Consider the following 57,671-nt stretch of genomic DNA (forward strand, 5'->3'; position numbering starts at 1 on the left):
TATGTGAAAACCAAGCGAACAATAAAATGGATAAACAGCTGAGATAAAACCAACACACCAACGTAGATGATCAAGATAATTAAGATGGGTGTCTTAATAAGGTATCTTAATAAGGTACTTCTACCGGAATGACAGAAATGGGAGCACCAGAGTAACAGGTAGCCTGGACGGAATGACGAGAGTGGGATAAACACCCCATGACACTCCTATGTCATCCCTGCATGTTGTTAGCAGGGATCCACAATGCTGAATAAGTGACATTCATGACAACAGCCAAAACCAAACCGATTCCGGCTCAAAACACTACCGGAATGACGAGGGCTCAAAACAGTACCGGAATGACGAGGGCTTAAAACAGTACCGGAATGACAGAAATGGGAGCTCCGGAGTGACAGGTAGCCGGGACGGAATGACGAGAGTGGGATAAACACCCCATGACACTCCTATGTCATCCCTGCATGTTGTTAGCAGGGATCCACAATGCTGAATAAGTGACATTCATGACAACAGCCAAAACCAAACCGATTCCGGCTCAAAACACTACCGGAATGACGAGGGCTCAAAACAGTACCGGAATGACGAGGGCTTAAAACAGTACCGGAATGACAGAAATGGGAGCTCCGGAGTGACAGGTAGCCGGGACGGAATGACGAGAGTGGGATAAACACCCCATGACACTCCTATGTCATCCCTGCATGTTGTTAGCAAGAACTAGCGGAATGACAAAGGTAAAAACGTAGAATTTTTAGTTATGTTGAAGCTATGCTGTTGACATTCCACAACTACAAATCCCCATTAAATAATTGGCTTGTTGAATGCCCAAATAGGTGCATCCGGGTAAGGCAATCTCTTATCGCTGGGAGCGCCTTAGGGCGGTTTCGGCATTAAATTAAAGACAATTATTCGATGGATGAGGAATGAGTCTGGAGCAAAGACTTTCTTGGTTACCTATTTTGCCGTTTAAAGAGAAGTCACGGGTGAAGCTGGGAGGCTTTATCAAAAAAAACAAAGGATTGCGCTGAACGAAGTCAATGCTCCTTGTGCGAAGCACATGCTCTTATCTGGTAAAACAACAAATAAACCTTGTAGTTAGCGCATAGATTATATACAATCCGCGCCGCTTAAAACAGTCACTAACTTTAGTTCCTTGTCTCTATACAGTTTGACTGTGCTGTCGAGACTACAACCGTGAGGAGCAATATGATGCGTCATTACGAAATCGTATTCATGGTTCACCCTGACCAGAGTGAACAAGTTGAGGTATGATCGAGCGTTATACCGGAATTCTTACCCAAGATGGCGGCACTATCCACCGCTTGGAAGATTGGGGCCGTCGTCAATTGGCTTACCCAATCGATAAACTTCATAAAGCCCACTATGTTCTTGTTAACGCTGAAGCGACTGCTGAAGCTGTTGAAGAGCTAGAAACTGCTTTCCGTTTTAATGATGTTGTTTTGCGTAACCTTGTTATGCGTACTAAAGCTGCTGTGACTGAACAGTCTCCAATGGCTAAAGAAGAACGTCGTGAAAAACGTGAAGAAAAATCATATGACAAGCCAGCCGCTGCTCCTGTTAAAGAAGCACCAGCTGAAGCTGCAGACGCACAAGAAGGAGACGAATAATGGCTCGTTTTTTAGACGTCGTAAGTTCTGTCGTTTTTCTGCTGAAGGTGTTGCTGAGATAGATTACAAAGACATCGCAATGTTGAAAAATTACATCACTGAAAGTGGTAAAATTGTACCTAGCCGTATCACTGGAACTAGCGCTAAATATCAGCGTCAGTTGTCAACTGCTATCAAGCGCGCGCGCTTCTTGGCATTGCTTCCATATACTGATTCTCACAAGTAATCGTAGGTAGCAAAGATGGAAATCATATTATTAGACAAGATCGCTAACCTAGGCGGCTTGGGTGACACTGTCACTGTAAAATCAGGTTATGCTCGTAACTTCTTGTTCCCACAAGGAAAAGCAGTTCCAGCTACTAAAGTAAACGTTGAAAAGTTTGAAGCACGTCGTGCTGAGCTAGAAGCAAAAATTGCTGAAGGCCTAGCTGCAGCGCAAGCTCGAGCAGAGAAAATCGCTGAGTTGGCTGAAGTGACTATCGCTTCTCCAGCTGGTGATGAAGGTAAATTGTTTGGTTCTGTCGGTACTCGCGACATTGCTGATGCAATTACTGCTGCTGGCGTTGAAGTGGTTAAATCTGAAGTTAAATTACCTACTGGTACTTTACGTGAAACGGGTGAATTCGAAATCGATTTACAAGTACACTCAGATGTAACAACAACTATCAAACTAATCATCATTCAAGAAGCTTAATTTTTAAGCCATTTGATATTTAGTGTATAAACGCCGTGTCTGGTAACAGATACGGCGTTTTTGTTTTTAAGTCAAAAGTGCTTATTCGGCTTTAGTGTGAATCTCACTCTTTTTTAACCTGAGTTCTGGATAAGAAGTATCGTTTAAGCTAAACAATCCAACATCGCTAGACAGTAAAAGAGTGTTATCGAGAGGCTTGGCTTTTCCAGGATTTAGGTTGTTTTATTTCTCTCATTGATGGAGCTAGTATGAGTGTTCGCGTACCAAGCGTTCACGCCATTCAGGATCTAGGTCTTGAGCTTCGATACACTGTAAAACCAAGGCTTGCTCCGTCTCTTTGCCTTGTACAACCTCAAGAAACTTAGCAATGCTTATGATTGGATTGGGTCGTTCGATTAGCTCAACAGTGTCATTTAGCTGTAGCGTACCCGTCGTCAGGACTCGGTAATACCAACCATGTATGGCGTGTTTTGCCACAAACTTATCTAGCTTAGGGGTTTTGAATTTCTCAGCGATTTTGAAGCAAGGCATACGAGGGCCGGATACTTGAATTCGGCATTCGCCTATTTGATAAATATCGCCAATGCATACGTTTTGTTCATGCATGCTAGCAACGCTGAGGTTTTCACCCATAGAAGCCAGGACGCGCTGTTTGGTGGAGGAGGGGATAGGCTTTAATTATCTGCTCATAGCTCTTATGAGCATACTGATGCAACGCGCGTTCAAGTCCGCCGTGATAACGTTTGTCAACTTGCACATCACCTAGTATGCCTAATTCATTGATAGTCGCGTGTTCGACTGAATGTTTATAAATGCCAGTCCGTTCATACTTAGGGCCAATTCTTTGGACTTTTGCTTGATATAAACCAATGATCTTCATGTTGTACCCATTAGTAAACTGTTTTTTTAGCCAGCAAGTCTTAGGTATTTGTCATCTTACTGATGTGTGTACGATGAATGGAAAATACTCTAATCTTGACACTTAGATTAGATAATTTAACAGTATAATATTTTCTATTCTAAGCGGCTCTTTCTACCGCGATATGTGCAAGTCCGATTAGTGCTTGTTTGTATTCAGAATCAGGTATGGATTGTAGCGCTTGTATGGCTTTTTGTGATGCATTAATGGCTTGTTGTTTGGTGTAGTCCAACGCACCCGTTTGTTGCATCGCTGTCATGATGTCTGCAAAATATTGCATACCATCACCAGATTCTATTGCTTGTTTAATTTGCGCTTGTTGTTCTGATGTACCGTGCCACATGGCGTATAGTAGAGGTAAAGTGGGTTTGCCTTCGGCTAAATCATCACCAACATTTTTACCCATTTCTTCAGGATCGGCAGCGTAATCTAAAATGTCGTCGACTAATTGAAATGCGGTGCCTAAGTATTTTCCATAATCTTGCATGGCTTGTTCAATTTGCGGAGATTGCTCGGTTAAAATGGCTGCTAACAGTGTGGCTGCTTCAAAAAGTCGAGCGGTCTTACTGTAAATGACTTGCATGTAACTTTCTTCGCTGGTGCTTGGATCGTTGCAATTCATCAACTGTAATACTTCTCCTTCGGCGATGACGTTAGTTGCATCTGAAAGTATTTCCATTACTCGCATTTTATTTAAGCTCACCATCATTTGAAACGAGCGGGTATATAAAAAGTCGCCAACCAATACACTAGCTTGATTACCAAAGACTGCGTTGGCTGTTTCTTTTCCTCGGCGCATGGTGGACTCATCAACAACGTCATCATGCAATAACGTGGCTGTGTGTATAAATTCTATTATGGCCGCCAAGGTGTGATGCTGATTAGTCTTTATATCCACTGCACGGGCCGCTAGAACGGTTAATAACGGTCTTAAACGCTTACCACCACTGTTGACAATATAAAAGCCTAATTGGTTGATGAGGGCGACGTCTGAACTGACTTGATTTTGAATTAACTCATTAACTGCCATCATATCGTCATGGGCTAGGTGGTTGATAGTTTCAAGTTTCATACTTCAGTCATTAGGCCTTTATTAAAATTGCATGTTTATTTAACATTTTATGGTCACGGATTTTACAGATTTCTATCTGGGTATCCAGTCTCAGAGCCCGTAAATAGTAGGAAAAATCGCGGTTAAATTAAAACGTCTGATATTTAACCAAATTAATTGAAAAATGATCTTGCTTGGGGGTATCCGTTCACGTACAATTCGCGCCCTGTTTTTGAATATAAGCGTCAAGTGACGCAGAGCGGAGTTTTATTATGTACGCGGTTTTCCAAAGTGGTGGCAAACAACACCGTGTGGCTGAAGGCCAAACCGTTCGCCTAGAAAAAATCGAAGTGGCTCCTGGTGAGTCTGTAGAATTCGGTGACATCTTAATGGTGAGCAATGGTGACGATATTAAAATTGGTACACCATTTGTTAGTGGTGGAAAGGTTACAGCTGAAGTTGTAACTCATGGACGTGGCGATAAAGTTAAAATCGTTAAGTTCCGTCGTCGTAAGCATTCACGTACCCAAATGGGTCACCGTCAGTGGTTCACGGAAGTGAAAATCACTGGTATTAGCGCTTAATAGGAGTATATACAAATGGCACATAAAAAAGCTGGTGGTAGTACTAACAACGGCCGTGATTCAGAAAGTAAACGCCTAGGTGTTAAGCGTTACGGTGGTGAGTCAGTTCTAGCTGGTAACATTATTGTTCGTCAACGTGGTACTAAATTCCACGCCGGTAACAATATGGGTATTGGTAAAGATCATACTTTATTTGCATTGTCTGATGGCAAAGTGCAATTCGAAGTAAAAGGTCCTAAAAATCGTAAATTTGTAAGCATCGTTGCTGAATAATTAACGAAAAAGATATTTTAGAAGCCCCGCTTTATGCGGGGCTTTTTTGTTTAAGTCCCAAAAATAGTCTGCACTGCAATTTTTAGTACTAGCAGACTATACTCGGTAAAATTAAGTTTTATTCAAGGTGTTAGTAAGTCATGAAATTTGTAGATGAAGCTGAGATCCGTATCGAAGCGGGTGACGGTGGTAATGGTGTTGTTGGTTTTCGTCGTGAAAAATATGTACCTGATGGTGGACCCGATGGTGGAGATGGCGGCGATGGCGGCAGCGTTTACTTAGTTGCAGACGAAAACTTAAATACCTTGATTGATTATCGTTTTGAGCGTTTTCACCGTGCAGAGCGTGGTAAAAATGGCCAAAGTGCGAACTGTACAGGGCGCGGTGGTGCTGACTTAGAGATCAAAGTACCAGTCGGTACGCGAGCGACGGACATAGATACTGGTGAATTACTCGGTGATTTAACGAAACATACACAGCGTATGAAAGTTGGCCAAGGAGGCTACCACGGATTAGGCAACGCTCGGTTTAAAACGAGTACTAACCGTGCGCCTAGGCAAAAAACGAATGGTACGCCTGGAGAAATTCGCAACCTCAAATTAGAGCTAATGTTGTTAGCCGATGTGGGGATGTTGGGTATGCCGAATGCAGGTAAGTCTACGTTTATTCGCAGTGTATCTGCGGCTAAGCCCAAAGTGGCTGATTATCCGTTTACCACTTTAGTTCCCAATTTGGGTGTAGTTCGTTTAGATGCCATGCGCAGTTTTGTTGTGGCGGATATTACTGGCCTAATTGAAGGGGCTGCTGATGGGGCCGGATTAGGTGTGCAGTTTTTAAAGCATCTAGAGCGCTGTCGTGTACTTATACATTTGGTCGATCTCATGCCGGCAGATGGTTCTGATCCTGTTGACAATGCCCGAGCCATTATTTCTGAACTAGAAAAATATAGTCCCAAGCTAGCTTCTAAACCTCGTTGGCTAGTATTTAACAAAGTCGATTTGATGTTTGAAGATGAAGCAGATGAGCTATGCAAAAAAATTGCTGCTGAGCTGGAGTGGGATGATGAATACTATAAAATATCAGCCTTCCAAAAATTAGGCACGCAAGAACTTTGTCTAAAAGCGATGGACTTCATTGAGCAATTACCAGAAGAAATTGAATTGCCAGATGAAGAGCAGGACTCAGGCTTTAAGTGGGATACTTACCACCAAGATGCTATTGAGGATGCCTATGACGATGAAGACGACGATGATTTTGATGAAGACGACGGCTTCGAAGTGGTTTATACCAAAGAATAAATTACAGTAGCCAGAAATTCATTTCTGGCTTTTTTTTATATACTAGTTTCTTTTCATTCAGCTCTTACCCAACCAAAAGAACCGTAAATATGCTCATATCAATGATTGCTGCTATGGCGAATAATCGCGTCATCGGTGCCAATAACGCTATGCCTTGGCATTTGCCCGCTGATCTAAAACACTTTAAGAGAACAACCTTAGGTAAACCCATTATTATGGGTCGTAAAACTTATGAATCTATAGGTAGGGCGTTACCTTGGTCGTTTAAATATTGTGATTAGCAGCAACCCGAGTTACGTGCTCGAAGACGCAACAGTAGTTGGCAGTTGCGACCAAGCATTGCAACTTGCAAATGAACACCTATCTACACGAGACAAAAATGCACAAGAAGTGATGATTATTGGTGGTGGTACGATCTATCAGCATTTTTTGTCTTTTTGTCACAGGTTGTACCTAACTCAAATCGATTTAGATGTTGAAGGCGACACTGAATTTCCAGATTTCAATGCTGACTATCAATGGCAAGAACTCGAAAGTGAAGCATTTATTGCTGACCAAGATAATCCTCTTGCTTACAAGTTCGTTACTCTGCAGAAACGGGCTGATTAGGTTTTTTTAGTAACGTAAATGTATACGCATAACCATAAATAGCAGTAATTAAAATGCTCGGTGTAACTGTTAACCATAGGTTAGGTGTGTGGTTCAACACATTGACACCAATAGCAATACTACCTTGCATAAGTATTGGTAAAATAGGGGCAAATAAAGAGCCAGGTAGAGCATTGTTATTCAAATAACTAGCTGAGTTATCTAGCGCATTTTTAAAGGTTTTAAAAATCGCAATATTTTGCGTGGTTTTTGAATGCACAGTGCAAATAATGGGGACGATAAATATAAGTGAAAAACTGTTTTTACCAAATTTAGCGACTGATTTTTCTAGAATATAGGTAAATAACAGCGTGACTGTTGCGCTTAAAGAGCCTTGCACTAACGCGGAGCGTAATACCAATTCTTGGTCATTGGTCGCCATGCTATTGGCCCAATAAGACCAAGCGAAATAAAAAGCGAAAGATACGACGGCGGATATTGTTAATCTGATGGTGGAAGGAGACATAAGGTTTCACTAAATTTTCCGACAATGGATGGATATTATCGTGATTTAGAAAAAACCTGAATGACTTTATAAAAAAGCCTCCGAAGAGGCTTTTAAATTATCAATGAACAATAGACTAAACTACTTCATTGTAATGGCTATGTTAATTTGTTGAAAATAGCCTCTAGGTTTAATCCCTTGTGGCCTAACATGTCTCTCAGTCTGCGTAGGGCTTCTACTTGAATTTGGCGAACACGCTCTCGTGTTAAACCAATTTCAGCGCCCACTCTTTCTAGGGTAGAAGGCTCATAACCCAATAAACCAAAACGCCTTGCCAATACTTCTCTTTGCTTAGGGTTTAAGTCTTCTAACCAACTAAGAATGCTTGTTTTGATGTCTGAATCTTGTAACTCTTCTTCTGGCCCATGACCTTTTTGGTCAGCGATGACATCTAATAGAGCTTTGTCATTGTCACCACTTATTGGGGTGTCAACCGAAGTGATTCTTTCATTTAGACGTAACATTTTAGACACATCAGCAACAGGTCTATCGAGGGCTTCAGCGATTTCTTCAGCTGTAGGCTCATGATCTAGTTGCTGGGCTAGATCTCTTGCCGCTCGTAGATATACGTTTAATTCTTTAACTACATGAATAGGTAAGCGTATGGTGCGAGTTTGATTCATTATCGCTCGTTCGATGGTTTGCCTGATCCACCAAGTGGCATAAGTAGAAAAGCGAAACCCTCTTTCAGGATCAAATTTTTCTACCGCTCTAATTAAACCAAGGTTGCCTTCTTCAACTAAATCTAACAATGCCAAACCACGATTGTTGTAACGTCTGGCTATCTTAACAACTAATCGTAAATTGCTTACGATCATGCGTTTGCGTGAGGCTTCGTCACCTTTCAATGCTCTACGGGAAAAGTAAACTTCTTCTTCCGCGGAGAGTAAGGGAGAAAATCCTATTTCACCTAAATACAATTGGGTGGCGTCGAGATTCTTTTTGTTACCTTCTGAGGACGATAATATCTCTTCTAGCTGTTCACTATCAGACTTTTCTGTTTTAGCAAGTTCTTGCTCAACGGCTGCTTCAATGTCGGCGAACGGATTAATTTCTACTTCAACTGTTTTTTCTTGACTCATAATATATGACTCCTTAACTGTCGTTGTTTTTTTAACTTCTCCTAATTCGTATTTTATAATTTATTGTTATTATCGCTTGGGTAGGTAATTCAAAGGATTAATCGACTTACCTTTGTACCTGACTTCAAAATGAAGTTTAACCTTATCGGTCCCACTACTACCCATATTAGCAATATGCTGGCCTCGCTTGACCCATTGCTGTTCTTTTACTAGTAACTGACTATTATGCGCATAAGCTGATAAATAAGCTTCAGAATGTTTAATAATAATAAGGTTACCAAACCCACGTAATGCTTTGCCCGTGTAGACAACTTTTCCATCAGCGGCAGCCAAAATTGGTTCACCTAATTTTCCTGAAAAGTCCAAGCCTTTGTTTCCATTTTCTTTGGCAGAGAAACCTTCAGAAACTGGTTTTGACGTAGGCCAACCCCACAACTTTACTTGGTTAGGAAATTTGCCGACAGAGGATTCAGTTGAATCGCTGTTAACATTGTCTTCACTTTCACCATACGCCTGCTTTTTAGGCAGGTCAACCGCTTTCTTACGGACTTTTTGAGGTGGTTTTTGGACCCGTGAACGAGCCGTTTTTTGAAAATAAATTGTTTGATCAGGATAGATGTTATAAGGCTTTTTAATGCCATTTAATTTAGCCAACTCTTGGTAATCTTTGCCTGAGTACCAAGCTATCGAAAATAAAGTGTCGCCTTTATTTACCACATATTTTGTCGGTTTTGGGTGTTCAGCTTGAAAATCAATGTAGGTTTTACCTTGATAAAGTTCTATTACAGGCGCGGGTTGAGAGCGATTGGTGCAACTAGATGCAAGCAAGCCAAGGCAGAAGATTAAGATGCTTCCGCTGTGTAAACGAACTGATTTAAACCATTTTAACATCAAGTTTGTTTCGCTTTTGGTCCCATATTTTCAAGTAAACCTACCATCAATAGCCCCAAGATGGCTAAGCCTATTGAAGGCAAAAGGTAAGCTGGCTGGCTTGTTAGTATTTCAAATTGTTGAGGCAGAACATTATCTTGAACTAAAGGGATTTCCTTACCATGGCGATCTATTACTGATTCTATGGTGTGTTTCCATGGCCACACTTTATTCAATGAGCCAAGCATAAACCCACCCAGAAGAGCCAACGTTAAGGTTTTGTAGTGCTTAAACATCCAGCTAAGGACATGTGAAAAGCTTAACAAGCCGGTAACGCAACCTAAAGCAAATATACCGAGTGTGACTACTTGAAAATCTTTGACAGCACTGAGCATCGGAGCGTACATGCCAAGCAATAACAATAGAAAGCTACCTGAAATACCGGGTAATATCATGGCACATATTGCGATCATGCCAGAGATAAATACAATGAAAGGAGTCGATTCAATGGTGGTTGGGCTGATAGTGGTAATATAAAACGCGGCTAAAGTACCTATAGAAAAGGTTAATACTAGTCCTATATCCCATTTGGGGATATGTCTGATGAGAGACCAAACAGCGGCTAATATTAAGCCAAAAAAGAACGACCATAAGAGCACCGGGTATTCTGCCAATAAAAATAAAACGACTCTGGAAATTGTCAATATACTCAATACAATGCCGGTAAATAAGGTCAGCAAAAAATTACCGTTTATGTGTTGCCATGTAGCGGCTATCCCTTGAGAAAACAGTACTTTTAAAGCTGAAGGGCCACATTGTTTCAATGAGCCTATAAGTTCTTCGTATATTCCTGTCATAAAAGCAATGGTACCACCCGATACGCTCAGGAACTGCGTCGGCAGCTCCCATTAACACGCCACGAGCGGCTAAGCCAACGTAGCCAGCTTTATTTCTTAGGGTTTTCAAATGATGTCTCCTGCCACTAAAGGAACAAACCTTACGGCTTCAATTATTTTGGACTCAAATTCATCGCCTTTGCGGGTGATGCAGTGTAGTTGTTGAGTTGACTCACCAACGGGTATAATCAATCGACCACCGTCGTTTAATTGTTGATAGAGTTTTTCTGGCATAGAGCTCGCTGCTGCGGTGACAATAATGGCATCGTAAGGACCTTTACTAGACCAGCCTTGCCAGCCATCGCCGTGTTTCATTTTCACATTGTGTAAATCCAATTGATTCATACGACGTTTGGCTTGAAATTGTAGGGTTTTGATCCTCTCTACAGAATAAACGTTGGCAAATAGTTGCGCTAAGACTGCCGTTTGATAACCTGAGCCCGTGCCTATTTCTAATATAGACTGAGGCTCGTTTTCCGACTCTAACAATAACTCTGTCATGCGAGCAACGATGTAGGGTTGCGAAATGGTTTGACCTTGACCTATGGGAAGGGCCGTATTTTGATAGGCTTTGTGTCGCAAAGCGTCAGGCAGAAAAAACTCTCTTGGAATGTTAGCTATGGCAGCTAACACTTGCGTGTTCTTAATGCCTTCTGTGTGTAATAGTTGGGCAAGGGTTTCACCTTTTCGTAAGGTATTTCTCATGTTATTGACGTTCCGTATTTAGTGCTACTAAGCGCGACTTCTTATTTTTAAATATTTTTTATCCATTGGGATAATGCTTTGAGGCTATCATAAGCCGTCATATCTATTGATAAAGGAGTTACCGAGCAATACCCATGGGCTATTGCGTGAAAATCAGTACCTTTTCCTGCGTCTAGCTCTGGTCCCACCCCTCCATACCAATAAATATCTTTACCTGTCGGATCTTGTGCTTTAGTCATATTCTCGGCCTGATGACGCTTACCTTGACGGGTGGCTTGGATGCCTTGTATTTGATCGTGTGCTAAATCAGGTACGTTGACATTCAAAATTTGGTCGGCCGGTAATGGATGTTCAACCAGTAAGTTAATGATATCAGTAACGCATTTTGCTGCGCTGCAAAAATGTGTTGGGTTTCTACCGGCAAGGGATACTGCAATAGCAGGCAATCCCATGTGTCTACCTTCTGTGGCCGCGGCAACTGTTCCTGAATATATGACATCATCGCCTAAATTCGCACCGTGATTAATCCCAGATACCACCAATTCTGGTGGTCGCGTTAATAATTGATTAATGCCTAAATGTACGCAGTCAGATGGGGTGCCATTAACGGCGTAAAAACCATTGTCCATTTGTTGCACTCTCAGGGGCGTTTGAATTGACAATGCATTACTAGAGGCACTGCAATTTCGATCTGGGGCAATGACGGTTACCTGATGCTGCTGACTAAGTTGATAGTATAAGGCCGATAACCCCTTAGCAAATACTCCGTCGTCGTTGCTTAATAGAATATTCACAATTGGACTGTTTCCCTATGTTGGTATGTGTCCAGTACTTCTCTTAACACGGAAGTTGCAAAAGTACCTGAGGGTAACGAGAAGGCAATATTTAGCGTATCGTCTATTATGCTCCATTGCATATTCTGCGGGAAAAGCTGCACGGCTCTTCTTTCTTGCTTTAAACCTAAAGATGCAAGAGTAGAGGTGATGGTGGAATATTGCTCGGCGACTTCACGCTCTAAGGTTAGCGCATCAAATTGACTGGCTAATTCTCCCTCTCCCCATAGCGGTGCAGACAAATAAATATCTTGTTCACTAAGCCTGTCTAATGTTGTGGGATCTATGTCATCGCAGCAAAAGAAACTATTGCTGCCTGCAAGTTGCATCACGTCACCACGAATAGGTTTATCTAGTCGCCCTTGCTTGAGCCTATTGTCAAGCATTTGGTTAAACAGCCAAGAGCGCAATGCCGATATAGCCATAGAGCGTTTATTACGATTCTTTATTGTTTCGCCTTGTACCATTTTTTCGGCCAACACTAAGTTGCCACCACGAGGGTCGTAACGGGTATCCCCAAACCTTTGAGAACCATAATAATTGGGCACACCCGTTTGGCTTATTTGTTGTAAGCGTTGTTCAATGCCGATGTTTGAGGTGAGGTGACGAAGCGTGATGTTAAAGCGGTTTCCTTTCAATACACCTGTTCTGAGTTTTTTGTTATGCCTAATAGACTTGAGAATTTTAGCGCCTGGTTCATCAAACAAATCCCAAGCAAAACTTGCTTTGCCAGGAACATGAACACTAAACCATTGTTGAGTGTATGCATGTTTGTCTTTTCGGCCTGCGTAAGTGACATTGCGCAGAGGTTGCTGACAAAATTTTGCGATTTGTTCTGCAAGATAGGCGGTATTTAAGCCGGTTTTTTCTACCCACAAATAAATATGTTCCCCTTCACCAATAGGCTCATAGCCTAAAATCTCAGTGACTTGGAAATCTTCAGCTTGAGATTTCAGCTGGCCCGAAACGGCTAGCGTTGGGTATTGGTAAGCCCAGTGGTCAGTATTTAACAAGTTTAGGTTTCACTCTTGGTTAACAAGACAACCGCATAGGTGGCAATGCCTTCTTTACGCCCTGCAAAGCCGAGCTTTTCTGTTGTGGTTGCTTTCACATTTACCTGGCTAATGTCTGCCGCTAAATCATCGGCAATGAATTGACGCATTGCTTCAATATGCGGGGCCATTTTGGGGGCTTGTGCCACGATAGTGAGATCTATATTTCCTATGGAGTATTGGCGTTCTGTAACCAACGTATAAACATGCCTAAGTAACTCTCTGCTATCTACGCCCGACAAATTAGGATCCGTATCTGGAAAGTGTTTCCCTATGTCTCCTAAAGCTAAAGCTCCTAATAATGCATCACATAAAGCATGAAGCGCGACGTCACCATCTGAATGAGCTAATAAACCTTGGTCACAGGGGATGTTTACTCCGCCAATAGTGATTGGTCCGCTACCGCCGAATTTGTGTACGTCGTAGCCATGGCCAATTCGAATTGTCATGTATGATCCTTAAAATGTGCTTGGTTAGCTTGTTGTGATAAATAAAACTCAGCTAACATTAAATCTTCTGGTTTGGTTACTTTAATATTCGAAGCGCTACCTTCTACTAAAAGCACGTTTTGATTCACAAATTCTATTGCTGATGCTTCATCAGTGATAGGTACATGTTTTTGTTGCGCTTCAATTAAGGCGCTTTTCAACTGTTGAAGCGGAAAAAGTTGTGGAGTCAACGCGTGCCATAAGTTATCACGAGACTCAGTATGGGCAATGGTGCCGTTTGAGTCGCCACGTTTCATTGTGTCTCGTACTGGACTTGCTAATATTCCGCCAGTTTCACCGGACTTGGTCAGAGCCAACAAATTCGATAAGTCATCATGTTTTAAACAAGGTCTTGCAGCATCGTGTACTAAAACCCATTTTTCTTGTGCTGATAAATACTGCAATCCAGCTAGCACTGAATCTGCTCGTTCCTTACCTCCTAGTGTAGTTTTCACTCTAGGGTTTGAGGCTAAAGGTAAGGTTTGGAAAATTGTATCGTTGCTACTTAGTACAATGACTACATAACTGACATTAGGGTGGCTTAATAGGCTTGTTATAGTGTGTTCTATGATGGTTTTACCCAGGATCACTAAATACTGTTTGGGAATATCAGATTGCATACGCTTGCCTATACCGGCTGCGGGCAATATCACTGGAAATTGAGAGGTCGTAGACATGTTTATTGTTCAGATGGCAAAATACGGTAAAACGTTTCGCCTTGTTTGATAAGCCCCAAGCCATTTCTCGCTTTTTCTTCAGCAGCATCTAAGCCCATCTTAAGGTCTTGGATATCTGCTTTGATTAAATTGTTGCGTTGCTCAAGGTTAGAGTTTTGGATAATTTGTATCGCTACTTCTTCTTTCTTTAGCATAAAATCAGGAACACTATTTTTGCCAAACCATAAACGATACTGCAGCATACTGAGCAGGCATATTAAAATAGCGGTAACCCATTTCACTTTTTAGCCTCCCAGATGTTTTAGTTATCGTATTATGCCGACGTTTTAAGGCCTTGGAAAGAGTTTTACAGCTTTTGTTAGTGGCACTTTTATGAATTTGCATAGGTCTTGAAGAATGCCAGAATTAACGTCAAGGTTGGGAGTGAAAAAATCTATACAACTTGAGTTCTAGCCTTAGACATAAGACCAGTCAAAGTAAAATCAGTATTTCTTATTCGAATGCATTATTATTTTTATTGTCGCTAGAGCTGTTAACGTCTTCAATAGTCAGTAGAATACCTACAGTCCGAAATTTGAACTTTGAGGAGTGCGGTCTTCAAAGAGCATTGTTCGCTTCGGTTACTGACACTCGTTAAATATAATCAAAAATTGGAATATTATGAAAACTTTATCTGATATTGGGCTTATTGGCCTAGCTGTTATGGGTGAAAACCTAATTTTAAACATGGCTAGTAAAGGGTATACCGTAACGGCCTATAACCGTTCAACTGATAAAGTAGAAAACTTTATCAATGGCCGCGCAAAAGGTGAAACTATTCGTGGTGCTTATTCAGTCGAAGAGTTAGTGCAGTCTTTGGCCACACCAAGAAAAATAATGATCATGGTAAAATCTGGCGCGCCGGTAGACGCCACAATTGAGCAACTTTTACCATTGCTTGATAAAGGCGACATTATTATTGATGGCGGAAACACGCATTTTCCTGACACAATTCGTCGAGAAAAATACTGCGCAGAAAAAGGGATCAACTTTGTTGGTGCTGGTGTTTCTGGTGGTGAAGAAGGTGCATTAAAAGGTCCTTCAATTATGCCTGGCGGTTCTGCTGAAGCATGGCAAGCGGTGAAACCTATTTTCCAAGACATCTCAGCAAAAGTTGAAGATGGTTCGCCTTGTTGTGATTATGTTGGCGAAAATGGCGCCGGCCATTTCGTTAAAATGGTGCATAACGGTATTGAATATGGCGATATGCAACTATTGTGTGAAGCTTACCAAATAATGAAAGAAGTATTAGGTATGTCTGCCGACGAAATGCACGAAGTATTCAAAGAGTGGAATACCACAGAGCTAGATAGTTATTTAGTAGAAATTACGCGTGACATTCTTGCATATAAAGATGAAGACGGCGGTCCTCTAGTTGAAAAAATCCTAGATACAGCTGGTCAAAAAGGCACAGGTAAATGGACAGGTGTTGTTGCTCTTGATTTAGGTGTTCCTCTTACATTGATTGCAGAATCTGTTTTCGCTCGTTGTATTTCAGCACTGAAAGAAGAGCGTGTAGAAGCCGCTAAAGTTATTTCTGGACCAGCCAAAACCTTTACTGGTGATAAAGCTGCATTTATCGAAGATTTACGTCAAGCAGTGTTAGCCGCTAAAATCGTTTCTTACGCACAAGGTTATACGTTAATGCGTGAAGCAGCTAAAGAATTCAACTGGAACTTAAACTACGGTGGCATTGCGCTTATGTGGCGTGGTGGTTGTATTATTCGTTCTGCATTCTTAGGTAAAATCAAAGAAGCATTTGATAAGAATCCTGAGTTGAATAACTTATTGTTGGATGATTACTTCAGAGACACAGTGGTTGGTGCACAAGAAGGTTGGAGACGTGTTGCGGTTAATGCAATTTCAACTGGTGTGCCTGCACCTTGTTTAACTGCTGCATTAAATTATTTTGACGGTTACCGCACAGAGCGTTTACCTGCTAACTTATTGCAAGCTCAGCGTGATTACTTTGGTGCTCACACATATGAGCGCACAGACAAGCCAAGAGGCGAGTTTTTCCATACTAACTGGACTGGACGAGGTGGAAACACTTCTTCTTCAACTTACAACGCCTAAATCGTTTATAGTTAGTTTTTTGAAACCCATTACTCTTAACGTGTAATGGGTTTTTTAGCTGTAAACGTCACCTCAGACATTTTCAGATTGATACTTAAGTTTATACTTGAATCCGTTTTTACAATAAGTATAATACGCCTCCCTCCTTGGTACTGATTCAGAATTTTTCCTACAAAAATCTATGATTCTACAAGGTTGGTGTGACCAAAATCGCAGTGTAGAGCCTATTAGGGCCGGGCTGGAGATGTAAAGATTTTAGGGGTGTAGTTCCAATTGGTAGAACGGCGGTCTCCAAAACCGACGGTTGGGGGTTCGAATCCCTCCACCCCTGCCATATTAGGCAAAAATTAGTCGTGGTTTACTGCGATTAAGTAGTACGAATGTAGTGAAGGTTGAGGGATGAGAACGCCCACCGGTTCGACAAATCGTCTGGAACGATTTGAACCGCGTTAGCGCCGCTTGCGGTCAGTTACAAGGATGTAACTGAGATCATCCCTCCACCCCTGCCAAATTAGGCAAAGCTTTCCACATTGAGTGGGTAATGCATAAAGTAACAGAATTAGGGTTTAGCATGAGCGAGAATACAGAAAACAGTTCCAATCCTTTAGATATGTTGAAGTGGTTGGTTGCAATAGGTTTACTAGCCGGGATAGTTGCTACTAATCATTTTTTACCAGATTTATCTGTTTTGTATATTGCCATTATTGCAGTAGTGGCTGCAGGGTTGGCTGGTTTTGTCGCCTCAACCACAGTCAAAGGTAGTGCATTTATTACCTTTGCTAAAGATTCTCGCACTGAAGTGCGTAAAGTGGTTTGGCCTACGCGCCAAGAAACAACAACTACCACTATGATTGTGCTGGCTGCAACTATTGTGATGTCACTTATTTTGTGGGGATTAGACGGAATTATTGTCGAAATCGTTTCATTCATAACTGGATTGGGAATTTAAACGATGTCTGATAAAAAGTGGTACGTGGTTCAAGCTTTCTCAGGTTATGAAGGCCGTGTTCAAAAAACATTGCTTGAACATATCAAAATGCATGAAATGGAAGATCTGTTCGGAGAAATCTTAGTCCCTACTGAAGAAGTGGTTGAAATGCGCGCTGGTCAACAAAGAAAAAGTGAGCGTAAATTTTTCCCAGGCTATGTTTTAGTGCAAATGGATATGAATGAAGATTCATGGCATTTAGTGAAAAGCGTACCTAGAGTACTTGGCTTTATTGGTGGAACATCAGACCGACCAGCTCCTATTACCACTAAAGAAGCAAATGCTATCTTGAATCGCCTAGAAGAAGGCGTGGATAAGCCGAAGCCAAAAACGTTGTTCGAAACCAGGCGAAGTGGTACGTGTTACCGATGGACCTTTCGCAGATTTCAATGGTGTAGTGGAAGAAGTCGATTACGAAAAAAGCCGCTTGAAAGTATCGGTCCTTATTTTCGGACGCTCAACTCCTGTTGAACTCGAATTTGGTCAAGTAGAAAAAGGGTAAATCCAGATTCTTTAGGAGTACTGCTCCGTCTGGATTTACGAGTATACAAGGATGTATACGCCGGATTAAGATCATCAAGGGAAAAGCGGGAATTTTAGGAACGTTGTTCCGCTCCGCTTTTCGACGAGTTACGGATGACGAGTTTGGGTGCAGCACATCATGGATGTGTATTTGACTACTTTGAAACAGTCACTCTACGTATTGTTTAATATCTAAAATTCCCTCATTTGACTCTGTTTAATTTTTAATAAGCATAAAAAAGCAAATAGTCAAACATTAGCCCTTGCGTCTGCTTGATTGTTAATCTATACTTCGCGACCCAAATTTATTAGAACGGGAAGCCGATTGAGTAAGCATTCTCAATGTTTACAAGGCGTTATACCCAAATTAGAGAGTATTATCATGGCGAAAAAAGTCACAGGCTTAATTAAGCTTCAGGTAGCGGCAGGTGCTGCGAATCCTAGTCCTCCAGTTGGTCCTGCTTTAGGTCAACATGGTGTAAATATCATGGAATTCTGTAAAGCGTTTAACGCAAAAACAGAAAGCCTTGAGAAGGGCGCTCCAGTTCCAGTAGAAATTACTGTATATGAAGATCGTTCTTTTACATTCTTAACCAAAACGCCTCCAGCTTCTTTCTTGCTTAAGAAAGCTGCTGGTATTAAAAGTGGTTCTGGTCGTCCTAACACTGAGAAAGTGGGTAAAGTGACGCGTGCGCAATTAGAAGAAATTGCTAAAACTAAAGAACCAGACCTAACTGCAGCTAACTTAGATGCAGCAGTAAACACTATTGCTGGCTCAGCCCGCAGTATGGGCTTAGTGGTAGAGGGATAAGAAATGGCTAAATTATCAAAACGCGCTCGCATCGTACTTGAAAAAGTAGATGCAACGAAAGAATACGAATTCAATGAAGCGGTTGCTTTGTTAAAAGAATTAGCGACTGCTAAGTTTGCAGAAAGTGTTGATGTTGCTGTTAATTTAGGCATTGATGCTCGTAAATCTGACCAAAACGTACGTGGTGCGACTGTATTGCCAAATGGTACAGGTAAAGAAGTACGGGTTGCTGTGTTTACACAAGGCGCAAACGCTGAAGCAGCTAAAGAAGCTGGCGCTGACGTTGTAGGTATGGATGACCTAGCAGACTTAGTGAAAAAAGGCGAAATGAACTTTGACGTTGTTGTTGCTTCTCCAGATGCAATGCGCGTTGTAGGTCAATTAGGTCAAATCTTAGGTCCACGTGGACTTATGCCTAACCCTAAAACTGGTACAGTAACACCTGACGTAGCGACAGCGGTTAAGAATGCTAAAGCTGGTCAAGTTCGTTATCGTAACGACAAAAACGGTATTATCCATGCTAGCATCGGTAAAATCGCTTTTGAATCAAACCAAATTCAAGAAAACTTAGCAGCATTGCTAGAAGCGCTTAACAAAGCTAAGCCTTCTTCAGCTAAAGGTACTTTCATTAAGAAAATTAGCCTTAGCACGACAATGGGTGCAGGTGTTTCTATTGACCAAGCTAGCTTAGGCTAAATAGGTCGCTTTGATTATTAATCAAAGCAGGTAAGTCTTTAAGGCTTATTTCTCTGTAAAGGTTATGGGTTAGAGTCTGAGTTTAGTTTTTGTAAAATTAACTCTACGACAGACTCTCGTCCAAGACCGCAGGCGTAAGTTGGGAAATGAAGTAAGAGAGCATTTTCCGTGATAAGCATTTTACTATTGCCTATCGTAAACAACGTACTTAAAACAACAGCCTGCGCAGACGGTGGTATCGACTCAGACTCTCTGGGATTAACGAACACCGTAGAGCGGTGGATTTGTGGCAAGGTAATACTTAATACAATGATATCAATCTGTGAATCCTAAAATGGACATCTCTATAGGAGATTAAATTTTAGACTTTAAGAAGGTGAACTCAGTGGCATTAGGCTTAGCAGCAAAAAAAGAGATCGTAGCGGAAATAAGTGACGTTGCATCTCAAGCTCTATCTGTTGCCGTTGCTGAATACCGTGGCATGGAAGTGGCAGAATTAACTGACCTTCGTGTTAAAGCTCGCGAACAAGGTGTTTACTTACGAGTAGTTCGTAACACTCTTGCAAAACGCGCTTTATCTGAAAGCAAGTTTTCTGACCTTGATAGTGCGTTAACTGGTCCATTAATTTATGGTTTTTCAATAGAAGCACCTGGCGGTGCGGCACGTCTTTTTAAAGACTTTTGTAAAACTAATGACAAGTTAAACGTTACTGCACTTTCTATTGGTAGTGGTTTATTGGGTCCTGAAAAATTGGATGCAGTAGCTTCACTTCCTACCCGCGACGAAGCGTTGGCAAGATTACTTGCTACCTTCAAAGCACCTGCCGAGAAATTCGTTCAAACTATCAACGAAGTTCCAGGCAAATTTGTGCGTGTATTGGCGGCGATCAAAGACGAAAAATAATTTTCGTTTTTGTACATTTAAATTTTTAACATTAAACCCAGGAGTTTAGAGAAATGGCTCTAACTAAAGAAGATATTTTAAACGCAATTGCTGAAATGCCAGTAATGGAATTAGTTGAACTAATCGAAGCAGCTGAAGAAAAATTCAATGTTTCTGCTGCTGCAGCTGTTGCTGTTGCTGGTCCTGCTGTAGCTGCTGAAGCTGCTGCAGAACAAACTGAATTTGATGTTGTTATGACATCTTTCGGTGGTAACAAAGTTGCAGTAATCAAAGCGGTACGTGGCGCAACTGGCCTAGGTCTTAAAGAAGCTAAAGAAGTAGTTGAATCTGCTCCTAAAGCTATCAAAGAAGGCGTATCTAAAGAAGAAGCTGAAGAACTTAAGAAGACGCTTGAAGAAGCTGGCGCTGAAGTTGAGCTTAAATAATCTGCCTAAACACAGATTATTAGCCTGAAATGGCATAGGCTGGTGACTTTTTAGTCACCAGCCTTTTTGCGCTGTAGGATTTGGTATTTTCATCCTTTGATACGGATCCTAGTTATGAAGTGCAAATTGTCACTAAAACCTAAAAAAACCAATAAGTTAAGTAAGCCTCTTAATGACTTTGGTAAAGATTTTAGAGACAAGTTTAAAGGATAGCGGAAGTTTGTTTAATGAGTGCACTCGTTAAATAAGTTGGGTCAAAAATCGGCAGGCTGAGGAACCCATGGTTTACTCTTATATCGAAAAGAAACGTATCCGTAAGGATTTTGGCAAACGCCCACAGGTCTTGGAAATACCGTATCTACTTTCAATTCAGTTAGATTCTTTTAAAAAGTTTATTGACCTAGATGTAGATGGTCAGCACGGACTGGAAGCAGCATTTCGGTCGGTTTTTCCAATCAAAAGTTACTCCGGTAACGCTGAGTTGCAATATGTAAGTTACCGTTTAGGTGAACCAGTATTTGACGTTAAAGAATGTCAAATTCGTGGTGTTACATTTTCTGCACCGTTGCGCGTTAAACTACGTTTAGTGTTGTTTGACAGAGAAGCAGCACCAGGCACAGTTAAAGACATTAAAGAGCAAGAAGTATACATGGGTGAAATACCACTCATGACCGATAACGGAACGTTTGTTATCAATGGTACTGAGCGTGTTATCGTCTCGCAATTGCACCGTTCTCCAGGCGTGTTCTTTGATCACGACAAAGGAAAAACTCACTCATCTGGTAAAGTATTATATAACGCGCGCGTTATTCCTTACCGTGGTTCGTGGTTAGACTTTGAATTTGACCCTAAAGATAATCTTTTTGTACGTATCGATAGACGTCGTAAATTACCAGCGACAATCATATTACGTGCATTAGAAATGCCAACCGAAGAAATTCTAGGTTTGTTCTTTGAAACGAACCAAGTCAGAATTGACGGTGAAAAATTCTTGTCAGACATTGTACCTGATCGCCTTCGTGGTGAAACAGCGCAGTTCGACATTTTAGACGCTGACGGCAAAGTGTTAGTGGAAACTGGTCGTCGTATTTCGGCACGTCATACTCGTGCATTAGAAAAAGCGAAAATAACAGAGTTAGAAGTACCAGCTGAGTATTTGATTGGTCGCGTATTTGCGCGTGATTATGTCAATGAAGAAACAGGTGAAGTCATCGTTTCTGCTAACGATGAATTAACCTTAGAAAATCTAGCTGAGTTAGTTCAATCAGGCGTAACGGCGTTTGATACACTTTATATCAACGAACTTGACCATGGTGCTTATATTTCAGACACCTTACGTATTGATAGTTCTACTAATAAGCTTGAAGCCCTTGTAGAAATTTATCGTATGATGCGTCCTGGTGAGCCACCTACTAAAGATGCAGCGGAAACATTGTTCACAAATCTATTCTTCTCAGATGATAGATATGACTTGTCTTCAGTGGGCCGTATGAAATTCAATCGTCGAATCGGACGTGAAGAATCTACCGGTGCAGGCACGCTTGATAAAGACGATATTGTCGCTGTAATGAAGCAACTGATCACTATTCGTGACGGTAAAGACGAAGTAGATGATATCGACCACTTAGGTAATAGACGTATCCGTTCTGTTGGCGAAATGGCAGAAAACCAATTCCGTGTTGGTTTAGTACGTGTTGAACGTGCAGTTAAAGAGCGTTTGAGTTTAGGTGACCTTGATGCGGTAATGCCTCAAGACCTTATCAATGCTAAGCCAATTTCTGCTGCTGTAAAAGAGTTCTTTGGCTCAAGCCAATTGTCTCAATTTATGGATCAGAATAACCCGTTATCAGAAGTCACGCATAAACGTCGTATTTCTGCATTAGGTCCGGGTGGATTGACTCGTGAACGTGCAGGTTTTGAAGTACGAGATGTACACGCAACTCACTATGGTCGCTTATGTCCAATTGAAACGCCAGAGGGACCAAACATTGGTTTGATCAACTCGCTTTCAAGTTTTGCTCGTACTAACGATTTTGGTTTCTTAGAAACGCCTTATCGTAAAATTGTAGACGGCGTGATGACAGACGAAATTGATTATTTGTCAGCTATTGAAGAAGGTCAGTATGCCATTGCTCAGGCAAATGTCGTACTAGACGAAGACGGTAGACTAGCAGATGACCTTATTCCTTGTCGTTTCCGTGGTGAAACAACACTCATGTCTGTTGCAGATATTAAGTACATGGATGTGTCTCCACAACAAATCGTTTCTGTAGCGGCAAGTATTATCCCGTTCCTAGAGCACGATGATGCTAACCGAGCACTGATGGGTGCTAACATGCAACGTCAAGCTGTACCTACACTAATTGCTGAGAAGCCTTTAGTTGGTACCGGTATGGAAAAAACCGTAGCCGTTGATTCTGGTGTAACGGTTGTGGCGAAACGTGGTGGTTCTGTTGATTATGTAGACGCAAGTCGTATCGTGATCAAGGTAAATGAAAGTGAAATGACTGCTGGTGAAGCAGGAATTGATATTTATAACCTAACTAAATATACCCGTTCTAACCAAAACACTTGTATCAATCAAAAACCTACTTGTAATGTAGGCGAGCCGGTTGTTGCGGGTGATGTATTGGCTGATGGTCCGTCTACCGATATGGGTGACTTGGCGTTAGGTCAAAACATGCGCATCGCATTTATGCCGTGGAATGGTTATAACTTCGAAGATTCAATCTTGATTTCTGAGCGCGTTGCGCAAGAAGATAGATTCACTTCAATTCACATTCAAGAATTAAGCTGTATTGCTCGTGATACTAAGCTTGGTCCAGAAGAAATCAGTGCAGATATCCCGAATGTGGGTGAATCAGCGTTGGGTAAACTGGATGAATCTGGCGTGGTATATATTGGTGCTGAAGTTAAAGGCGGCGATATATTAGTCGGTAAAGTAACACCTAAAGGTGAAACTCAGCTTACGCCAGAAGAAAAACTATTAAGAGCTATCTTCGGTGAAAAAGCATCTGACGTTAAAGATACGTCGTTACGTGTGCCAAATAGCGTACGCGGAACAGTCATAGATGTTCAAGTTTTCACTCGTGATGGTGTAGAAAAAGACAAGCGTGCTCGTGAAATCGAAGACATGCAATTGCGTGAAGTCAAAAAAGACTTAGGCGACGAGTTTGGCATCTTAGCGGATGGTATCTTTGCTCGAGCAACGAGTGTGTTGCTTAAAGCAGGTATCGATGAAGCTAAACTTGAAAACTTGCCTCGCGACAAGTGGTTCGACTTAACCTTAGACGATGAAGACTTACAGTTAGAACTTGATCAAATTGCTGAACAGCATGCTGAAATCAAATCTGATTTTGATACTAAGTTTGAAATCAAACGTCGTAAGATCACTCAAGGTGACGATTTAGCACCGGGTGTACTTAAGATTGTTAAAGTATATCTAGCGGTTAAGCGTCATATCCAACCAGGTGATAAAATGGCTGGTCGTCACGGTAACAAAGGTGTTATCTCGACTATTCAACCTGTAGAAGACATGCCTTACGATAAGGACGGTACGCCGGTAGATATCGTATTGAACCCACTAGGTGTACCTTCGCGTATGAACATCGGTCAGGTATTAGAAACTCACTTAGGTATGGCTGCTAGCGGTATCGGTGTGAAAATTGACCGTATGTTAAAAGAACATGAAGAGATGGCTAAGCTACGTAACTTCCTAAAAGAAGTGTATAGCGCCGGTAAGTCTCATCAAGTTGTAGACATTGATAACTTTACAGACGATGAAGTGACGCGTTTAGCCGGCAATTTACGTAAAGGGGTGCCAATGGCCACTCCAGTATTTGACGGTGCAACCGAAGCTGAAATTAAGCGTATGTTAACCTTAGCTGACATTCCAGAAAGCGGACAAATTACATTGTTCGACGGACGTACAGGTCGCCCATTTGAGCGTCCAGTTACGGTTGGTTATATGTACATGCTTAAACTTAACCACTTAGTTGATGACAAAATGCATGCGCGTTCTACTGGTTCGTACAGCTTAGTTACTCAACAACCATTGGGTGGTAAAGCGCAGTTCGGTGGTCAACGTTTCGGAGAGATGGAAGTATGGGCACTTGAAGCTTATGGTGCCGCTTATACCTTGCAAGAAATGTTAACCGTTAAGTCCGATGACGTGAATGGCCGTACCAAAATGTATAAGAACATTGTGGATGGCGATCATCGTATGGAACCTGGTATGCCGGAATCGTTCAACGTATTGTTGAAAGAAATTCGCTCACTAGGTATCAATATCGAACTGGAAGAGCAATAAACGCTCTGACTGAGCTTGTAGACAGACAATCCTGTTAGTGTGAATGCACTAGCAGGAACTTTGCAACTGACTCCGCTGGGAGAGAAATGTGAAAGATTTATTAAAGTTTCTTAAGCAACAACATAAGACTGAAGAATTCGATAATATTCGAATTGGATTAGCATCTCCGGAAATGATCCGTTCTTGGTCTTTTGGTGAAGTAAAGAAACCAGAAACAATTAATTATCGTACTTTTAAACCTGAACGTGATGGTTTGTTCTGTGCTCGTATTTTTGGGCCAGTAAAAGATTACGAATGCCTATGTGGTAAGTATAAGCGCCTTAAGCACCGTGGTGTGATATGTGAAAAATGTGGAGTTGAAGTTACTTTAACTAAAGTACGTCGTGAGCGTATGGGACACATTGAATTGGCAAGCCCAGTTGCGCATATTTGGTTCCTTAAATCATTACCGTCTCGTATCGGCTTAATGTTAGATATGACATTGCGTGATATTGAGCGTGTACTTTATTTTGAATCATATGTGGTTTCAGAGCCAGGTATGACGACTCTAGAGCGTAGCCAACTGCTTACTGAAGAAGAGTATTTGGATGCCCTTGAAGAACACGGTGACGAGTTTGAAGCTAAGATGGGTGCTGAAGCAGTATTTGAATTGCTAAAAGCCCTAGATGTCGACGCCGATGTTGTCGCTATGCGCGAAGAGTTGCCTACCATCAACTCTGAAACTAAGCGTAAAAAAATCACTAAACGTTTAAAACTATTAGAATCTTTCCAGTTGTCTGGTAATAAGCCAGAGTGGATGATTTTGACAGTGCTTCCTGTTTTACCACCTGATTTACGTCCTTTAGTACCGCTAGATGGCGGTCGTTTCGCAACGTCAGATTTAAACGATTTATATCGTCGAGTCATTAACCGTAATAACCGTCTGAAACGTTTATTAGACCTAGCAGCACCAGACATTATCGTACGTAACGAAAAACGTATGTTACAAGAAGCGGTTGATGCCCTTTTAGATAATGGTCGTCGTGGTCGTGCAATTACCGGTTCTAACAAGCGTCCTCTTAAATCTTTGGCCGATATGATCAAAGGTAAGCAAGGTCGTTTCCGTCAGAACTTGCTAGGTAAGCGTGTTGATTATTCAGGTCGTTCTGTAATTACCGTTGGTCCTACATTGCGTTTACACCAGTGTGGTCTTCCTAAGAAAATGGCACTTGAATTGTTCAAGCCGTTTATCTATGGAAAATTAGAAGGTCGTGGTTTAGCCACTACTATCAAAGCAGCTAAAAAATTAGTTGAACGCGAAGATCCGGAAGTATGGGATGTACTTGACGAAGTTATTCGTGAACATCCAGTGTTACTTAACCGTGCACCAACCCTTCATAGACTAGGTATTCAAGCATTTGAACCGACACTAATCGAAGGTAAAGCGATTCAATTGCACCCATTAGTATGTGCGGCTTATAACGCCGACTTCGATGGTGACCAAATGGCTGTACACGTGCCGTTGACGATTGAAGCGCAGCTTGAATCTCGTGCACTGATGATGTCTACCAACAACATTTTATCACCCGCCAATGGTGAGCCTATCATCGTACCTTCTCAGGACGTTGTAATGGGCTTGTACTATATGACACGTGACCGTGTTAATGGTAAAGGTGAAGGCATGGTATTCACTAGTCCTGGCGAAGCGGAAAAAGCGTATCGTACCGAAGTAGCTGAATTACATGCTCGCGTTAAAGTACGTATCACTGAATACGATATTGATGCAGATGGTAATAAAACTGAGAAAGTGACACTAACAGACACCACTGTTGGGCGTGCTATTTTCTCTGAGATTTTACCTAAAGGCGTACCGTTTGAAATCATCAACCAAGCTATGGGTAAGAAGCAAATTTCTAAGTTATTGAATGCTTGTTATCGTACCTTAGGTTTGAAAGACACGGTTATTGCTGCTGACCAAATCATGTATACCGGTTTCCACTACGCGATGATCGCGGGTGCGTCTGTTGGTATCGATGACATGGTTATTCCTGACGCTAAGAAAGATATTATTGAAGGCGCGGAAGCAGAAGTACGTGAAATCCAAGAGCAGTTCCAATCTGGTCTTGTTACAGCTGGTGAACGTTATAACAAGGTTATCGATATTTGGTCTAACGCGAACGAAAAAGTCGCTAAAGCCATGATGGAAAACTTATCGAAAGAAACGGTGGAAAATCGTGAAGGCGAAATGGAAGAGCAAGCCTCTTTTAACTCGGTCTTTATGATGGCCGATTCTGGTGCTCGTGGTAGTGCCGCCCAGATCCGACAGTTGGCGGGTATGCGTGGTCTAATGGCGAAACCAGATGGTTCAATCATTGAAACCCCGATTACCGCTAACTTCCGTGAAGGTCTAAACGTACTTCAGTACTTTATTTCTACTCACGGTGCGCGTAAAGGTTTGGCCGATACTGCACTTAAAACAGCTAACTCGGGTTATCTAACTCGTCGTTTAGTTGACGTTGCACAAGATTTGGTTATTAACAATGATGACTGTGGTACCTTCGAAGGGGTGAAAATGACACCGTTAATCGAAGGGGGCGACGTTGTTGAGCCGCTTCGTGAACGTGTACTAGGTCGTACTGTTGCTGAAGATGTATTGAAGCTAGTAAGCACTAATGAAGTGCTAGTAGAACGTAACGTGTTGCTAGACGAAGCGTTAGTTGACATGCTTGAAGAAAACTCTGTTGACCAAATTATGGTTCGCTCGGTTATCACTTGTGAAAATGACTTCGGTGTCTGTGCTAGATGTTACGGTCGTGATTTGGCTCGTGGACACATGGTTGGCCATGGTGAGTCTGTTGGTGTTATCGCAGCGCAATCTATCGGTGAGCCGGGTACACAGTTAACCATGCGTACGTTCCACATCGGTGGTGCTGCATCAAGAGCATCTGCTGAAAACAGTGTCCAAGTTAAAACCACTGGTACATTAAAACTACATAATGCTAAGTTTGTAATCAATACAGACGAAAAAGTAGTGATTGTTTCTCGTTCAACAGAGATCACCATCATTGATGATCAAGGGCGTGAAAAAGAGCGTTATAAAGTGCCTTACGGTGCAATATTGACCACTAATGATGGCTCTAAAGTCACCTCTGGTGAGATTGTTGCGAACTGGGATCCGCACTCGCATCCAATCGTTACTGAACGTGCAGCGAAAATTAGTTTTGCTGACGTTGATGATAGTAACACTGAAATGCAACAAGATGAGTTGACTGGTCTTACTCGTATCGTAGTTAACGACTTGTCTAAAGCTAATGCTAAAGAGCCTAAGTTAATTCTTGAAAGTGAAGAATTTGGTTTACAAGAAATTCGTTTACCAAGCTTTACCACTATTGAAGCTACTGATGGTATGGCCGCTAAGCCTGGTGATGTACTTGCACGTATACCGCAAGAGAGTTCGAAAACTCGTGATATTACCGGTGGTCTACCACGAGTTGCAGACTTGTTCGAAGCACGTAAGCCAAAAGAGCCTGCTATCTTAGCTGAAGTATCAGGTATGATCGGTTTCGGTAAAGAAACTAAAGGTAAGAAACGCTTAATGATTACCCCGAAAGAAGGTGATCATTACGAAGAGATGATTCCGAAATGGCGTCAACTTAACGTGTTTGAAGGTGAAAACGTAGAAAAAGGTGAAGTTATTGCTGATGGCCCAGAGTCACCACATGACATCCTTAGATTGCGTGGTATCAGTGCAGTTTCTAACTATATCGTTAATGAAGTGCAAGAAGTTTACCGCTTACAAGGGGTAAAAATTAACGATAAGCACATCGAAGTTGTTATTCGTCAAATGTTACGTAAGTGTGTGATCACTTATGCAGGCGACAGTAATTTACTAGAAGGTGAGCAAGTTGAAGTATCTAATGTGAAGATCGCTAACCGTGAATTGGAAAGACAGGGCAAAATACCTGCTCAGTACGAAACACAGTTATTGGGTATCACAAAAGCATCACTGTCTACTGAATCATTCATCTCAGCAGCATCGTTCCAAGAAACCACTCGTGTACTTACCGAAGCAGCAGTGCAAGGTAAAGAAGATGAGTTACGTGGCTTGAAAGAAAACGTTATTGTTGGACGCTTGATACCAGCCGGTACAGGTTTCGCTTATCACCAAAAACGTACTGCTAGAAAACTAGCAGAACAGCAAGAACTGGAAGAACCTTCAGTTTCTGCATCCGAAGCTGAATTAGCCTTAACTGAAGCACTAAATGCCGAAGTGACGGATACACCAGCTGACGAGTAAAAAATAAGATCTGAAAATGATCTCGTTAAGTTAGATTGTTGTTTAAACCCACTAATTGTGCAGTTTAACAGCAGTCTTACTTGACAGTTCATTGATTGATCATTAGACTTCCGCGACCCGAAATTGGCTAAGGTAATTTTTAGTCAAAATTGGTTCGCGGATTTTTCGCGTTTACGGCCCTAAAAATGGGTCAAACAGTCGTAATTTTAATCAGGAGCTAGTTAATGGCAACAGTTAACCAGTTAGTGCGCAAGCCCCGCCAAAAGCCAGTAGAGAAGAGCAACGTCGCTGCTTTGCAAGCTTGCCCACAACGTCGTGGAGTATGTACTCGTGTATATACAACCACACCAAAGAAACCTAACTCGGCATTACGTAAAGTATGTCGTGTACGTTTAACCAATGGATTTGAAGTTTCTTCATACATTGGTGGTGAAGGTCACAACTTACAAGAGCACAGTGTTGTTCTTATTCGTGGTGGTCGTGTTAAAGATTTACCAGGTGTTCGTTATCACACTGTTCGCGGTACATTAGATTGTGCAGGCGTAAGTGATAGAAGAGCCGGCCGTTCTAAATACGGCGCAAAAAGGCCTAAGTCTTAACGGTTCTCCGTTAGTAAGGCCAAACTAAAGTATTAATTGAGTTTTGGGAATATCCTGAAAATTCTACGGAGAATTTGAAAATGCCAAGAAGAAGAGTCGTAGGTCAACGTAAAATCCTACCAGATCCTAAGTTCGGATCAGAGTTACTTGCTAAATTTATGAATGTCGTTATGTTAGACGGCAAAAAATCGACTGCTGAAAAAATCGTTTACGGCGCGCTAGAAATTGTTGCTTCTAAAGCTGACAAAGCACACTTAGACATATTTGAAGAAGCGTTGGACAATATTCGCCCTACAGTCGAGGTTAAGTCTCGTCGTGTTGGTGGTTCTACATACCAAGTACCTGTAGAAGTTCGTCCCGTTCGTAGAAATGCACTAGGTATGCGTTGGTTAGTTGACGCTGCTCGTAAACGTGGTGAAAAATCAATGGCTCAACGCCTTGCAGCTGAAATGCTCGACGCTGCAGAAAACAAAGGTTCAGCGGTTAAGAAACGTGAAGACGTTCACCGTATGGCCGAAGCTAACAAAGCATTCGCTCACTACCGTTGGTAATAAGAGAAAGCTATGGCTCGTAATACGCCCCTTGAGCGTTATCGGAATATTGGAATTGTTGCTCATGTTGACGCGGGTAAAACCACGACAACTGAGCGTGTTCTTTTCTATACTGGTTTGTCCCATAAAATCGGTGAAGTGCATGATGGCGCAGCTACCATGGACTGGATGGAACAAGAGCAAGAACGCGGCATAACCATTACTTCGGCAGCGACGACCTGTTTTTGGTCGGGAATGGACAAACAATACGAACAGCATCGAATCAACATCATCGATACCCCTGGGCACGTTGACTTCACAATAGAAGTTGAACGTTCTTTGCGTGTACTCGATGGTGCGGTTGTGGTGTTTTGTGGTTCGTCAGGAGTAGAGCCTCAATCTGAGACCGTGTGGCGTCAAGCTGACAAATACCGCGTTCCGCGTATGGTGTTTGTTAACAAGATGGACCGAGCTGGTGCAGATTTTGAACGTGTCATAGGCCAAATAAGAAATCGTTTAGGTGCCAATTGTGTACCTATCCATTTAAATATTGGTGCTGAGGAAACCTTCAAAGGGGTGGTAGACCTAATCAAGATGAAAGCCATTAATTGGAATGAGTCTGATCAAGGCATGACCTTCACTTATGAAGCGATCCCTGCAGACTTAACTGACCGTGCTGAAGAGCTTCGCACAGAGTTGGTTGAGGCAGCGGCAGAAGCTACCGATGAGTTGATGGATAAATATTTGGAAGGCATCGAGCTGACCGAAGAAGAAATCAAATTTGGTCTACGAAAACGTACTCTAGCGAACGAAATTGTACTTGCCACTTGTGGTTCGGCATTCAAAAATAAAGGTGTGCAAGCGGTACTAGATTCAGTCATTGAATTTTTACCCGCGCCTATGGATGTTCCGGCGATTAAAGGCGTGCTAAACGACAAAGATGAAACTGAAACTGAAGCTGAACGTCCTGCGGACGACTCGGCGCCTTTCTCTGCGTTAGCCTTTAAAATTGCTACCGACCCTTTTGTTGGCACTTTGACTTTTTTCCGTTGTTATTCTGGTGTAGTAAACTCAGGTGACTCAGTTTATAACCCAGTAAAAGCAAAGCGTGAGCGTTTTGGACGTATAGTGCAAATGCATGCTAAAGACAGAGAAGAGCTTAAAGAAGTACGTGCAGGTGATATTGCAGCAGCAATAGGGTTGAAAGATGTGACGACGGGTGACACCTTATGTGATCCTAACCATATTATTACCTTAGAGCGCATGGAATTTCCAGAACCGGTTATTTCTATAGCTGTAGAGCCTCGCTCTCAACCAGACCAAGAAAGAATGGGCATTGCGTTAGGTAAGCTAGCGGCTGAAGACCCTTCTTTTAGAGTCCATACTGACGATGAGTCGGGTCAAACAATTATCTCAGGTATGGGTGAACTACATCTTGATATCATTGTTGATCGCATGAAGCGTGAGTTTAATGTTGAGTGTAGTGTAGGTAAGCCTCAGGTAGCCTACCGCGAAACGATCCGCAAAAAGGTCGATGCTGAAGGTAAGTTTGTTCGTCAATCAGGCGGTAAAGGCCAATATGGTCATGTCTGGTTAACTATCGAGCCAAACGAAGAAGGCGCTGGATACGAATTTGTCAACAATATAGTAGGCGGTGTGGTTCCTAAAGAATTTATCTCCTCGGTTGATAAAGGAATTGAACAGCAAATGCAAAATGGTGTAGTCGCCGGATATCCAGTACTTGATGTTAAAGTAACTTTGTTCGATGGTTCGTATCATGATGTTGACTCTTCTGAAATGGCGTTTAAAATCGCAGGGTCGATGGGATTCAAGAAAGGGGCTGCGGAAGCAAATCCGGTATTACTTGAGCCTACAATGAAAGTTGAAGTCACCACACCAGAAGAATGGATGGGTGACGTCGTCGGTGACCTTAACAGGCGCCGTGGTATGATTGAAGGCATGGATGACGGTGTTGCAGGTATAAAAATAGTGCATGCAAAAGTACCTTTGTCGGAAATGTTTGGTTATGCTACTGACTTGCGTAGTGCAACTCAGGGGCGAGCCTCATACTCAATGGAATTTTTTAATTACGCGGAAGTGCCAAGTAATGTTGCGAAAGCAATTACTGATGCACGACTGTCTTAGATTTTTTAATGAAGGTCTGGTCCGGTCTCTACAAATATTAGAGTCGGATTTTTAACTTAGGAAACCAGTAAAATGGCAAAAGAAAAGTTTGAACGTACTAAACCGCATGTAAACGTCGGTACTATCGGCCACGTTGACCACGGTAAAACAACATTAACAGCTGCAATCACAACTGTACTGGCTAAAACTTACGGTGGTGCTGCATCGGCATTCGATCAAATCGATAACGCTCCAGAAGAGCGTGAGCGTGGTATTACTATTTCAACGTCTCACGTTGAATATGATACTCCTACTCGTCACTACGCTCACGTAGATTGTCATAGTCACGCCGATTATGTTAAAAACATGATTACTGGTGCTGCTCAAATGGACGGCGCGATTTTGGTTGTTGCTGCAACAGATGGTCCTATGCCACAAACACGTGAGCACATCTTGTTAGGTCGTCAGGTTGGCGTTCCTTACATGGTTGTTTTCATGAACAAATGTGACATGGTTGACGACGAAGAATTACTAGAATTGGTAGAAATGGAAGTACGTGAATTACTTTCTGAATACGAATTCACTGGTGACGACCTTCCAGTTATCCAAGGTTCTGCGCTTAAAGCCCTAGAAGGCGAAGCAGAATGGGAAGCGAAAATTGTAGAACTAGCAGAAGCGCTAGATTCATACATCCCAGAGCCAGAGCGTGACGTTGATAAGCCTTTCCTACTTCCAATTGAAGATGTTTTCTCAATCTCTGGTCGTGGTACGGTTGTAACAGGTCGTGTTGAGCGTGGTATTTTACGCACAGGTGACGAAGTAGAAATCGTTGGTATCAAAGATACAATGAAGTCTACTTGTACTGGTGTTGAAATGTTCCGTAAGCTTCTAGACGAAGGTCGTGCTGGTGAGAACGTTGGTGCCCTTTTACGTGGAACTAAGCGTGAAGAAGTTGAACGTGGTCAAGTACTAGCTAAGCCTGGTTCAATCAACCCACACACTAACTTCGAAGCAGAAGTATATGTATTGTCTAAAGATGAAGGTGGCCGTCATACTCCATTCTTCAAAGGTTACCGTCCACAGTTCTACTTCCGTACAACTGACGTAACAGGTGCTGTAGAGCTTCCTGAAGGCGTAGAAATGGTCATGCCTGGCGACAACTTGAAATTCAAAGTTGAGCTAATCAACCCAATCGCGATGGACGAAGGTTTACGCTTCGCAATCCGTGAAGGTGGCCGTACTGTTGGTGCTGGCGTAGTAGCTAAAATCCTTTAATAGTTTAGCTATTAACTGATTCAAGAAAGGTCACTTCGGTGGCCTTTTTTTATGGCTGCCGCTGTAAGCTTTAGATTATTGCCCGAGGTTAAATGTAAGCGTCTAGCAAAAGCCGTCTTCTTAAAATACATCTAGCATCGCAAAATAGTGTCTTTGATAAATTTCGAAGACATTATGCGCAGGCAACGACGAATAATCGTGTATGGTATATAGCATGCTAAAAGAAGCTTATAAGCTAGGTGTTGTTGACTATCTTTACCTACACCCATGGCCTTTGCCGCCTCTTCTTGAGTGTAATTTCGATCAACCACTAATTGAGCAGTTTCTAATCTAAATTCTGGGCTAAATGTCTTACGTGTTTTATTTTTCATCTTGCTACCTAATGCTGCTATGAAGTGATCATAACATCTCTTATTAGGTGGCCAAATTAACTATGCCACTTCAAGATTCGATGGTCATCTTAATAAGACTTACCTTTATGAGTTTCACGATAAGCTCCTGTTAGGTGGGATCGCAGGACGTTTACTCTTGAAGGGGAGGAGTTAATAAATAGTTACTTATACGTCCCTAAAATATTAATAATATCGCGATAATACCAATAACCACCAAGAGCATGACTTCACCTACCCTCTTTTTGGGAGTAGTGTTCTTTGACTGGGGAAATAGTTTAAAAACAGCAAATACAATATTAAGAACTAGTGCGGCAACACCGCCTACGAAAACCGACGCAATCAGCATATAAGCAATAGGAACTCTATTGCTTACTCCTAATTCACTGTTAATGAAATCTAGAAATAAGAAACACAGTATTCCAATTATAGTGCTTGCTATAACCACGGGCTTAGGTAAGGGTTTACTTGGTTTTTTGCGTTTCTTTGTAGGCCTTGCATACTCAGTAGAATAACTATTACTAATTCTGCCAGTTCCGCCACAAGCACCGCATGGGTGGCCACCCTCAACGCCGGAAGAAACATCGCCAATGTACCCTATACCGCCACAATTTCTGCAGGTAGACATAAGTCTTCTCGCTCATGGTGTGTGAAAATTTTAGATTTGTTTTTTCGGTACACCATGAAAAAACCAGTGCTTTTACCTTAGAGCAAGTGAAAATGATTTTCAAGAAGGTTGGGGGATCTTTAAGCATCGAGCAGTTTTAGAGCAAATTTTTATAGTGAAAGCATGAGTGCTGCATTTAACATAAGTGTCTTCGTACGTTTAACTAGCTCTCACTGCAAATACCGCCCCTAAAGCTTGGCATTAGCGTTACTTCGCTTGGTAAAAAGCGAAAACTGCAATCAATGCTGCAATCAAGATACCCATAACAAAATTCAATGATCATCCTAGTTAGATTTACCTTTATGGGTGTCTCGATTGGCTTTGTGGATCCCTGCTAACAGCATGTTGGTATGACATAGGAGTGTCATACGAATGTTTGTCACTCCCCTCATTACGTTGGTCTTTTGAACCTTGGTCAATCCGGTGGCCTTTTTTATTTATAAAAGCATAAAAATATGCTCTACCTTGAATGTTGCAAAATTGGTAATGTCAATTTTTACTATATGTATTGAAAATTGTCATTGCCAATATTTGTTTGTTTAGTGTTATAGTTGTTACCAATTAGTGTTTTTTTAGCTTTTTTCATCAGCAAATGAAGCGTTTTCAATTTGTATTCTATTGAATAGTGTCTAGCTCGGGCGATTAATATTTAGGTGACTGTTATGTTGTACTCGTTTTTACGTGTTGTGGTTTTAAGTTTTGTGGCATTGGTTTTATGCGCATGTGGGGGCACATCTTCAGCTAAGAAAGGAACTGCTAATGCTATTGTCTCTACAACTGAAAATGAGCAAGTGAATGAGTTTGCTACTCAAAACCCTCATCCTACTCCTAGCGCGTTTGATATGAGTGACTGGGACATAGAAGGAGCAGATCCGCGAGTAGGCGAGGTGATGGAGTTTGATGCCTTGCGTGAGCAACACGTTACACCAAACGGCAGTGGCTGGCGTCACGAGTTAAAAATAAAGTCTGAAAAACGTGTGGCTATGACCGACGTTTATGAAGATTTTCAAGCCAATATTAAAGTAGAAATGTCTGATGGCTCAAAAGCTATTGTTGCACAACATCATGCTGGTGATACTGGAACTATCATGAAGTTATATGTGTCAGATACCAGTGAAGCTGGTTTTTCTGCTAATACTGCCGGTGCAACCAGTGATAGTGTCGCTAGTAATGGTATTTTTGATGTATATGTTCGACTGGCCAGAGAAGGTGGTGGAGAAGATAAGCATTTCTTAAGCACCATTATAAGCGGTCAGGCTATTGATTTTAGAGTCATTAATGATCATGGATTTGTGACGGTATCGGGATTTGGAGAAGTTTTTTCACGTACCGTTAAAGATAGTGCTAAATCTTATCTCAAATTCGGTAATTACTTACAAGCTCAACATCCTCAAACTCGGGAAAATGTCGAAAATTCAGAAGATTGGGCTGCATTTTACGCCAGCCAAAATATCATAGAAAACGTGATAACTTTTTCTGATATCAGCTATCAAAGATTAGTGGATTAATTAGTCAAAAAAACCACGCTAATTAGCGTGGTTTTAGATCAAATCTAAAAGAGTCAATCACAACTCCCTAATAATCAGCACGTAAACTCGACATCCTTGTCGAGCTGCTAAACCGACTGGAGCTGTGCTCCAGAAAGCCCCGATATGTGAGCAGGCAAGCCTGAGGGAGTATGTTCCTAAGGGGGCTATTTCTATCCTGTGTTACGCATGCCTACAGCGATACCCGCTATGGCGACCATCATCGCACGTTCAAGAACTGGATCATGTACTTCTTCATCTAATTCACGAATACGGCTGAGTAGCTCAATTTGTAAATAGTGTAGAGGTTCTAAATAGCTGGCTCGAATATTCATTGATACTTCGCCTTTAGGGTCGCTTTGCATCACAGTGTCTTGCTTGAGTAACTTAAGTAATAGCTTGATACTGTCTTGCAACTCGGTGCGTAACGCATCACCAAAATGTTTCAAATTTTCTGGAACAAGGCGTTGATCGTACTCTTGGCTGATTCGAGGGTCAGCTTTACTGAACACCATGTCTAACATAGATAGACGTGAATAGAAAAACGGCCAGTTGTCTAGCATGTCCGTGATCACATCTTGTTTGCCATTGTCTAGAGAAGTTTGAACGGCCTTCATCACGCCTAACCAGGATGGTAAAACCATGCGAGTTTGTGCCCATGCAAAAATCCATGGAATGGCTCGTAAACTTTCAATACCACCAGATGGCTTACGTTTAGCTGGACGGCTACCTAATGGTAATTTGCCTAATTCTTGTTCTGGTGTGGCAACGCGGAAATAGGGTACAAAGTTTTCGTCATGACGAACTATTTTACGATAGTTGTCACGCCCATCAGCTGCCATTTGTACAATTGCTTCGCGCCATGCTTGCTTAGGTGACGGTGGTGGTAAAATTAGCGCTTCAAGTATGGCACTTGCGTACAAACTTAAACTACGTTGCGCGAGAATCGGCATACCAAATTTATAACGTATGGTTTCACCTTGTTCGGTTACTCTGAATCCTCCTTCTAAAGATCCTGGAGGTTGAGACAAAATAGCGGCATGCGCCGGTAGTCCACCTCGACCAATTGTACCGCCTCTACCGTGGAATAAAGTAAGCTCTATGTCATTGGCTTCGGCTAATGCCACTAAAGCTTCCTGCGACTCATACTGAGCCCAACCTGCTGCCATTGCACCGGCGTCTTTTGCAGAGTCGGAATAGCCAATCATTACGTACTGTTGACCTTGGATATATCCACGATACCAGTCAATTGATAACAGTTTACTGATGACGTTAGATGCTTGGTTTAAATCATCTAACGTTTCAAAAAGTGGTGCAACCGGCATTGGCCAATCTACACCTAGCTCTTTCAATAGTAGAATGACGCTTAGTACATCAGAGGGTAAACTCGCCATCGAAATGATATAAATACCAAAACCGTGTTCACTGTTTTGAGCAATAACTTTACAAGTGTCTAATACTTCCTGAACGTCTTCGCTAGGTTTCCATAAAGGTGGGAACAAAGGACGTTTAGAGCTAAGCTCTTTCAGTAGAAACGCTTGTTTATCGTCTTCACTCCACTGCCCATAGTCTCCTATGCCTAGGTATCGTGTTAATTCAGAAAAGACATCTGAGTGTCGTTCTGAATCTTGACGTACATCGAGTTTTAATAAATGTACGCCAAAACAATGTACTCTGCGGATAGTATCGAGCAAATGTCCATTGGCTGTAACCGACATACCACAGGCTTGTAAAGATGTGTAACAAGTCATCAGGGGTTGTAATAGTTGCTCTTTGTCAGCAAGCCAATCATCCTAGTTCACTGCTTTACCTTCTAACTTGTCAAGAATGCCTTCTTGGGTTTTATTTAGCTTATCTAACAAAGGTTTCAATAGCGTGCGGTATGGCTCAAGTGTATCACCGACTAAGCTACGTAAGTTGTCATCGCAATCACCCATAGACAGCTCAACTTGTAAAAACTCAATATCCTTAGCAAATAATTTGGCCGCTCGCTTTCGAGCCAACAATAAAACTTGTTCGGTCACTTTGGAGGTGACAAATGGGTTACCATCTCTGTCTCCGCCCATCCAAGAACCGATTGTCACGGGGGAAGCATCGAGTGGCAAGGATATACCGTATTTGTTATTAAATCGGTTGTCTAACTCGCGGATAAAATCAGGGATCGCTTCCCATAATGAATTTTCGATCACAGAAAAGCCCCAGCGAGCTTCGTCAACTGGTGTTGGTCGGATGGTACGGATCTCTTCTGTATGCCATGCTTGGCTAATAAGATCGGCAATACGTGTTTCAATTTTAGAGCGTTGTGAGGGTTTTAAATCTGATGCATGTACATCACTCAAACACTTGGCTAGTTCGCTGTGTTTATGAATTAATGTACGTCGTGTAACTTCTGTTGGATGCGCCGTGAGTACTAAATTAATATCCAGTTTTTGTACGGCTTGTTCAAAAGTGTCAGCTTCAATATCGGCTTGGTCGAGATGACTAAACAAATTATCGATAGAGTTACCTTGCTCATTGTTGCTATTGAATTCTTGCTCGGCAATATTGGCCAAATTAAGAAATTGAGCAAAAGCTCTGCCGACTGTTAGTAGATCTTCGCTGGGTAATTCAGCAAATATTTTCTTTACCCTAAGCGCAGCAGCTTCATCACCTTTATAGGCATTTCTGCCATCTTTTCTCACGGCTTCAATTCTATCTAGCCATTCTTCACCCAGTTGTGCTTTGATTGTTTCACCTAACACCACGCCCAAATTACGAACTGTTTCAATTTGTTGAGAGTCAAGATTTTGTGACATTTTAGGCTCCAATGTTTAAAATTAAAAATTCATTACGAATTCATAGTGATAAGTGATCACTAAGTGAATAGTTTAAGTACTTAAATTAAATAACTGAATGGACGCATAGTGGAGATCTAATGAAATTCAACAGCGCAGAGAAAATGCCAACCAAGCCTACTCAAAGGGAATGCCCCAGAAGTTTTACTCTGCTCCCTCGTGACATGGAAGAGTAGAGACATTTCTGTATTGCGATTGTGTTTTCAAAAGTCGCTTAATGCATTCAGTGTGAGTACTTATCACTATGAATAAGGATAAGATACTTAGATAAAAATCATTTGTCTAAGGAAATACCGCTATTAATCATTCCTTAATATACTTTTACCTAATTAGAAATTACATAGCGGCTCGGTGGGGTTTTACTTAAACGGGGTCGCTAATGAGCATTACTCAAGTTATTTGGCACCTTTGCAAGCGTCTTCGTTATTTTAGCGAGCGCTAATGTATAGACTGAGTTGGTATTTTTTTCGTTTATCTATATACTTTCGCGCTTTTACAGCAACAAAGCCCAAATCTTTTTTACGAACAAAGGTCGGCAAGTTAGGAGCCAAAGTGTCAGATAAATATTCTACAGTTGAAACACAAGCGAGTTACGGTATTGGATTACAAATGGGTGAGCAATTAGCATCAAATCCATTTGAAGGTTTAGATATTTCAGCAGTTCAAGCCGGTCTAGCCGATGCATTTAATAAAGAAGCCGCTCAGGTTGATAACGATACATTACGTGAAGCTTTCAATCAGATCCATCAACGTATGCAAGCTGCAAAAGCAGAGCAATTTGCTCCTGTTATTGCTGAAGGCAAGGCTTATTTAGCAGAAAACGCAAAGCGCGATGAAGTGACTGTTACTGAAAGTGGTCTGCAATATGAAGTTATTACTCAGGGTGACGGCGAAATCCCCACTCTTAACTCTACTGTACGTACTCATTATCACGGTACGTTATTAGACGGTAGCGTGTTCGACAGTTCTTACGATCGCGGTCAACCTGCTGAATTTCCAGTAAGTGGCGTGATAAAAGGATGGACTGAAGCCCTACAATTTATGAAAGTAGGAACTAAGCTTAAACTACACGTTCCTTCTGAGTTAGCGTATGGCGAGCAAGGTGCTGGTGGCGCAATCGGTCCTCATGCTACTTTAGTATTTGATGTGGAATTATTAGATATTATTGCTTAAGCATCTATTTCTAATTAAAAAAGTCGGCATTGCCGACTTTTTTTATGTCTGTACATATGACTACTTTTGGTTAACTTTATTCCCTTTATTTAGATGCTGGTATAGAAACCACGCTGAAGTTATCTTATGCTAGGTAGGTCAAAAGGAGTGCTTTTACCTTACTCGTTTTTTATTTCTGAGTCATAGTCAATTTCTATGCTCTGAATACAATAAAATTGGGTCTATTTAAAAGGATTGTGAATGTACGACTGTAATATTGTTGTTATCGATGATGACGAGGTTTCGTTGGAGATATTGCAAACTACGCTAAAGGGTATTTCATTACATGAAATTATTTGTTTTTCAAATAGTGATGAAGCGATGTCGTTTGTACGAAGTGCTCAGGTGCAGTCTGTGTCGTTGGTGGTTTGTGATTGGTTAATGCCTGATGTAAGTGGTTTAGAGATACTAGAAGCATTACGTGAAACTCACCCTAAGTGCCCATTTTTGATGGTAACCGGAAATGCCACTACGCAGTTGGTGGTTGAGGCCATGCGTTTAGGGGCGACTGATTTTATTGTAAAACCATTTCATACCGACAATTTATTCGCTAAAGTAGAGCGACTCATCCGAGATGCCGATTAGATAGGCATTTTCTAACTACTATTTAACCTTTAAAGTAAGTGATTCCATCCATGCAGTTTGATCCAATAATCGATAGAAAGTCTACCTACGCCTTCAAATGGGAAAAATACAAAGGCACCAACATATTACCTATGTGGATAGCCGATACTGAATTCAAATGTGCGCAACCTATTCTAGATGCTCTGCAGGCTCGAACAGAACATGGTTTACTTGGTTATACCGTACCCGCTCATCATGCAGAGGCTAATCAAGCGGTAGTCGATTGGTTGTCTCGTCAATATGATTGGGACATTTCAGCTGATTGGATTGTTTGGACATCAGGTGTAGTCCCCGCATTTAATATCGCTTGTCAGGCATATTGTCAGGCAGGGGATAAAATCATGTTGCAAACCCCTAACTATCCCCCGCTTCTTGCTGCACCCGAAATCAATGGCCTAGAGCGTGTAGATATTGGCACTGTGAACGTAAACGGTCGTTGGACCATTGATTTTGCTGAATTAGAAAAACAAGCTGCCGATCCTGCGTGTAAGTTGTTTATCGTGTGTAATCCTATGAATCCTGTTGGCTCAATGTTTAGCCCAGAAGAATTGCAAAAGGTAACCGACATTTGTTTAAAAAATAATGTCATCTTATGTTCTGATGAAATTCATTGTGATTTGATACTTGATGAAGATGCTAAGCATATTCCTGCAGGTAAAATAGCCGAATTTAATGGTCAGGTTATTACGTTAATGGCGGCCAGTAAAACCTTCAATATTGCTGGTATGGGGACTTCATTTGCTATCATCGAAGATCCGAAAACGAGACTTGAATTTAATAAAGCCGCTCGAGGTATCATGCCTTGGGTAACAGTATTGGGCCTTGAAGCAACAACTGCTGCGTTTACCTTATGTGATCAATGGCACGCTGAGTTAAAACAATATTTGCGGGCTAATTTAGACTATTTAGAAAAAGAAATTGCCACAATTGATGGCTTAACTTTGCTCCGTCCTCAAGCGACATTTTTAGCTTGGATCGACTGTAGTGGTTTAGGTGTAGACAATCCTCAGAAGTACTTTGAAGACAAAGGGGTAGGGCCGTCTCCTGGTATTGACTTTGGTGACAAAAACTTTGTACGGATTAACTTTGGCTGCCCTCGTTCACAACTTGAACAAGCTATTAGCTTGTTAAAAGCTTAGGTTAGGGCAACCCCGTTTAGAAAGGAACGTCACATCAGTTGGCGTTCTTGTCTGTAATTTTTACGTCAATTTAGTCAACCCTATGAGATATGTTAATGTCACACTCCCTTCAAAATAATGCGCTGGGTTTAACCCCGATCATACTATTTGTGTTGCTAGTCGTGGGGTCAGGTATTGTCACTCAAGATTTTAGCACTATGCCTATTTTGGTGGCATTCATGCTAAGTGCCGCCTATGCCTTTATGCTCAATCGTAAAGATAACTCCTTATCATTTAGCGATAAGGTGAGCTTATTTTGTAAAGGGGGCGGTGACCAAACTATTATTTTGCTGGCTATGATATTTCTGCTTGCCGGGGCATTTTATGCCGTCACTATTGATATTGGTGCACGAGACGCTACGGTAAACTGGGCGCTTCAATATGTGCCTACTAATTGGTTGTTGCCAGGTCTGTTCATTATTACTAGTTTTATTGCCTTTGCGATGGGGACCTCTATGGGTACCATTAGTGCAATTACGCCAATTGGAATAGGTCTAGCCGATAGCTTGGGCGTACCAGTGCCTTTGGCGGTAGGAATAGTGATTGGAGGCGCTATGTTTGGTGATAATTTGTCTTTTGTGTCAGATACCACCATAGCAGCAACCCAAACTCAGGGAGTGAAACTACGAGACAAATTTAAGGCTAATTTGTTGATAGTTTTGCCGGCGGCATTTGTCACAGTAGTTATCTTAATGTTGATAGAAATTAATGGCTCGGGGGTTGTCACGCCCGATGACTATGACTTTTGGTTAATCACCCCATATTTGATTATTATTGTTTGTGCGTTGGTGGGGATGAACGTTATTACGGTGTTGGGAGTGGGAATTACGTCCGCCTGCATTGTGGGCATTAGCTAGGGCATTCTAACTTTCTCAAGCATGCTCGATAGTATTCAAAAAGGCATGGGCTGGATGCAAGACATGGTAGCCATCGCACTCATGATTGGTGGGATTGTGGCTTTAATGCAAGCCTATGGCGGGTTACAGTGGCTAGTAGACGTTATCAAAAAGCGCGTGAAAAGTCGTAAAGGAGCAGAAGCGGGTAGTGCTGTTTTAGTGAGCTTTTTGGACGTAGCCACTGCCAACAATACCATTGCTATTGTTACTAGTGGCCCTATTGCGAAAGATTTTAGTCAAGAGTATGAGGTTGACCCAAGACGTACTGCCAGTATTTTAGATATATTTTCTTGTGGTTTTCAAGGACTCGTCCCGTATGGTGGCCAGTTGTTAGCCGCCGCCAGTTTGGCCGGTGTTTCTCCGTTTACACTGACGCCCTACTGTTGGTATCCCATGTTAATACTCTTTTTTGGAATTTGCGCCATTGCCACAGGCTTACCGAAATTTTCCGCCAACAACAGCGCTACTGCCGACATGCTTAAAAACTGATTTTAGTCAGCCACGTACACGGAAGGATAGCTTAAACCCGAAAATGTAGATTGGCAGAGGCATTCATCATATTCTTACAATAAAAGTGACTGGTGTTAAGGGACTGCCTTTTAAGAAAAGTCTTAAATGCGCCCGTAAAAAGTCAGTAATCAACAGAAGCGTTAACCAATGGGCGTAGATAATCATGCTTAATTTTGAATCACCCGCACATGCCAAGTTGAGTGAATTGTGTGACTCAGCGGCACTTAGCCAAGTTTTGCACCCTTATAGTTTCATTTTGGGCGAAGTATTCGCAGTATGTGCAGCGCCTGAAATTCCTATGCCTGAAGTGTGGTTGCCGTGGATCATCAATAGCAAAAACCAACTTACCAGTAATGAACAAGCAGATGAGTTAACCGATACATTAATGAAGCTACTTCAGTTTCAGTTAAAACAAATGAGCAACGAAAATTTGAGCTTGCCACAAGGTGTCTCGTTTGAAGGTGATACCTCTACCCAAAGTGCTATTTCATTGTGGTGCCAAGGTATGCTGCTGGCTCATGGGCAGCTAGAGTCTATTTGGCAAGATGCTTGGAGTAAAATGCAGATTACTGAGCAGCAACAAATGCGCCAACTACAAAAAGACTTGTCTCACTGTTTGTATATGTTCAGCACGTTCGCCGATATGCCTTTGGCTATTAAGCAAGCCCAAAAAAGAGGCAATGATCAATTACTTAATATCTTGCCCAAAATATACTTATCCTTTCCTCAAACCCTAAAAACCTATGTAGGTTTGTCTGGTCGACTAGTGGACTTTTTGCCAAATCAGTTTGAAACCTTTGCTAAAAATTAGCAGAACGCTCCGATTAAGACTCCAATGAAACGCTTCAATTGAGACACCCATAAAACGGTTTAGAGCCCTGCTAACGATATGCAGGAATGACGTATTAAGTCGGGATCTGTTTTTGTTTTTAGCGCTTGATTCAGAAGCTTGTAGTCTAGCTGCTCATCACTAAAGCCAGATTGCTAATCATGGGTGTCTCAATTGGGAAGTGGCTTTTTGTTTGTTAATTGTTGTGGGTATTAACAACTTGATTACATGTTGGATGAACGTCATAGTCAATTAACCCAAACTTTTATATACCGTGCGAGCCTAATTGTTATGAAGATTGTGTTGTTGATTTTGACTTGGAGTTTATTGAGTGCGTTTACGTTTGCCGCTCCTAAAGAAACATTACCTAATATTATTTTTATTTTTGCTGATGATTTAGGTTACGGTGATCTAAGTCGTTTTGGTGCTAAAGATATTGCTACTCCTAATATTGACCAATTAGGTAAACAAGGTATTACATTTACTGAGTTTTATTCCGCTTCATCCATTTGCTCTCCGTCAAGAGCGGCGTTACTTACCGGTAGAATGCCACAAAGAATGGGTATAAATGGTGTGTTTTTTCCAGATAGTTGGTTAGGTATGCCACCAGAAGAGGTGACCATAGCCGAAGTGCTGAAAACCAAAAACTACTATACGGGCATGGTCGGCAAGTGGCATTTGGGTCATCACCATAAATTTCTACCGAAGCAACAAGGCTTTGATGAATATTTTGGTATTCCATATAGCAATGATATGGATGGCGTGGTTTACATGCGTGATAACGATGTTGAAAGCATGCAGGTGGATCAAAGTCTAATTACCCAAACCTACACTCAGGAGTCACTGGCTTTTATTGAGAAAAATAAGCATCAGCCTTTCTTTTTGTACGTGTCTCACAACATGCCACATACCCCGATCTATGCATCAAAAGCTTTCTTAGGCTCTTCTAAGCGCGGTTTGTATGGTGATGTGATACAAGAGTTGGATTGGAGTGTAGGACAAATAGTTAATAAAGTTGAAGAGTTGGGATTATTAGATAACACGCTGATTATTTTTTCCAGCGATAATGGCCCGTGGTTAGCAATGAAAGAGTTTGGAGGCTCTGCTGGAGGGTTACGTGAAGGCAAGATGTATACGTTTGAAGGAGGTATGCGAGTGCCTACTTTAGCCATGTGGAAAGGCAAAATACCTGCTGGCAAACAGTATAATAATGTCGTTACTCAAATGGATTGGTTTCCTACATTTGCGGCCATTACACATGCCACCCTTAATAAAAATATTCCTATCGATGGAGAAGATATTTCCAACGTCTTAACTTCCAATGGCACGCGCAACAGCACATTTGTATATTTTGATAACGCAAAAATAGATGGCTACCGCAGTGGTGATTGGAAACTCAAGTTGCCTTATCAAGGTTATGCTGGCTCGCACTGGAAAAATGCTGTAGCGGCCCATGACTTATCTTTGTTCAATTTAAAAAGTGATCCCGCAGAGTCAATTAACTTGGCTAGCAAATATCCGAAAAAAGTGGCTAAATTACAACACGAAATGCTACAGCAAGTTAAACGGCTAGGTGAATTGCCTGCTAACATTACTGTGCGACAAAAAGCGGATCTTAGTCAAGTATCAAAAAAATAAATAAAAGTGGCATTATAAAGTAGTCAGGATATTGGTAATCTTCTGTTTAATAGACTAAGTAACCTGAATTCTGGATAACGCCCTTTTTGTGTCTAATGGCGTTGGATTGTTTAGCCATAACACGTTATGACGTACATCAATCCGCTTTGCTATACACGAAAAATTTCGTTACCGGGTAACATTTAGCTGAGGTTATGTAGACAAAAATATATTAAGTCATTGACTTATATTGATATCGCTTAGCTTAAACGATACTTCTTATCCAGAACTCAGATTGAGTAATAAGTCTCGTCAATTTACTTAACAAACGAATATGGCCAGAGGAGCTAAAGGCGCGCCTCGCCAAATCTAATTCTCATTGCAAGCAATAACCCATTCCTTTGGGCTAGTATTTATTTTCTAATGATTGCTTTTGCTTTTGGTTCTAATTTCAAAATCCAGTTCCTGAGCAGAAATGACTAAACCTTCTTCATCTTCACTTGGAAAAACCGCAATGGCTACATCGTCATCTTCAAGACCTTGGGTCCATTTTGCATGCCATGTTTTTAGGTCTATGGCTTTAGGTTGGCAATCTGCCCATTCGCCTGTAGCCCAGGCTTGCGCGTATGCTTCACTAGGCCAAACGGGGGCGCAGTCTTCGTCTTCGGTATTTAACATTACGCAACCATCATCGTCTATGAGTATCCATATTTGTTTATGCTGTACTATTTCTTGCAATAGATAACGTAGGCGTTGTTCTGGGGTATACTGAGCTATGGTCTTGGTATCGATGATATCTGTCATGGTGTTTCCTCAATTGGGAGGCTATAAAAAGGCTAATCTTTAGGATAAAGCAAAGCGTAACTTTAGTCTTTAGGCTTAGCGAATTAAAATCTATACAGTAAGGCTAAAAAAATAGTAGGGGGATTTCTTGGCAAATATTGAATTTTCAGCGCAACAAAAACAAATGCTAGTGACTAAGTTGCAAGGGTACATGTCTAGCGAGCTTGAGGTAGAACTTGCTCAGTTCGACGCCGAATTTTTACTTGATTTTATTTCGAAAGAAATGGGCAGTGTCTACTATAATCAAGGTTTGTACGACGCTCAAACAGTATTAAGCGATAGAATGGATTCGTTAACTGATGCCATTTATCAATTAGAAATATTGTAAATGAAATGGATGATATATTGCCGTCATCATGACATTTGGGCAGTCAAACAAGTTAGCGCAAATAACCAACCAAGGAAGGTAACAGAATATGACGCCCAATAATCATTACTCTCAATTGTTGCAACAATCTTTTGGATTTTCCGCATTTCGAGCGGGCCAAGAAGAGGTAGTAGAACGCTTACTAAATCAGCGCTCGACTTTAGCCATATTTCCCACTGGCTCTGGCAAGTCTTTATGTTATCAATTCGCCGCAACGCAATTACCTCATTTAACTTTGGTAGTATCGCCACTATTAGCTTTAATGAAAGACCAATTGGAGTTTTTAGATAGTAAAGGTATAGCTGCGGCGAGTATTGATTCAACGCTATCGGCCGAGCAAAATAAGCAAGTAATGCATGATGTTCGTTCCGGCCAATGTAAAATCTTGATGGTGTCCGTGGAACGTTTCAAAAACGAAAGGTTTAGGCAGTTTATCGATTCAATCGCGGTATCTATGCTGGTGGTCGATGAAGCCCACTGTATTTCTGAGTGGGGGCATAATTTTCGTCCAGACTATTTAAAGTTACCGGCCTATAAACAGCAACTTAATATTCCATTGGTATTATTGCTTACTGCCACAGCTACAAAGAAAGTTAAGCAAGATATGGCTAGTCGTTTTGCCATTGCCCCAGAAGACATAGTGCAAACTGGCTTTTATCGGTCTAACTTAAATTTAAACGTACTGCCTGTTCTAGAAGCACAGAAAAACCAAGAGCTGTTGAATTTTTTACAACAACAGCAAGGGGCTGGGATTGTGTATGTAACTTTGCAACAATCCGCCGAGCAAGTGGCTAAATTTTTACAACAAAATGGCTGTGCAGCAACCGCTTATCATGCCGGTTTAGATAACGACCTTAGGCAAAATATTCAGCAAGATTTCATGCAGCAGAAGCTCAAAATTGTAGTCGCTACCATTGCTTTTGGTATGGGCATAGACAAGTCTGATATTCGCTTTGTGGTGCACTATGATTTACCTAAGTCTATAGAAAATTACAGTCAAGAAATAGGTAGAGGGGGCGTGATGGTCAACCGGCTAATTGCACCGTACTAGCGAACCTAGACGGCTTGGTTACCATTGAGAATTTTGTATATGGTGATACGCCTGACCAACCGGCGATTCAACGAGTAATAGACGACATTGCAGCCCAAGGGAAAGATGTGTTAGTGAGTGAGCACTTTCAATGGGAGTTGCAAATTAACAGCTTGTCGCCGCTAAGTAATATTCGTCAGTTGCCTCTTAAAACGTTACTTGTTCAATTAGAATTAGCTGGAGTAATCCGCCCTTTATACGCTTATTTTGCCGAGTTCAAATATAAATTTATCACCGACAAAGCCGATATTTTGCGCCAGTTCCCCCTAGAGCGCGGTGAGTTTTTGCAGGCTGTTTTTACTCATACGGACATGAAAAAGGTCTGGGGAGTAGTGAATTTTAATAGTATCTACCAAACTTATGGTGCAGACCGAAGCCGAGTGGTCGCTGCGTTAGAATACTTGCATGAACATAACCACATTGAATTAGCATCGCGCTTGATCACTGACGTTTATGACGTCAACAAACAAGCATTGTTAGCGAACGACTTAGCGACTAAATTAGCCAGTTATTTTGCTGAGAACGAACAAAAAGAAATAAAACGTATTGCCACACTTGTACGTTTTTTTGAGCTAGACAAATGTCTAAGCCATAACTTGTCTCGTTATTTTGACGACCAACATGCGCCACAGCGTTGTGGCCACTGTAGTGTATGTAAAGGGAAAATCGCTAAACTCACCTACTCTAAGCCTGTTGCTAAACCTGATAAAAGCACGGTCGCACAAGGGATGGCAAATCTTGTCAATCATTTAGCGGGTAAAAGCGAAGTGGTGATCACTGAATCTATCTATTGCCGATTTTTAACCGCTATGACCATGCCATTGTTTACTCGGTTAAAAGTCAGACAAGTCGGTGGCTTTGGTTGTTGTGAGCATGCTCGGTACGCAGATGTGAAAAGTGTAGTGGCACAGATCACGCGCGAGACCACCATATAAGTTGGTATCGGCTGTGATATCTATTTGCAGCGTGCCGGTATTTTCGTACTGAACCTAGCTAAGTGTGAATAAGAATTACAAGTTGTTCAACCAGCGGTTAAAATGAGCTGTACTTGTAATTCTTATGAAATTGAGACGTTAATTCGCCATGAGTAAGGCATGCAGAAACTGCTGGTCGAAAAACGTTTGTGACGGCAACTCCTTGTCGATTCTAAACTTTGCGACTGCTTGTTTAAGTTGCTCATTCAACTTACCGTCAATGGCTCCTGAATAGTACTTGAGCTCTGTTAATTTATGTTGAACTCGTTGCACGACTTGAATGTATATCTTTTGTGATTGTTGACCTGTTGATGCGTTTTCAGCGCCCACATACTCAATAATACGTTTAGGATAAAGTTCACTTAACATCTGGGTAGAGGCTTGAAAAAAGCTCAATTGGGGATTTTTTTCACAGTGTCCAATTAGATAATTGCCTAGTGTTTCTACATTTTCCCAAGAAGCGATATCAAAGCTATCTTTTAGGTGCTGATTGTGAGCGGTCATGTAGCCATTTAGCCAACCAGCAAAAAGAAACTTCTGAGGCTCGTCATTGCGAGTCACTTTAACAAACTGTTGACAAGACGCATTGCCCACTCCCTTTATGGCGTATTGACCATTTTTATCTAGGGCTAGTACGTGAGTGGTAATGCCTGCCATTGTTAGTAAGGCTAGGTACTTTTTGGTAAATTTCATACAATTCATCCAGTAAAAAAACTACCTACAGAATATATCAATAGGTAGTTTTTTAAATAAATTTGCTCAGTTAATCACTAAGCTTTTTTATATTTTCTCACCCCAATCAGAGCAAAACCTAAGGCTAATAACAGCAAACTACTAGGAGCAGGCACACCGGTAGGAGGTGTAGTGTCATCAATAATTAAAGACGTTTGGGTAAGTAGGTCGGCATTGCCAGAGAAATCCAAAAATACTGGGAACGCAGTACCAAAGTCTGGAGCGGCGATATCCAAAACTGTATCTAAGCCAACTAAGCTGAAGGTACTTACGCCAGGGGCGAAAGTATAGGTATCAATTCCACCATCTAACGCATCATCAGAGGTTAATGTTGCAACCACAACACCATCGATGACTACGTCAACGTTTCCAAACCCTAGTCCAGCAGAAGGAAGTGTTACTGAAGTAAATGTTGCACCGCCTTCTAAAGCATATTCAAAACCATCCGCATAAGGTGGATCGTACCAATTTCTTGGTTCAGGTGAAGTAAATACAAACTCTCCCGGAGCAGTGACAAAAGGCAAAATAGGTACATCTTCAGAGCTACCAGGCTCAACACCACCCACACCACCAAAGGCAAATAAGAATGTAGCTGGTTCGCCGCTGTCTGGTCCACCAATTTCGTTATCGCCAATTGAGGTATCGCTCGTAGATGCTAGCGTTCTGGCTACAATAGGGCTACCATCTTCCGAAGCAAGACAAGGGCCATCACAATCAAATTCGCCGTCTTCAGAATCAGCACCGCCCGAATATTGTCCCAATGAATATGCATTCACACCTAAAGTGTCAATGGCCGCCATCGCTTCAGCTTCGTTCGCGGTAGAGCCATAAAAAATATTAAACGTGCGGCTTTCACCATTCGCTAGGTCCCCAAAAGTAAAATCGAAAACCGAACCGTGATCACTTGGGCCGTTGTCTACAAAATCGCTGTTTACTGTCTCTGGGTTAATGAAATCAGCGTGAGTAGTTGGATCAACATCTGCGAAACCGTTATCGCTAGCATAGCGAATATTACCGCCAACACTTTCTAAGTTAGCTTCTATGCCACCATGGGTAACAAATTCATTGAATTCATCAGGCGGAATATCCCAATCCATTGCACGGCGATAAACTAAATCACTTATTGTAGCGCCGGTATTATTTAGAATGGATACCGATACTTGGAATACACCTTCTGCTAAGCTAGGCCCAAAAGCATGAGTGATGCTAATATCGGCATCGCTCAAATTAACTTCTGATGTTGCGGTAGAGCTAGTAGACCCGAATGTACCGCCTGTAAGCCCACCAATACCACCACCATTGTCAATACTAGCAAAGCCAGATACTCGGTTTCCGTCTGTGGTAGCGGCAATTCCCCAACCTTCACATAAACAATCAGGAGACGTTGAATCGCCCACGCCATTTCGATATAGGCCAATTGGAATATCTCGAATATCCATTCCTTCAAAGGCACTGTCTTCCATTGGCCCAACAAAACCAGCTGGAATCGACAGATCTTCATCATTGGCTCTAATATTTAAGTGCCCTTCATTATTAACACCTAAATAAGTGTCGCCGTATTTAATTATTGCACCGGCGGATACCGATGAACTTAATAGAGATAGGCTCAGGCCTGATGTTACTAAAGTGCTTATGGTCAGCTTTTTTATTATGCTGTTCATTATTATTTCCTATTGATCAAAGTAATCGATAACTACATGTATTTTATTTTTTAAGCATAATTTATACCATTATTTATGTTGTTGTTTTTTATAAATATTTATGTGGTTTTATTATTTTGCGTAAAAAAACTGACACATTTTGGCGGAGTGTAAAGAAAAATGACCATACAAGTTCACGGGTAATTAAGCGCTATTTACAGTGGCACTACTGTGTGACGTTATTATCGCGGTTGCGCTGCTAAAGTAATGTGAAGTCGAGCTTAAAAAAGGGGGTGTTGTAACGGAAAAAAGGCCAAATTAAATTAAAAATTTAGCCTTTTTATTCAATCATTATCTAGTCTTAATAGACTTGGCAGTCATGCATGGACTATTTTTGCTTGGTCAACCAAACTAATAATTCTGCCATATCATCAGCCGTCATATCACGCGTAAATGTCGCTTTGAATTTACCATTCACTATGAAGGTAGGTACACTGCTGACGTGTTGGCGATATTGACTAATGGTTTTGTTGTTTTTTTGAACCATACTATTTACACCAAAACTCTTTGCCATTTTGTCAAAATCGGTAGGCTCTACACCATTAACAATAAATATATTTTGCAGATCTTTAATACCAGTAACTGATGAGCGTTGTACATGGATATATTTAAATATCGCTTGATTCATCGCGTCTTCTTTTTTCAGAGCGCGGCCAACTAACATTGCACGAGTGGCTTCATCTTGAATCTGAGCGCTAGTAAAGCCCATAAAATTCACGTGTACTTTAGTAAATGTCACATCTTTATCTAACTTACTTTTTACGTTTTTAACGATAGGTTCGAAGTTAAAGCAATGAGGACACCAAAAGAAAAGAACTCTACGATTTCAGGTTTAGCTGTCGCTTCGTCGTTGATCACTTCATAGTGCTCACCTTTTTTCCACTGTTCTTGGGCACACGCTTGTAAAGGTAATAATAAGGTCAACAATATCGTGAATAGGATTTTTTTCATCTTGTATTAATCTCTGGAAAACATAATAGGCTAAAGGTTATCACAGCTTTTCAAGAATGCCGATTACAGATTGTAACCAGTTATAAATAACCAATATATTCAACTACAATCCTGCATAAGCGGAGCCTGTGGATGACACTACTTTTTCTTTTCAGAAATTCGGCAAGGCAAGCTTAATACCAATACACAGTGGCTAGTGACTAAAACTTCTTAGTCAGCACTGCCAACGCTTAGCGATGGTGAGCGTTACGTAATGGTTATTAACTTAAAGCTTTAGCGCAGGTTCGTGTAAGGCTGAATATTGCTCTTTTAAAGCTAAAATCTGCTGTTCCCAGTATTTTCCGTCTGCAAACCAAGGAAATGCTTGAGGAAAGGCTGGATCCTGCCAACGCTTAGATAACCAAGCCATGTAGTGGACCATGCGCATTGCGCGAAGCGGTTCAATTAAAGCTAGCTGTGTAGAGTCAAAAGAGTGAAATTCTTCATAGGCTTCAATTAAGGTATCGAGTTGAATAAACTGTTGCTGACGATCACCAGATAACATCATCCACAAGTCTTGTATTGCAGGTCCTGAACGGCAGTCATCTAAGTCTACAAAGTGGGGCCGTCTCGCCATAAAATATTACCTTGGATGACAATCTCCGTGCAAACGAATTTCATGGGAATGAAAGTATTGTTCCGAAGTCAGCGCCACAACCTGCTGCAATATTGTAAAAAAAGGTTGCTGCAGACTACTAGGTATTAGCTCGCTATTCTCTAACACTTGTAACGGCATGGTGAGGTGGTTGTCGATGTTAATTTGTGGACGGTTTGTAAATTGAGCACTTTTTCCCACTGCGTGCATACGCCCCACAAAGCGACCCATCCACTCTAACTGATCGAGGTTGTCGACCTCAAATTGTCTGCCGCCAACGGAATTAAAAATAGCAAAATAATATCCCTTGAATAGGTGCAGTGATTGGCCGGCAAACTGCAGTGGTGGCACAACTGGAATTTCGTGTTCAGCCAATTCAATTGAAAAGTCATGCTCTTCTTGAATTTGTAATTGCGACCAACGTTGTGGGCGATAGAATTTCACCACATAGCGTTTTCTATCTTCGGCGATAAACTGATAGACTCGGTTTTCATAGCTATTCAAGGCCAATAACCCTGAGTCAACTCGTATGCCTACCGATTCTATGGCATCAAGGATCAAGTCTGGGTTGAGTCCAGAAAAATCAAAAGTACTCATAAGTCGGGTACAAAAATTTAGTTTGTTCTGCTACTTTGACGGGTTCTTGCTCGCCGCCCGCAGTTTGTAGGGTGAAGCTAAACTCTGTTACCGTTTCTTGCAACGAGTATGGATTAATAGCAATACTGATAGGCAGGGTTAGAATTTCGCCACCTTCCACAGATACCTCGTTCTTGCCTTTAAATATATGTCCATCCAGCCCGCTAACAGAAATGGTGTAATGTTGTAATTTTTGCGATTTATTTAGTATTTTTAAGGTGTATACATTTTCAATTAGCCCGTTAGTCTCACGGTATAAGGAATTTCGATCACGAATAATGTCAATTTCCAGTGGTAATCGAGACATAATTTCAAACACCAAGAGCGCAATCATTATGACTAATACTATGGCGTAACCGATAAGTTTTGGTCGGAAAATTTCAGTTTTGCCGCCAGCTAACTCGGTTTCCGAGGTGAAACTAATAAGCCCTTTCGGATAGTTCATTTTGTCCATTACACCATTACAAGCATCAACACAGGCACCGCAGTTTATACATTCATATTGTAAGCCATTTCGAATATCGATACCTGTAGGGCAAACCTGTACACATAAGTTGCAATCTATGCAGTCGCCTAGGCCTTTCTCTTGGTTTTGTTGTTGGCTTGCCTTTCTGCTTCTTGGGCCGCGATGCTCCCCTCTTCTACTGTCGTAAGCTACGGTGTATGTATCTTTATCGAACATGGCTGACTGAAAGCGGGCGTACGGACAAATATGAGTGCACATGATTTCTCGCATCCACCCAGCGTTTCCGTAGGTACAGACTGCAAAAAAGATAATACTGAAGGTGGCCCAGAAACTGGCAGAAAAGGTAAAAAAATCAATAAACAAATGATCAATCGGAGTAAAGTATCCGACAAACGTTATTGCCGTAAGCAAAGCAATGGTTACCCATGAGATATGTTTACAGGTCTTACGCCAAAACTTATCAAAGTCCATTTTTCGTTGATCGAGCTTCATTCGCTTATTGCGGCTACCTTCAAACAGTTCTTCAAACCAGATGTAAATGAAGGTCCAAGTGGTTTGTGGGCACATAAAGCCACACCATACGCGACCCGCAAAGGTGGTGACAAAAAATAGCGCAAAAGCAGATACCATTAATATCCAAGCTAACAAGGTTAAATCTTGGGGCCAAAGGGTAAGACCAAAAATGTTGAATCGTTGAGCACCAATATCAAGCAGAATGGCTTGGTTGCCGTCATAATTTATCCATGGCAAAACAGCAAAAATACCTAAAAACCATAAGCCCATTAAACGCCTAACATTTTCTAGTAAACCAGTGACTGCACGCACATATATTCGACTTCGCGGGGTATAAGCATTGTCATGTTTACTTTTATCGGGACGGTGGACTTTAACAGGCGAGATATTTTTAACCGGAATGCGCTCACTCATGGTGGATCCTTGAGAAAATCAAATAATACAATAAGGCTCTTTAACCAGCTAAGTATACCAGTATGCGCGTTTGTATGCTTTGTTCTATAAAGGTTTTTTTATATCAAAAATGATTAATGAGCTGTATGACGAATTTGGCACCACCAAGTTGAGAGGTTTCAACAAAGCACTTTCCTTTGTGCCAGTCGACAATTCTTTTTACAATGGCTAGGCCTAACCCGGCTCCGCCCTTCAATCTATTCCGGCTTTCATCGGGCCGATAAAAGGGATTGAATATTTTATCTCGCATATTTTTTGCCACACCCGCGCCATCGTCTTCGATATTAATTTGAATAATATTAGCGTGTTTCTCTATTGTAATATTGAGTGTGCTAGTTGCGTATCTCGCACCATTAATGAGTAAGTTGGCAATGGCTCGTTCGATAAAGTGTTCATCGGCTAAGATATTCACATCGTCACCCAATACCGATACATGCAAATCTTGTAAGTGACTCATGGCAATACGATCAACTAATTGTTGGCATAATTGCTTGATCGGAATTTCAGCAAGGTTCATTTCGGGCAATTGTGCCCCTGAACTTGAGTAATCTAACATTTCTTGTATCAATCGCTCTAATTCATTTACATCTTGATGCATCTCAGACCAAGGGGCTTTAGGGTCGTTAGGCTGCATGGCTAAGGCAAATTTTAGTCTGGCTAGGGGGTGCGGAATTCATGAGCTACCGCTCCGCTTAGCTCTCTTTGATTCTGCATTAAGTCGCTGATTTGTGACCGCATATTATTGATTGCTTGTGCAATAGGGGCGATTAAGGAGTGTTTGCTAATTTGATTTTCGGCAATGCTACCGTCAGGTAATAAGGTTGATACAGTTTTTTGCAAAGATGAAAGATCACGCCACAATGGCCAAATCCATAACGCTATGACTACACCTAACGACAAAAAGAAAAAAATACTATACAAAAAAAACTGCATGGAGTTTTGCTGTTGGGCCGGAAAAGAAATCTCAACTAGGGTTTGTTCTGTGGTTTGCAGATAGAGTTGTTCACCTAATTGAGCGTCGACTAAACGTAACACTTGGCCTTGTTCTAGCTGTGTTAAGTCTTGACTAGACCAAGCAAGGTCTTTTAATTGCCTTTGCTTGATCTCTAGCCCTAGCTGCTCAGCAATATCTTCAATATCAATATTATGCTGATTCGCGGTTTGCAGAAGAGGTATATAGATTGCACTCGTTTGTGTGTCATTTTGGCTAAAAAATATTCTGTCTAAGCCTGCACTTAGGCAAATTAATGCAAGCGTAATAAACACATACAAACTAACAAACAGGCGGGCCATTATATATCCCAAGCATCCGCTACAAAAAAGAAGCCCTTACCCCAAATGGTTTTTATTCTGTATGGGTGTTGCGCATTATCCTGCAACTTTTTACGAAGTCTTGAAATTCGCACGTCAGCACTGCGGTCTAAGCCATCATATTCTCTGCCAATGAGTTCGGTATACAGGGTTTCTCGTTCAACTAATTGTGAAGGGTTTTTTGCTAACTTCCACAACATGTCAAATTCGTGGCTGGTTAATAATACATCAACGCCATTTAGTAGGGCCGAACGCGTTGAACGGTCGATTATGAGTTTGCCAAACACTAATCGTTCATTAGATGAGCTGGGCTTCTCAGGTGTGTGGCTGCGGCGTAGCAAAGCGTTAATTCTGGCTAGCAGTACTCTAGGTTCGACGGGTTTAATCACATAATCATCGGCCCCTAGCTCTAACCCTAGTACTTGATCAAAGTCATCATTCTTGGCAGTCATAAAAAGTAACGGCCCTTTGTAATGAGGACGAATGTTTTGGCACAATACAAAACCATTGTCACCATAAGGCAGCATGACGTCTAGTACAACTATGTCCGGCTGAAAGCGTTGTATTTCTAATATTAACTTTTCACCACTGTCTAGTGAGTGCACATTGAAGTTGTTTTCAGTTAAAAACTGACAGACTAAGGCACTTAGACGCGCGTCGTCTTCTACAATTAATATTTTGATCATTAAAAAATACTCCAAGGGTTGCGTATTCTTCTGCGCATGGTTGGTACATTTTGATATTTAATGGATAGTGTTTGGGTGAGTACTGTCTGTTGATTGTGATTTCTTAATTCTAAACGAGCTGCTTGTTTAATATTTAAAGTGACATTTTGTCCAGAGTAACCATTTATTGAGCATTGAATCTGTTGGCCGTCTAAGAAAATACAATGTTTATTCGCTGGAAGATTTTGTGTAGTAATTTTTATTGTTAACTGGCAACTACTGC

Annotated in this window: 46 protein-coding genes, 1 tRNA gene and 9 pseudogenes (1 of these 56 cut by a window edge); 30 read left to right on the top strand and 26 right to left on the bottom strand. The window is 41.5% G+C overall.

All coding sequences use genetic code 11. The annotated features are described in order from the left end of the window. Window positions 1-1,203: 1,203 nt before the first annotated feature. The 3 genes and pseudogenes from rpsF (at window position 1,204) to rplI (ending at window position 2,316) form a co-directional block, all read left to right on the top strand. Window positions 1,204-1,622, top strand: a pseudogene (rpsF, locus tag RS130_RS07795) (30S ribosomal protein S6). Continuing rightward, window positions 1,594-1,848 carry a 30S ribosomal protein S18 gene (rpsR, locus tag RS130_RS07800; RefSeq protein ID WP_316028000.1) on the top strand — a complete coding sequence of 85 codons (255 nt, stop codon included), beginning with the start codon at window positions 1,594-1,596 and terminating at the stop codon, window positions 1,846-1,848. Before rpsF ends, rpsR begins: the two are co-directional and overlap by 29 nt. A gap of 15 nt (window positions 1,849-1,863) precedes the next feature. Then, window positions 1,864-2,316: a 50S ribosomal protein L9 gene (gene rplI / locus RS130_RS07805; RefSeq protein ID WP_316025487.1), complete on the top strand. Its 453-nt coding sequence runs from the start codon at window positions 1,864-1,866 to the stop codon at window positions 2,314-2,316. 243 nt (window positions 2,317-2,559) lie between these two features. Here the strand turns inward: rplI and RS130_RS07810 are convergent, their stop codons facing one another. The 3 genes from RS130_RS07810 to ispB all read right to left on the bottom strand — a co-directional run bounded on the left by RS130_RS07810 (window position 2,560) and on the right by ispB (window position 4,307). Next, window positions 2,560-2,922, bottom strand: coding sequence for an MOSC domain-containing protein (locus RS130_RS07810; protein WP_316025488.1), 363 nt, complete (start codon window positions 2,920-2,922; stop codon window positions 2,560-2,562). 19 nt (window positions 2,923-2,941) lie between these two features. After that, on the bottom strand, window positions 2,942-3,196 hold the full coding sequence (locus RS130_RS07815; protein ID WP_316025489.1) for a hypothetical protein: 255 nt from the start codon (window positions 3,194-3,196) through the stop codon (window positions 2,942-2,944). Between the two features lie 139 nt (window positions 3,197-3,335). Then, window positions 3,336-4,307: an octaprenyl diphosphate synthase gene (gene ispB, locus RS130_RS07820; RefSeq protein WP_316025490.1), complete on the bottom strand. Its 972-nt coding sequence runs from the start codon at window positions 4,305-4,307 to the stop codon at window positions 3,336-3,338. Window positions 4,308-4,558: 251 nt separating this feature from the next. Between ispB and rplU the strand changes: the two genes are divergently transcribed. The 4 genes and pseudogenes from rplU to folA all read left to right on the top strand — a co-directional run bounded on the left by rplU (window position 4,559) and on the right by folA (window position 7,050). Further along, window positions 4,559-4,870 (top strand): 50S ribosomal protein L21, encoded by a 312-nt coding sequence (rplU, locus tag RS130_RS07825; RefSeq protein WP_158966651.1) that lies wholly within the window; start codon window positions 4,559-4,561, stop codon window positions 4,868-4,870. 15 nt (window positions 4,871-4,885) lie between these two features. Beyond that, window positions 4,886-5,143: a 50S ribosomal protein L27 gene (gene rpmA / locus RS130_RS07830; protein WP_133471404.1), complete on the top strand. Its 258-nt coding sequence runs from the start codon at window positions 4,886-4,888 to the stop codon at window positions 5,141-5,143. A gap of 140 nt (window positions 5,144-5,283) precedes the next feature. Further along, window positions 5,284-6,441, top strand: coding sequence for an Obg family GTPase CgtA (gene cgtA / locus RS130_RS07835; RefSeq protein ID WP_316025491.1), 1,158 nt, complete (start codon window positions 5,284-5,286; stop codon window positions 6,439-6,441). Window positions 6,442-6,542: 101 nt separating this feature from the next. Next, a pseudogene (gene folA / locus RS130_RS07840) lies at window positions 6,543-7,050 on the top strand (type 3 dihydrofolate reductase). On the opposite strand, the gene RS130_RS07845 reads toward folA, so the two are convergent. From RS130_RS07845 to ftsB, 10 genes are all read right to left on the bottom strand, one after another. Beyond that, on the bottom strand, window positions 7,025-7,555 hold the full coding sequence (locus RS130_RS07845) for a hypothetical protein (protein WP_316025492.1): 531 nt from the start codon (window positions 7,553-7,555) through the stop codon (window positions 7,025-7,027). The pseudogene folA and the gene RS130_RS07845 sit on opposite strands and share 26 nt — an antisense overlap. A 137-nt stretch (window positions 7,556-7,692) precedes the next feature. After that, entirely contained in the window at window positions 7,693-8,676 is a 984-nt protein-coding gene (gene rpoS, locus RS130_RS07850; protein ID WP_316025493.1) for an RNA polymerase sigma factor RpoS, read from the bottom strand. A 69-nt stretch (window positions 8,677-8,745) separates the two neighbouring features. Next, window positions 8,746-9,567 (bottom strand): peptidoglycan DD-metalloendopeptidase family protein, encoded by an 822-nt coding sequence (locus tag RS130_RS07855; protein WP_316025494.1) that lies wholly within the window; start codon window positions 9,565-9,567, stop codon window positions 8,746-8,748. After that, window positions 9,567-10,403 (bottom strand): DUF368 domain-containing protein, encoded by an 837-nt coding sequence (locus RS130_RS07860; RefSeq protein WP_316025495.1) that lies wholly within the window; start codon window positions 10,401-10,403, stop codon window positions 9,567-9,569. The genes RS130_RS07855 and RS130_RS07860 overlap by 1 nt, the downstream gene beginning before the upstream one ends. A 105-nt stretch (window positions 10,404-10,508) precedes the next feature. Then, a complete protein-coding gene (locus RS130_RS07865) occupies window positions 10,509-11,147 on the bottom strand; it encodes a protein-L-isoaspartate(D-aspartate) O-methyltransferase (protein WP_316025496.1) in 639 nt (212 codons plus the stop codon). A gap of 47 nt (window positions 11,148-11,194) precedes the next feature. Beyond that, window positions 11,195-11,941 (bottom strand): 5'/3'-nucleotidase SurE, encoded by a 747-nt coding sequence (gene surE, locus RS130_RS07870; protein ID WP_316025497.1) that lies wholly within the window; start codon window positions 11,939-11,941, stop codon window positions 11,195-11,197. Next, window positions 11,938-12,993 carry a tRNA pseudouridine(13) synthase TruD gene (gene truD / locus RS130_RS07875; RefSeq protein WP_316025498.1) on the bottom strand — a complete coding sequence of 352 codons (1,056 nt, stop codon included), beginning with the start codon at window positions 12,991-12,993 and terminating at the stop codon, window positions 11,938-11,940. Before truD ends, surE begins: the two co-directional genes overlap by 4 nt. A 2-nt stretch (window positions 12,994-12,995) precedes the next feature. After that, entirely contained in the window at window positions 12,996-13,481 is a 486-nt protein-coding gene (gene ispF / locus RS130_RS07880) for a 2-C-methyl-D-erythritol 2,4-cyclodiphosphate synthase (RefSeq protein WP_316025499.1), read from the bottom strand. Beyond that, complete coding sequence (ispD, locus tag RS130_RS07885) at window positions 13,478-14,197, bottom strand: 2-C-methyl-D-erythritol 4-phosphate cytidylyltransferase (RefSeq protein WP_316025500.1); 720 nt, start codon at window positions 14,195-14,197, stop codon at window positions 13,478-13,480. The genes ispF and ispD overlap by 4 nt, the downstream gene beginning before the upstream one ends. A gap of 2 nt (window positions 14,198-14,199) precedes the next feature. Beyond that, window positions 14,200-14,478, bottom strand: coding sequence for a cell division protein FtsB (gene ftsB, locus RS130_RS07890; RefSeq protein WP_316025501.1), 279 nt, complete (start codon window positions 14,476-14,478; stop codon window positions 14,200-14,202). A gap of 379 nt (window positions 14,479-14,857) precedes the next feature. Here ftsB and gnd point away from each other — a divergent pair, with 379 nt between their 5' ends. From gnd to tuf, 14 genes and pseudogenes are all read left to right on the top strand, one after another. Beyond that, window positions 14,858-16,312, top strand: a complete 1,455-nt coding sequence (gene gnd / locus RS130_RS07895) for a decarboxylating NADP(+)-dependent phosphogluconate dehydrogenase (protein ID WP_316025502.1) — start codon at window positions 14,858-14,860, stop codon at window positions 16,310-16,312. 257 nt (window positions 16,313-16,569) lie between these two features. Further along, window positions 16,570-16,646, top strand: a tRNA-Trp gene (locus RS130_RS07900). A 237-nt stretch (window positions 16,647-16,883) separates the two neighbouring features. Beyond that, complete coding sequence (secE, locus tag RS130_RS07905; RefSeq protein WP_316028001.1) at window positions 16,884-17,261, top strand: preprotein translocase subunit SecE; 378 nt, start codon at window positions 16,884-16,886, stop codon at window positions 17,259-17,261. Between the two features lie 3 nt (window positions 17,262-17,264). Beyond that, window positions 17,265-17,802 (top strand): annotated as a pseudogene (nusG, locus tag RS130_RS07910) (transcription termination/antitermination protein NusG). A gap of 402 nt (window positions 17,803-18,204) precedes the next feature. Then, window positions 18,205-18,633 carry a 50S ribosomal protein L11 gene (gene rplK, locus RS130_RS07915; RefSeq protein WP_316028002.1) on the top strand — a complete coding sequence of 143 codons (429 nt, stop codon included), beginning with the start codon at window positions 18,205-18,207 and terminating at the stop codon, window positions 18,631-18,633. A gap of 3 nt (window positions 18,634-18,636) precedes the next feature. Beyond that, window positions 18,637-19,329 carry a 50S ribosomal protein L1 gene (gene rplA / locus RS130_RS07920; RefSeq protein WP_316025503.1) on the top strand — a complete coding sequence of 231 codons (693 nt, stop codon included), beginning with the start codon at window positions 18,637-18,639 and terminating at the stop codon, window positions 19,327-19,329. Window positions 19,330-19,714: 385 nt separating this feature from the next. Continuing rightward, window positions 19,715-20,233, top strand: a complete 519-nt coding sequence (rplJ, locus tag RS130_RS07925) for a 50S ribosomal protein L10 (protein WP_316025504.1) — start codon at window positions 19,715-19,717, stop codon at window positions 20,231-20,233. A gap of 53 nt (window positions 20,234-20,286) precedes the next feature. Continuing rightward, complete coding sequence (rplL, locus tag RS130_RS07930) at window positions 20,287-20,658, top strand: 50S ribosomal protein L7/L12 (protein WP_316025505.1); 372 nt, start codon at window positions 20,287-20,289, stop codon at window positions 20,656-20,658. Between the two features lie 280 nt (window positions 20,659-20,938). Then, entirely contained in the window at window positions 20,939-24,967 is a 4,029-nt protein-coding gene (rpoB, locus tag RS130_RS07935) for a DNA-directed RNA polymerase subunit beta (RefSeq protein ID WP_316025506.1), read from the top strand. 88 nt (window positions 24,968-25,055) lie between these two features. Continuing rightward, a complete protein-coding gene (rpoC, locus tag RS130_RS07940; protein ID WP_316025507.1) occupies window positions 25,056-29,243 on the top strand; it encodes a DNA-directed RNA polymerase subunit beta' in 4,188 nt (1,395 codons plus the stop codon). A 224-nt stretch (window positions 29,244-29,467) separates the two neighbouring features. Continuing rightward, window positions 29,468-29,842, top strand: coding sequence for a 30S ribosomal protein S12 (gene rpsL / locus RS130_RS07945; protein ID WP_316025508.1), 375 nt, complete (start codon window positions 29,468-29,470; stop codon window positions 29,840-29,842). An 80-nt stretch (window positions 29,843-29,922) separates the two neighbouring features. After that, a complete protein-coding gene (gene rpsG / locus RS130_RS07950) occupies window positions 29,923-30,393 on the top strand; it encodes a 30S ribosomal protein S7 (protein WP_158966613.1) in 471 nt (156 codons plus the stop codon). 12 nt (window positions 30,394-30,405) lie between these two features. Next, window positions 30,406-32,517, top strand: coding sequence for an elongation factor G (gene fusA, locus RS130_RS07955; protein WP_316025509.1), 2,112 nt, complete (start codon window positions 30,406-30,408; stop codon window positions 32,515-32,517). Between the two features lie 72 nt (window positions 32,518-32,589). Further along, on the top strand, window positions 32,590-33,771 hold the full coding sequence (tuf, locus tag RS130_RS07960; protein WP_316025510.1) for an elongation factor Tu: 1,182 nt from the start codon (window positions 32,590-32,592) through the stop codon (window positions 33,769-33,771). A gap of 248 nt (window positions 33,772-34,019) precedes the next feature. Here tuf and RS130_RS07965 read toward each other — a convergent pair. Together RS130_RS07965 and RS130_RS07970 are read right to left on the bottom strand one after the other, a co-directional pair. Continuing rightward, window positions 34,020-34,142, bottom strand: a pseudogene (locus tag RS130_RS07965) (transposase); the annotation flags it as partial. Between the two features lie 196 nt (window positions 34,143-34,338). Beyond that, entirely contained in the window at window positions 34,339-34,788 is a 450-nt protein-coding gene (locus tag RS130_RS07970) for a hypothetical protein (protein ID WP_316025511.1), read from the bottom strand. 701 nt (window positions 34,789-35,489) lie between these two features. Here RS130_RS07970 and RS130_RS07975 point away from each other — a divergent pair. Beyond that, a complete protein-coding gene (locus RS130_RS07975) occupies window positions 35,490-36,335 on the top strand; it encodes a polysaccharide lyase family 7 protein (protein ID WP_316025512.1) in 846 nt (281 codons plus the stop codon). Window positions 36,336-36,526: 191 nt separating this feature from the next. Here the strand turns inward: RS130_RS07975 and ppc are convergent. After that, window positions 36,527-39,148, bottom strand: a pseudogene (ppc, locus tag RS130_RS07980) (phosphoenolpyruvate carboxylase). A 591-nt stretch (window positions 39,149-39,739) separates the two neighbouring features. Here ppc and bamJ point away from each other — a divergent pair. From bamJ to RS130_RS08015, 6 genes and pseudogenes are all read left to right on the top strand, one after another. After that, a complete protein-coding gene (gene bamJ, locus RS130_RS07985; protein ID WP_316025513.1) occupies window positions 39,740-40,360 on the top strand; it encodes a BamJ family beta-barrel-assembly machinery protein in 621 nt (206 codons plus the stop codon). Between the two features lie 240 nt (window positions 40,361-40,600). Next, complete coding sequence (locus tag RS130_RS07990) at window positions 40,601-40,984, top strand: response regulator (protein ID WP_316025514.1); 384 nt, start codon at window positions 40,601-40,603, stop codon at window positions 40,982-40,984. A 50-nt stretch (window positions 40,985-41,034) separates the two neighbouring features. Beyond that, entirely contained in the window at window positions 41,035-42,162 is a 1,128-nt protein-coding gene (locus tag RS130_RS07995) for a MalY/PatB family protein (protein ID WP_316025515.1), read from the top strand. 95 nt (window positions 42,163-42,257) lie between these two features. Beyond that, a pseudogene (locus tag RS130_RS23705) lies at window positions 42,258-43,586 on the top strand (Na+/H+ antiporter NhaC family protein). Between the two features lie 184 nt (window positions 43,587-43,770). After that, on the top strand, window positions 43,771-44,418 hold the full coding sequence (locus RS130_RS08010; RefSeq protein ID WP_316025518.1) for a UPF0149 family protein: 648 nt from the start codon (window positions 43,771-43,773) through the stop codon (window positions 44,416-44,418). Between the two features lie 309 nt (window positions 44,419-44,727). Then, entirely contained in the window at window positions 44,728-46,074 is a 1,347-nt protein-coding gene (locus RS130_RS08015; RefSeq protein ID WP_316025519.1) for a sulfatase family protein, read from the top strand. 399 nt (window positions 46,075-46,473) lie between these two features. Here RS130_RS08015 and RS130_RS08020 read toward each other — a convergent pair whose 3' ends face one another. Then, entirely contained in the window at window positions 46,474-46,857 is a 384-nt protein-coding gene (locus RS130_RS08020; protein WP_316025520.1) for a DUF2750 domain-containing protein, read from the bottom strand. Between the two features lie 127 nt (window positions 46,858-46,984). On the opposite strand from RS130_RS08020, the gene RS130_RS08025 reads away from it, so the two are divergent. Together RS130_RS08025 and RS130_RS08030 are read left to right on the top strand one after the other, a co-directional pair. Continuing rightward, entirely contained in the window at window positions 46,985-47,224 is a 240-nt protein-coding gene (locus tag RS130_RS08025) for a DUF2164 domain-containing protein (RefSeq protein WP_316025521.1), read from the top strand. A gap of 88 nt (window positions 47,225-47,312) precedes the next feature. Then, window positions 47,313-49,288 (top strand): annotated as a pseudogene (locus tag RS130_RS08030) (RecQ family ATP-dependent DNA helicase). Window positions 49,289-49,426: 138 nt separating this feature from the next. On the opposite strand, the gene RS130_RS08035 reads toward RS130_RS08030, so the two are convergent. The 9 genes and pseudogenes from RS130_RS08035 to RS130_RS08075 form a co-directional block, all read right to left on the bottom strand. Beyond that, window positions 49,427-50,020, bottom strand: coding sequence for an HdeA/HdeB family chaperone (locus RS130_RS08035; protein WP_316025522.1), 594 nt, complete (start codon window positions 50,018-50,020; stop codon window positions 49,427-49,429). Between the two features lie 77 nt (window positions 50,021-50,097). Further along, on the bottom strand, window positions 50,098-51,720 hold the full coding sequence (locus RS130_RS08040) for a PEP-CTERM sorting domain-containing protein (protein ID WP_316025523.1): 1,623 nt from the start codon (window positions 51,718-51,720) through the stop codon (window positions 50,098-50,100). A gap of 367 nt (window positions 51,721-52,087) precedes the next feature. Continuing rightward, window positions 52,088-52,710: pseudogene (locus RS130_RS08045) on the bottom strand (thiol:disulfide interchange protein DsbA/DsbL). 265 nt (window positions 52,711-52,975) lie between these two features. After that, window positions 52,976-53,941: pseudogene (locus RS130_RS08050) on the bottom strand (serine/threonine protein kinase). After that, window positions 53,928-55,373, bottom strand: a complete 1,446-nt coding sequence (ccoG, locus tag RS130_RS08055) for a cytochrome c oxidase accessory protein CcoG (protein WP_316025524.1) — start codon at window positions 55,371-55,373, stop codon at window positions 53,928-53,930. Before ccoG ends, RS130_RS08050 begins: the two are co-directional and overlap by 14 nt. A 103-nt stretch (window positions 55,374-55,476) precedes the next feature. Then, complete coding sequence (locus RS130_RS08060) at window positions 55,477-56,046, bottom strand: sensor histidine kinase (protein ID WP_316025525.1); 570 nt, start codon at window positions 56,044-56,046, stop codon at window positions 55,477-55,479. 23 nt (window positions 56,047-56,069) lie between these two features. Next, the gene (locus tag RS130_RS08065) at window positions 56,070-56,705 is read right to left on the bottom strand and encodes a hypothetical protein (protein WP_316025526.1); all 636 of its coding nucleotides are present in this window, start codon (window positions 56,703-56,705) and stop codon (window positions 56,070-56,072) included. Continuing rightward, window positions 56,705-57,409 (bottom strand): response regulator, encoded by a 705-nt coding sequence (locus RS130_RS08070; RefSeq protein WP_316025527.1) that lies wholly within the window; start codon window positions 57,407-57,409, stop codon window positions 56,705-56,707. Before RS130_RS08070 ends, RS130_RS08065 begins: the two co-directional genes overlap by 1 nt. Continuing rightward, a protein-coding gene (locus RS130_RS08075; RefSeq protein ID WP_316025528.1) for a DUF3019 domain-containing protein crosses the window boundary here: on the bottom strand, window positions 57,409-57,671 show its 3' portion. Its footprint extends 118 nt past the window's final position; the window shows 263 of its 381 coding nt (coding positions 119-381); its start codon lies off the right edge, out of view — the gene reads right to left on this strand; the stop codon is at window positions 57,409-57,411. Before RS130_RS08075 ends, RS130_RS08070 begins: the two co-directional genes overlap by 1 nt.

The sequence above is a fragment of the Paraglaciecola aquimarina genome (assembly GCF_032464635.1).
GTDB lineage: Bacteria > Pseudomonadota > Gammaproteobacteria > Enterobacterales > Alteromonadaceae > Paraglaciecola > Paraglaciecola aquimarina.

Bases quoted from the DNA above. Each gene is read 5' to 3' on its own strand.
- rplI (WP_316025487.1), top strand. From the start codon at position 1,864: ATGGAAATCATATTATTAGACAAGATCGCTAACCTAGGCGGCTTGGGT.
- RS130_RS07810 (WP_316025488.1), bottom strand. From the start codon at position 2,922: ATGCATGAACAAAACGTATGCATTGGCGATATTTATCAAATAGGCGAA.
- RS130_RS07815 (WP_316025489.1), bottom strand. From the start codon at position 3,196: ATGAAGATCATTGGTTTATATCAAGCAAAAGTCCAAAGAATTGGCCCT.
- ispB (WP_316025490.1), bottom strand. From the start codon at position 4,307: ATGAAACTTGAAACTATCAACCACCTAGCCCATGACGATATGATGGCA.
- rplU (WP_158966651.1), top strand. From the start codon at position 4,559: ATGTACGCGGTTTTCCAAAGTGGTGGCAAACAACACCGTGTGGCTGAA.
- rpmA (WP_133471404.1), top strand. From the start codon at position 4,886: ATGGCACATAAAAAAGCTGGTGGTAGTACTAACAACGGCCGTGATTCA.
- cgtA (WP_316025491.1), top strand. From the start codon at position 5,284: ATGAAATTTGTAGATGAAGCTGAGATCCGTATCGAAGCGGGTGACGGT.
- RS130_RS07845 (WP_316025492.1), bottom strand. From the start codon at position 7,555: ATGTCTCCTTCCACCATCAGATTAACAATATCCGCCGTCGTATCTTTC.
- rpoS (WP_316025493.1), bottom strand. From the start codon at position 8,676: ATGAGTCAAGAAAAAACAGTTGAAGTAGAAATTAATCCGTTCGCCGAC.
- RS130_RS07855 (WP_316025494.1), bottom strand. From the start codon at position 9,567: ATGTTAAAATGGTTTAAATCAGTTCGTTTACACAGCGGAAGCATCTTA.
- RS130_RS07860 (WP_316025495.1), bottom strand. From the start codon at position 10,403: ATGACAGGAATATACGAAGAACTTATAGGCTCATTGAAACAATGTGGC.
- RS130_RS07865 (WP_316025496.1), bottom strand. From the start codon at position 11,147: ATGAGAAATACCTTACGAAAAGGTGAAACCCTTGCCCAACTATTACAC.
- ispF (WP_316025499.1), bottom strand. From the start codon at position 13,481: ATGACAATTCGAATTGGCCATGGCTACGACGTACACAAATTCGGCGGT.
- ispD (WP_316025500.1), bottom strand. From the start codon at position 14,197: ATGTCTACGACCTCTCAATTTCCAGTGATATTGCCCGCAGCCGGTATA.
- gnd (WP_316025502.1), top strand. From the start codon at position 14,858: ATGAAAACTTTATCTGATATTGGGCTTATTGGCCTAGCTGTTATGGGT.
- secE (WP_316028001.1), top strand. From the start codon at position 16,884: ATGAGCGAGAATACAGAAAACAGTTCCAATCCTTTAGATATGTTGAAG.
- rplK (WP_316028002.1), top strand. From the start codon at position 18,205: ATGGCGAAAAAAGTCACAGGCTTAATTAAGCTTCAGGTAGCGGCAGGT.
- rplA (WP_316025503.1), top strand. From the start codon at position 18,637: ATGGCTAAATTATCAAAACGCGCTCGCATCGTACTTGAAAAAGTAGAT.
- rplL (WP_316025505.1), top strand. From the start codon at position 20,287: ATGGCTCTAACTAAAGAAGATATTTTAAACGCAATTGCTGAAATGCCA.
- rpoB (WP_316025506.1), top strand. From the start codon at position 20,939: ATGGTTTACTCTTATATCGAAAAGAAACGTATCCGTAAGGATTTTGGC.
- rpsL (WP_316025508.1), top strand. From the start codon at position 29,468: ATGGCAACAGTTAACCAGTTAGTGCGCAAGCCCCGCCAAAAGCCAGTA.
- rpsG (WP_158966613.1), top strand. From the start codon at position 29,923: ATGCCAAGAAGAAGAGTCGTAGGTCAACGTAAAATCCTACCAGATCCT.
- fusA (WP_316025509.1), top strand. From the start codon at position 30,406: ATGGCTCGTAATACGCCCCTTGAGCGTTATCGGAATATTGGAATTGTT.
- tuf (WP_316025510.1), top strand. From the start codon at position 32,590: ATGGCAAAAGAAAAGTTTGAACGTACTAAACCGCATGTAAACGTCGGT.
- RS130_RS07970 (WP_316025511.1), bottom strand. From the start codon at position 34,788: ATGTCTACCTGCAGAAATTGTGGCGGTATAGGGTACATTGGCGATGTT.
- RS130_RS07975 (WP_316025512.1), top strand. From the start codon at position 35,490: ATGTTGTACTCGTTTTTACGTGTTGTGGTTTTAAGTTTTGTGGCATTG.
- RS130_RS07990 (WP_316025514.1), top strand. From the start codon at position 40,601: ATGTACGACTGTAATATTGTTGTTATCGATGATGACGAGGTTTCGTTG.
- RS130_RS07995 (WP_316025515.1), top strand. From the start codon at position 41,035: ATGCAGTTTGATCCAATAATCGATAGAAAGTCTACCTACGCCTTCAAA.
- RS130_RS08010 (WP_316025518.1), top strand. From the start codon at position 43,771: ATGCTTAATTTTGAATCACCCGCACATGCCAAGTTGAGTGAATTGTGT.
- RS130_RS08015 (WP_316025519.1), top strand. From the start codon at position 44,728: ATGAAGATTGTGTTGTTGATTTTGACTTGGAGTTTATTGAGTGCGTTT.
- RS130_RS08020 (WP_316025520.1), bottom strand. From the start codon at position 46,857: ATGACAGATATCATCGATACCAAGACCATAGCTCAGTATACCCCAGAA.
- RS130_RS08035 (WP_316025522.1), bottom strand. From the start codon at position 50,020: ATGAAATTTACCAAAAAGTACCTAGCCTTACTAACAATGGCAGGCATT.
- RS130_RS08040 (WP_316025523.1), bottom strand. From the start codon at position 51,720: ATGAACAGCATAATAAAAAAGCTGACCATAAGCACTTTAGTAACATCA.
- ccoG (WP_316025524.1), bottom strand. From the start codon at position 55,373: ATGAGTGAGCGCATTCCGGTTAAAAATATCTCGCCTGTTAAAGTCCAC.
- RS130_RS08060 (WP_316025525.1), bottom strand. From the start codon at position 56,046: ATGCAGCCTAACGACCCTAAAGCCCCTTGGTCTGAGATGCATCAAGAT.
- RS130_RS08065 (WP_316025526.1), bottom strand. From the start codon at position 56,705: ATGGCCCGCCTGTTTGTTAGTTTGTATGTGTTTATTACGCTTGCATTA.
- RS130_RS08070 (WP_316025527.1), bottom strand. From the start codon at position 57,409: ATGATCAAAATATTAATTGTAGAAGACGACGCGCGTCTAAGTGCCTTA.